Below are 56,064 nucleotides of genomic sequence, written 5' to 3'. Positions count from 1 at the left end.
CCTGGAGTTGCTCGTCGTTCGCGGCCACGATGGGCAGGCGCGGGTCGCCGATGTCGAAGCCCCGCAGCCGCAGCGCCGCCTTCGAGAACGCGACCCCGCCGACGCGGGACATCGCCCGGAGAACCGGCAGCATGCCGCGGTGGTTGGTGCGCGCGGTCGAGGTGTCGCCGGATTCGTAGGCGTCCATCATGCCGCGGATCCGGCCCGCCACGACGTGCCCGATCACGCTGACCACGCCGGCGCCGCCGACGGAGACCCACGGGAGGTTGAGGCCGTCGTCGCCGGAGTAGTAGGCGAGCTGGGTGTTCGCGATGACCTCGGAGCCGGCGATCAGGTCGCCCTTGGCGTCCTTGACCGCGAGGATGCGCGGATGCTCGGCCAGCCGCAGCAGCGTGTCGACCTCGATGGGGACGATCGAGCGCGGCGGGATGTCGTAGAGCATCACCGGCAGCTCGGTGGCGTCGGCGACGGTGGTGAAATGCGCGTAGAGCCCGGCCTGGCTGGGCCGCGAGTAGTACGGCGTGACGACGAGGATGCCGTGGGCGCCCGCCGCTTCGGCCTGCTTCGCCTGCTCGATGCTGTGCGCGGTGTTGTTCGTGCCCGCCCCGGCGACGATCGTCGCGCGGTCACCGACGGCCTCGACGACCGCACGGACCAGCTCGGCCTTTTCGGCGTCGGTCGTGGTGGGGCTCTCCCCGGTCGTGCCGTTCACGACGAGACCGTCGTTGCCCAGTTCCACGAGGTGTTCGGCCAGCTCCTGCGCCCGCTTCAAGTCCAGCGCGCCATCGGCGTCGAAGGGGGTGGCCATCGCGGTGAGCACGCGCCCGAACGGTCTTCCCGGCGCTGCGGTAGGTGGAGTGGACATGCTGTGAAGGTACCTCCTGCGGCCGTTCGACCCCTTGCCGACGTGGTCATTCCCGAGAACGCGGGAGATTTTCCGTGGCGAAGGCGAACTCGGCGCAAACTCTGTGTGAGCTATTTGACCTTGGTCGTGATCTGCGCGGGGATCTGGCTCCCGTCGGTCTTGGCGAGCAGGCAGTAGAAGCCACGCGAGTAGCTCGACGAACTCGAGTCGTTCTTGTCCACGGGCCGCTTCCACTCCGCCTCGGACGGGACGACCGCCCGCCAGGTCAGCGAGGTCCGCTGCGCCGCGGGTACGACGTTCGAGTTGAAGGTCGCCGAGCAGGTCGCCTCGGCGATACGGTTGACCGTTTCCGCTCCCGGATACTCGGCGACCCGCGCGTCGTCGTCACCGGCGGATTCGACTTCGAGCAGCGCCCGCTTGGCGAAGATCTCCAGCAGGTGGTCCTTGTCGCAGCTGACCCCGTCGTTCAGGTTGATGCCCTCTTTGAGGGGCACGTTGTAGCAGTCACCGGACGAACCGAGTTTGACCTGGCCGTTGATGCCGTAGGTCAGAGTGGGCTGCGCCTGGTTGTTCCCTTCCGGCGCCGCCATCCAGCGGCCGAGGAAGATGCCACCGACCAGGGCGCCGATCACGGCGACCGCGGCCAGGCTCAGCCACAGCGGGCGCAGGTTGCGCTTCGCCGGGGCCGGGGCCAGCCGGGTCATCGGCTGGCCGGACTGCGGCATCATCGCCGTACCGCCTGAGGGCGGGGTCGGCTGGGCCTGCACCCCCTGCGCGGCCGCGAACAGACTGCGCACCTGGTCGTACGACATCCGCGCCTCGGGTTTGGTGACCAGCAGGCCGAGGATCGCGGCGGCCAGCGGCCCCTGGACCCTGGTCAGATACGGCGCCTCGGTCATGATCGCGTGCAGCGTCGCGGCGGTGGTCGATCGTTCGAACGCGACGATGCCCTCCGCGGCGAAGAACAGCGTCGTGCCCAGCGACCAGAGGTCGGATTCGGGCATCGCGTCGCGGCCCTCGACCCGTTCCGGCGCCATGAACGCGGGCGAGCCGACGATCATGCCGCTGGTGGTCAGGCGCGGGTCGTCGGCGGCGTGCGCGATGCCGAAGTCGGTGAGCTTCACCCGGCCGTCCGGCGCGACCATGATGTTCGCGGGTTTGACGTCGCGGTGCACGATCCCGGCGGCGTGCGCGGCCCGCAGCGCGGACAGCACCCGCTCCCCCACCAGCGCGATCTGCTGGGCGGGCAGGGGGCCGCGGTCGCGCACCAGGTCGGCCAGCGTCGGCGCCTCGACCAGTTCCATCACGATGTAGGTCGCGCCGTTCTCGGTGACGACGTCGTACACGGTGACCACGGCAGGGTCGTTGAGACGACCGGCGGAGCGGACCTCGCGCAGCATCCGCTCCGACAGCACCGAGGCGTCCTCGGGCGCGTTCGGGAACTTCAGCTCCTTGATCGCCACCTGACGGCCGATCACCTGGTCCTGCGCGCGCCAGACGACACCCATCCCGCCACGGCCGAGCTCGCCCAGCAGGGCGTATCGGCCGGCGACGATCCGCGCGCCGGTGGCCTGCTGCGTCTGCTGGGGCGGCCCGTACGGACGGGTCTGTTCGTCGGTCAAGGTTCGGTGCTCCTTCGGTTCGCGCAGGATGCTAACTCGGACCCGTTCGCGCGCCGAAAGGTTCCTTCTCCGAGCTCGTGGATCAGACCGTGACCTCGTGCCCGGATTCCCGGAGCGCCTTCACCGCGCGCTCGAGTTCGGGAGCCCGGACCAGCACGTGGTCGGTGTCGAAGGTGGACATCGAGAACAGCGCCACCCCTGCGGCGGCCAGCTCGCTCGACAGCGCCGCGATGATGCCGGTCAGCGTGAAGGCCAGCGGCCCGCGGACCGACAGCCATCGCCAGCCGTCCTCGACCGTGGCGCCGTCCGGCGCGAGACCGGCCGGACAGATCACCGAAAGCTCCTCCGGGGTCCGCGTGATGGAGATCAGCACGGGCTCGCCGGGGTCGAGCAGATTCGCCGGTATCGGCGCGTCCGGGGCGAGGCGGGCGACCGCGTATTCGCCGGGCCGGACGTCGATCGCGAGGCGTCGCATCAGCCCTCGAGGACCTTCGGGCTGGACGCGACCTCGGTGCCGTCGGGCAGCGCGGAGATGGTGAAGTCCGCGAACACGTTGCCCGAGGCCTTCTGCAGCTCGCGCAGGCAGTCGATGGCCAGGGCGCGGATCTCGACGTCGGCGTGCTCGGTGGCACGCATCGCGATGAAGTGGCGCCAGGCGCGGTAGTTGCCGGTGACCACGATGCGGGTCTCGGTCGCGTTCGGCAGCACGGCGCGGGCGGCCTGGCGGGCCTGCTTGCGGCGCAGGGTCGCGCTGGGCACGTCGGCGAACTTCTCCTCCAGCCCGGCGAGGAGCTCGGTGTAGGCGTCGACGGCGGCCTGCGAGGCGGCAAGGAACTTCGCGTGCAGCTCCGGGTCCTGCGCGATGACGTCGGGCTCGACGAACGCGGCGTCGCGCTCCGGGACGTAGCGCTGCGAAAGCTGCGAGTAGGAGAAGTGACGGTGGCGGATCAGCTCGTGCGTCAGCGACCGGGAGATCCCGGTGATGTAGAAGCTGACGGACCCGTGCTCCAGCACCGAAAGGTGGCCCACGTCGATGATGTGCTCGAGGTAGCCGGCGTTGGTGGCCGTCTTCGGGTTCGGCTTCTTCCAGGACTGGTAGCAGGCGCGGCCCGCGAATTCGGCCAGCGCCTCACCACCGTCGGCATCGGTCGACCACGGCACGTCCGACGGCGGGAAGAACTCCGTCTTCGCGATCAGTTGAACCTTGGGTGACACGGTCTCGGCCACGTTCGCACTCCTTTTCGACCCCTGCTCCACGACTCCGGGCAGCGTAACCGCAGCCGTCTTCGACGACGGGGCGACATCACGGTGACGTCATCGGCGCCTTGACTGACATCACAAGTGACGTCATAGTGGTGTCATGGATTTGACGCCGTACATCACAAGCCTTCGCGAGGACCTCGCGAACACGGCTTCGGCCGGCGACGAGCAGACGCGGCGCGCTGCCGCGCTGCTGTCGTCGGCGCTGGAGCCGGCCGCCCGCCTGACCATCATGAACGCCCTCGCCGACCTGGCCGCCGAAGTGACTTCGGCACTGCCGGGGCACGTCGTCGACGTCCGGCTCGACGGCCGCGACGTGCGCGTCGTCGTCACCGGCTCCGGTTCCGGGGAGCGCGCCGAGCAGTCCGCGCCCCGCCAGGAGGCACCGCGGGAGACCCAGCGCGGACCCAAGATCGACACCGGTGACATCACCCGCATCACGCTGCGCCTGTTCGAACAGGTCAAGGGCCAGGCCGAAGCCGCGGCCGCGTCACAGGGCGTTTCGCTGAACACGTTCGTTTCGCAGGCCGTCCAGGGCGCGCTGGGCAAGAGCGGCGGCGAGCACTGGCAGCACAAGCAGAAGCCGGACGGCGGTGCCGGTTCGCACCTGCACGGCTGGGTCCAGGGCTGAGGGGACGGAAATGACCGAGGAAAGCATTCCCGCCGGTGAAGAGACCGTGCGCGTCGAGGAGTTCGAGGCCGACGGCCCGATCGAAATCGACGTGAGCGTGGCCATCGGCCGGGTGACCATCGAACTGACCGACGAGAGCGGGGTCCACGCCGAGGTCCGCCGGGACGGCGGCGAACAGCAGCCGTGGGTGGACGGGATGACGAGCCTGCTCAGCTGGGTCGGCGAACGTTTCGGCGACCAGCTCGGCGGTTCGCCTGCCGGTTCGGCGGGGTCGGCGGGCGACGCCGTGGCGCAGACGCGGGTCGAGAAGGTCGGCAACCGGCTGGTCGTCCAGGCGCCGAAGGCCTGGCAGCTGAAGAACGTCCCGCTCGCCGTGACCGTCCGGGCACCCGCCGGTTCGCACCTTGAAGTGCGGGCGGGGGCGGCCGACGTCACGGTCACCGGTTCGGCCGGCCGGGCGGACCTCATGACCGGCGCGGGCAAGATCGGCCTGGAACGGGCCGACGGTTCGGCGATCGTCCGCACCGGCACCGGCGACATCAAACTCGGCCCGACGCTGTCCGGCCTGCAACTGCGCACCGGCAGCGGCTCCGTCGAAGCGTCCTCGGTGAGCGGTTCGGCCACGGTCGCGACCGGCACGGGCGACGTCTGGCTCGGCGAGGTCGCGGGCGAGGTCCTGGCGCGCACCGGCAGCGGCGACCTCTCGGTGGCGGACGCCGCCTCCGGGACGCTGGAGCTGACCACCGGATCGGGTGAGGTCCGGGTCGGGATCCGCGGCGGTGTCCAGGCGGAGATCGACCTTTCGTCGACGACCGGGTCGGTGTCGAGCGAGCTGGATGTCTCGGAGACCGCGCCTTCGGAGGTTTCGCTGAAGGTGCGGGCACGCACCGGCACCGGCGACGCGGTGGTGACCAGCGCGGCCGGCTGAGCCGCGGGCCCGCAGGGGGATCGAGGGACCTTTGCTCTCACTTTTCCACGGGGGTGGGTGCGAAGGTCCCTCGCTCAGGCGAGTGTCATGAAAGGGTCGTTCAGGACGTTTTTCGTCCTGAACGACCCTTTCATGACACTTGGGTGCCCCCCGGGAGAGCTCCTGAGATGAAGGGGCCTTTCATAGCAAATTTTGCTATGAAAGGCCCCTTCATTGCATGACGCGAGGCACAGCGCACGAGGCTCAGCGCACGAGGCGCGAAAGCACCGGTGCCAGATCACCCCGCTCCCCCACCACGACCCCGTCCAGCCCCTGCCATTCCGCCATCAGCCGCAGTTCTCCGGCAAGCTCACTCGCGACCCGCGCGACATCCACGCCGGGCTCGGCGAAGGCGCCCTGAACGCGAAGCACCCCGGCGGCCCGATCGCATTTGAGGTCCACCCGGCCGACGAGTTCGCCGTCGAGCAGGAACGGGAACACGTAGTAGCCGTAGATCCGTTTCGGCTCAGGAACGTAGATCTCGATGCGGTAGAAGAAATCGAAGATGCGCTCGGTGCGCGCGCGTTCCCAGATCAGCGGGTCGAACGGCGACAGCAGGGCCCGGCCGGTGACCGACCTCGGCGCCTTCGCCGCGACGTGCCGGTATGCCGGGGCGGGCCAGCCGTCCACGATCACCGGTTCCAGGACGCCCGCGTCGACCAGCTCGGCCACCGCACGCTTGCTGACGTCGGGGCCGAGCCGGTAGTAGTCCCGCAGGTCCGGTTCGGTGCCGATGCCCAGCGCGACGGCCGCGCGGGTGATCAGTTCGCGGGCGCCTTCCTCCGGGCTCACGGTCCGCGACAGGATCTCCGGCGGGACGACGCGTTCGGTCAGGTCGTAGAGCCGCTCGAACGACCGGCGTGTGCCGGTCGTCAGCTGGCCCATGCCGAAGAGCCACTCGCAGGCCTTCTTGACCTCCGACCGTTCCCACCACGAGCCGGGTTTGGAACCGCCCGACTCGCTTTCGAGCGCACGCTCGATACCGCCCGCGCCGATCGGTCCCTGTTCCTTGACCACGGTGAGGATGTCGTCCACCAGCTGAGGTGTCTGCTCCAGCACCCGCGCGTAGTTCGTCCACCAGCCCATGCGTTTCGCCCCGGACCGCAGCAGCGGCCAGTCCGTGATCGGCAGCAGACTCGCCTCGTGCGCCCAGGATTCGACCAGCATCCGGGGTTTGCGCGCCGAATGGGACCAGGCCGCGTCGTCCACCAGCGTGGGCTCGTACGTGCCGAGCCGGGAGAACAGCGGCATGTAGTGCGCGCGGACCGCGACGTTCACCGAATCCAGTTGCAGCAACTGGATTCGCGACAGCACGCGCTGCAGATGCCGCCTCGTCACCGCCCCGCCCGGACGTGCCTCGGCGAATCCCTGCGCGGCCAGTGCGATCCGGCGCGCGACCGGCCCGCTGATGGTCGTAGTGCTCATCGTCCGAATGGTGCCATCCACCACCGACAGTTTTCGGCCGCACCGCTAATCTGCGCAGCATGGCCGCCGCCGAAGTCCGCCCAGCAGTCGTGTCCGACGCCTCCGAAATCGCGCGCATCCAACGCGACACCTGGCGAAGCGCCTACACGGAACTACTCGGCGAAGCAGCGGTCGCCGAACTCGAGGACGTCGAACTCGAGAAGACCTGGGCCGAAACGATCGAGTACCCGGGTACGCGCGTCTTCCTCGCCACCGAAGGCGAGTTCACCGTCGGCTTCTGCGTCGCCGGCCGCGCTCCGGCGAGCGAGGTGGCCACCGCGGACGGAGCACTGCCCGACGACGCTTCGACGACGGCGCTCATCGCCTCGCTGCTGGTCGAGCCCCGCTGGGGACGACGTGGGCACGCTGGACGGCTGCTGGCGAACGCCTCCGTTTGGCTGCGCGAGGACGGCGCCACGCGCGGGATCAGCTGGGTCGCCCAGACCGATCACGCGTCACTGGGCTTCTTCCGGCGCGCGGGCTGGTCCCCCGACGGGACCGTCCGCATCCTCGACACCGGAAGCACGAACGTGCGCGAAGTCCGGCTCACCGGTGGCCTCGACCTCGAGCTCGCTCCCTGACTTCGCGAACACGACCCAGCGCATCACCGAGTACATGAAGACGCCTTCGCACGCCCCGGCGATGAGCCGGGAGAGGCGGTAGTCGACACCCAGCGCGGCCAGTCCCGCGCCGACGCCGAGCAGGAACGCCACGTAGTTGACGACGATCGCGGCGACGTACAGCACCGCCTGTCTGCCGACGGGCGCGTGCGAGCGGAAGTTCATGCTGCGGTTCAGCACGAAGCTCAACCCGAACGCCGTCGCGTAGGCAAGCGTGATCGCCAGCCACACCGGCAGGCCGAGCCAGCTCCGGAGCAGGGTCAGCAAGATCAGGTCGACCCCGAAGGTGAACCCGTTGATGAGCGCGAAACCGAGGAAACTCGGCGCCACCAGCCGGGAAAGCCCGAAGGGGAGGCGCCGGACCACGGCCGCGCAGAAGTCGGCGAAGCGATCCGCGAAATCCTTGCCGCGGACCGCGCCGTGCACGTCGGCCACGGATTCAGCATGGCAGCGGCAGGTGGCCGCGAGCCGACGAACAGGTGATCTTCTGGTGCGGCCCCGAAGCCGGGAACGGGGGCTGTCCCCAGTGCGTCCTGGTTTTCAACTGATAGCTTGGAGAAGACGAAGGTAACGGGGAGGCAACGATGGTGGGCTGGTTGCTCCTGTCGTTCGGCGTCGCCTTCGGTTCGGCGATCCTGCCCGTGGTCAGCATCGAGATGTTCCTCATCGGCCTGTGCGCGAGCCAGCCGACGATGCCGTGGCTGCTGCTCGGGGCCATCGTCGCGGCGGGCCAGGTCGGCGGGAAGACTCTCTACTACCTCGCCGCGAAGGGCACGATCAAACTGCCGAAACCACTGCACGACCGCCTGCACCGGGAGCGGCCGCCGACCCCGCGACGGGAACGGTGGCAGGCACGGACCAAGAAGATGCGTGCCCGGCTCGACGCCCTGCGTGAACGCTGCCATCGGCATCCGCACTGGATGGCGGGCACGTACGGGGTGAGTTCGGTCCTGGGCCTGCCGCCCTACATGGCCACGAGTGTGCTCGCGGGGCTGGTGCGGATGCCGCTGGCGAGCTTCCTGGCCACCGGGTTCCTCGGCCGCTGGCTGCGGTTCAGCGTGCTGGCCGCCTCCCCCGCCCTCTTCGCGGGCTGGTTCCACTACTGACAAGCCCGCAATCAGTCACCTACTTGCGTAATAAAACCCCGCAAGTAGGTGACTAATTGCGGGGTGGGGTTAGCGGGAGGCGGCTTCGAGTTCGACGGCACGCCGCATCGTCGCGCGGGCTCGTTTCCGGTCGCCGGCGATCTCGTACGCGTATGCCAGCCGGTACCAGACGCGCCAGTTCTCCTGATCCGCCTCGACCTCGGCCCGGCGCTCGTCGAACCAGGCGTCCGCGGCGTCGCGATCCACCCGGCCGGAAGGGCGCCGAGGCAGGTCGGAGACGTCGGGCAGGCCGCCTTCTTCGTCCAGCCGCCGCGAAAGCCGTTGGATCTGGACGCCGGAACGCCAGGTGGTCACGATGATCCAGACCCCGAGCAGCGGCAGCAGCAGGACACCGATGCCGAAGAGCACCGGCACCGTCTCACCGGTGCGCACCAACGCGATGCCCCGGCCCGCCAGCAGGACGACGTAGACGGCGAGCGCCGCCGTCATCACCAGCGCGAAGTTGCGGGCCCTCACAGGTCGAGGATGTTCTCGAGACCGACCGTCAGGCCGGGCCGCGTGAGCACCGAGCGCACCCCGAGCAGCACGCCCGGCATGAACGACGTGCGGTGCAGCGAATCGTGCCGGATGGTCAGGGTCTCGCCCTCACCACCGAACAGGATCTCCTCGTGCGCCACCAGCCCGGGCAGCCGGACCGAGTGCACGCGGACGTCGTCGACGAGTGCGCCGCGGGCACCGTCCACTTCGGACGTCGTCGCGTCTTCGCCGGGCGTGAGGCCGGCTTCCGCGCGGGCCTCGCCGATCAGCCGCGCGGTGTGCGCGGCGGTGCCGGACGGCGCGTCGGCCTTGCGGTTGTGGTGCAGTTCGATGACCTCGGCCGAGTTGTAGAACCGAGCCGCCTGCTGGGCGAACCGCATCGCCAGCACCGCGCCGAGCGCGAAGTTCGGCGCGATGAGCACGCCGACCGACGGGTCGGCCGCGAGCCACGAGCGCAGCTTCTCCAGCCGCTCCTCGCTGAACCCGGTGGTGCCGACGACGGCGTGGATCCCGTTGCCGGTCAGGAACTCCAGGTTGCCCATCACGGCGTCGGGGTGGGTGAAGTCGACGACGACCTGCGCCTGCTTGAGCACCGACAGGTCGTCACCGGCGTCGAGCGCGGCGACGAGGTCCATGTCGTCGGCGCCGTTGACGGCGTTGACCACTTCCTGGCCCATCCGGCCGCGTGCGCCCAGCACACCGACGCGAATTCCAGCGGTCATGATGCGATCACCTCGTGCAGATCGTCCGGAAGGTCGTCGGCGTGAGCGTACGGCCCGACCACCGCAGCCGCCGACACGCCACCAGGGCGGCGCAGCAGAGTGCGAGCGAGCGCACAGACCTCTTCGGTGGTGACGGCGTCGATCCGCGCCACCGTGTCGTCGACGCCGAGATAGCGACCGTAGTTCAGTTCGTTCTTGCCGATCCGCGACATCCGCGACGAGGTGTCTTCGAGACCGAGCACGAGCCCGCCCCGCAACTGCCCCTTCGCCCGCGCGACCTCGGCTTCGCTCAGCCCGTCCTTGCCGACGACTTCGAGCACCTCGCGGATCAGCCCGGCGACCTCGCCGAGCTTCTCCGGCTGGCAGCCCGCGTACACCGCCATGTGCCCGGCGTCGGCGTAGCTCGCGACGGACGAATACACCTGGTACGCCAGCCCGCGCTTCTCGCGGACCTCCTGGAACAGACGCGAACTCATGCCGCCGCCGAGCGCGGCGTTGAGCACCGACTGCGCGAACCGGCGGTCGTCGTGCCGCGAAAGGGAACGCAGGCCGAGCATCACGTGCGCCTGCTCGGTGTCGTCGGTGTGCAGCGCGAGCTTCGGCGCCATCGCGATCCGCGCACGGCCGCCACGCGGCGCCACAGGTGTCGCCGTGCCGGTCAGCTTGTGCCGCAAAGCCTTGCGCACCAAGCGAAGCACCTGAGCGTGCTCGATGTTCCCCGCGACGGCGAGCACCATCCGCGGCAGCGTGTAGCGGCGCCGGTAGAACCCGCGCAGCGCCGACGCGGACATCTCCACGATGGACTTCTCGCTGCCGAGCACCGGACGGCCCAGCGCGTGGTCGCCAAGGATCGCGCCGACGAACGTCTCGTGCAGCAGGTCTTCGGGGTCGTCGTCACGCATCGAGATCTCTTCGAGCACGACGCTGCGCTCGGTCTCGACGTCCTTGTCCGTGCACAGCGCCTCGAACACGACGTCGGTGACGAGATCCATCGCGAGCGGCAGATCCTCGTCGAGCACCTGCGCGTAGTAGCAGGTGTGCTCCTTCGCGGTGAAGGCGTTGAACTCGCCGCCGACCGCGTCGATCTCCTCGGCGATCTGGGTGGCGTCGCGGTTCGTGGTGCCCTTGAACAGCAGGTGCTCAAGGTAGTGCGCAGCGCCCTCGACCGACGAAGGCTCGTCACGGGATCCGACGCCGACCCACAGCCCGACCGTCACCGACCGGGAGGCGGGCACATGTTCGGTGATGACCCGCAGCCCTCCGGCGAGCACACTGCGCTTGACCACCGCACCGTCCGAAGTGGACTCCAGCGTGCGGGTGCTGCCGACGGGCTGTTCGTGCCCAAAGATCTGACGAGCCAACGGATCCCTTACTCACATGTCATGAAAGGGTCGTTCAGGACGAAAATATCCTGAACGACCCTTTCATGACGTTTCACATCGTTCTGGCCGGACCTACTGGGCGTCGACCTTCGGAGCGTCGGCCTTCTCGCCTTCGGCCGCCTTGGCGTCCTTGGCGTCCGCCGAGTCCTCTTCCTGAACCACGATCAGGCTGATCTTGCCGCGGTTGTCGATGTCGGCGATCTCGACGCGGAGCTTGTCGCCCACGTTGACCACGTCTTCGACCTTGTTGATCCGCTTGCCGTTGCCCAGCTTCGAGATGTGCACCAGGCCGTCCTTGCCCGGCAGCAGCGAGACGAACGCGCCGAACGCGGCCGTCTTCACCACGGTGCCGAGGAAGCGCTCGCCGACCTTGGGCAGCTGCGGGTTGGCGATGGCGTTGATCTTGTCGATCGCCGCCTCCGCCGACGGGCCGTCGGCCGCGCCAACATAGATCGTGCCGTCGTCCTCGATGGAGATGTCGGCGCCGGTCTCCTCGGTGATCGAGTTGATCATCTTGCCCTTCGGGCCGATGACCTCGCCGATCTTGTCCACCGGGATCTTCACGCTGGTGACGCGCGGGGCGTACGGGCTCATCTCGTCCGGGCCGTCGATCGCCTCGGCGATGACCTCCAGGATGGTGAGGCGAGCGTCCTTCGCCTGCTTCAGCGCGGCCGCGAGGACCTCCGACGGGATGCCGTCGAGCTTCGTGTCGAGCTGCAGCGCGGTGATGATGTCCTTGGTGCCGGCGACCTTGAAGTCCATGTCGCCCATGGCGTCCTCGGCACCGAGGATGTCGGTCAGCGCGACGTAGCGGGTCTCGCCGTCGACCTCGTCGGAGATGAGGCCCATGGCGATGCCGGCGACCGGCGCCTTCAGCGGGACACCCGCGTTCAGCAGACCCATGGTCGAGGCGCAGACCGAGCCCATCGAGGTGGAGCCGTTGGAACCCAGCGCCTCGGAGACCTGACGGATCGCGTACGGGAACTCGTCACGCTTCGGCAGGACCGGGACCAGCGCGCGCTCGGCGAGCATGCCGTGGCCGATCTCGCGCCGCTTCGGCGAACCGACGCGGCCGGTCTCGCCGGTGGAGAACGGCGGGAAGTTGTAGTGGTGCAGGTACCGCTTCGTGGTCTCCGGGGAGAGCGAGTCGATCTGCTGCTCCATGCGGAGCATGTTCAGCGTGGTGACGCCCAGGATCTGGGTCTCACCGCGCTCGAACAGCGCGGAACCGTGCGCCCGCGGGATCACGGCGACCTCGGCGGCGAGCGACCGGATGTCGGTCAGGCCGCGGCCGTCCATGCGGATCTTGTCCGTGAGGACGCGCTTGCGCATGATCTTCTTCGACAGGGCCTTGAACGCCGCGCCGATCTCCTTCTCGCGGCCCTGGAAGGCTTCGCCCTCGCCCAGGCCGATCTTCTCCAGCACCGCGGCCTTGACCTGGTCGGTCGCGTTGTCGCGGTCCTGCTTGCCCGCGATGGTCAGGGCGTTGGCGAGGTCATCGGTCGCGATGGCGGCGACGGCGTCGAACGCGTCCTGCTCGAAGGCGAGGAAGACCGGGAACTCACCGGTCGGCTTGGCGGCGACGTCGGCCAGCTGCTGCTGGGCCTCGCACAGCACCTTGATGAACGGCTTCGAGGCCTCGAGGCCCTCGGCGACGGCGATCTCGTCCGGCGACTTGCCGCCGTCGGCGATCAGGTCGAGCGTCTTGTCGGTGGCCTCGGCCTCGACCATCATGATCGCGACGTCGTCACCGACGATGCGGCCGGCGACCACCATGTTGAAGGTGGCCTCTTCCAGCTGCTTCCAGGTCGGGAACGCGACCCACTGGCCCTCGATCAGCGCGACGCGGACGCCGCCGACCGGACCGGAGAACGGCAGACCGGCGATCTGGGTCGAGGCCGAAGCCGCGTTGATCGCGAGCACGTCGTACGGGTCGTCCGGGTTGAGGCTCTGGACGGTGATGACGACCTGGATCTCGTTGCGGAGACCGTCGGTGAACGACGGGCGCAGCGGCCGGTCGATCAGGCGGCAGGTCAGGATCGCGTCGGTCGACGGGCGACCCTCGCGACGGAAGAACGCGCCGGGGATGCGTCCGGCGGCGTACATCCGCTCCTCGACGTCCACGGTCAGCGGGAAGAAGTCGAAGTGGTCCTTCGGGTGCTTCGACGCGGTGGTCGCCGAGAGCAGCATGGTCTCTTCGTCGAGGTACGCGACGACCGCGCCTGCGGCCTGACGGGCCAGACGGCCGGTCTCGAAGCGGACGGTGCGGGTGCCGAAACGGCCGTTGTCGATCACGGCTTCGGTTTCGTGCACGGTGACTCCGGTGGAGTCGGTCATAGGGTGTATCTCCTCTTTTGATCCTCTGTAACGGCGCGAGTCTCCCACCCTGGGACCTGTTTCGCCTGCGGACGCTCGAGGAGTGATGCCGGTCTTCGATCGAAGCCCCCGGGCCGTTGCCCGGGAACCACTACCGAGGACCGGCGGACGGTTCCTCGTGCGCGCTCGCGCCACGCTCTTCGAAAGACAGAGCTTCGCTGTACTTGGACCGAGGGGGAGCGACCGTCGTGGTCACTCCCCCTCGGGTTCAAGCTATCGGCGCAGGCCGAGACGCTGGATCAGCGCACGGTAACGCTCGATGTCCACCTTCATCACGTAGTTCAGCAGCCGGCGGCGGCGGCCGACCAGCAGCAGAAGCCCGCGACGGGAGTGGTGGTCGTGCTTGTGAGCCTTGAGGTGCTCGGTGAGGCCGACGATGCGCTTGGTCAGCAGCGCGACCTGGGCCTCGGGGGATCCGGTGTCCGAGTCGTGCACGCCGTACTCGGCAAGGATCGTCTTCTTTTCTTCGGTGGACAACGCCACTGTGGTGCTCCTAGATATCTGTGCCGTGCGGCCCGGACGATGTCTTCACGCCGGGTGAGACGGTCACGGCCGCCACGGACTGCAGCCGGACCCAATCGTGAAGGCTACCAGCCTCGTGATCAGCGGCTTCAGGCGCGGGCGTGGTCCAACGCGTACGACCGGATCACCCGGTAGCGCGACGGCTCTTGCTCACGGTCACTGCTCATCAGAACGGCTTCGGTCGCCGTCCAAGTCTCACTGGTGAACCCGGCCAGCCGCTCCACCCACGCGCTCGCGGCTTCCGGCCGGTCGCGGGGGAAGCGGGCCAGTGTCAGGTGGGCCACGTACGGCCTGCCTTCATTCCCCGCACCGGCCTTCGTGGCCAGCTCGTGGAGCCCGGTTCCGGCAACACTCAACCACAGCACCCCGGGGAATGTCGCGGCCTTTTCCAGCCGGAGGCCGATCGGGCCCGCGCCGGCCAGCCGCCCGGCGAGCCATTCGCCTCGCTCGTCCGCGTCGTCCTCGCCGTAGAAACCGAGGGTGATATGCCAGTCCCCTCGCGTCGACCAGCGGAAACCTTCGTCCTCGGGTGCGGCCAGCGCGGCGGCGACCTCGTCGAGGACACCGTCCGGCGGGATCAACGCACTGAAGAGGGTCATGGGCGCGTGACTCGCGTCAGGATCCGTTCCTCGCGGCACGGCGCAGCAGGTCCGCCAGCGCGGGGAAGTCGTCGTCGAGCACCTTCGCGGCTTCGGTGAGGTCTTCGTCCTCGCCGATGTCCCGCAACGCCACGAGCACACCCTGGTCGTCGGCGACGGCGCCGACCGGGATGCTGTCCCTGCCCACCGTCGGCCGCGAATCGCGGACGTCTTCCAGTGCCTCCTGCATGGCCTTGCGGTCCCCCGCGGCGACCGCCGGGACCAGGACCTTGCGCTCCAGCATGATCATCTTGGCGAGGACGACCGGGTTCCCGATCTTCGCGCGGCGCCCGCTCATCACCTGGCTGAGCATGGGCGCGCTGATGCCGAGGACCTCCGCGAGGAAGGCCTGGGAGATGTCGAAGGCGACGACCAGTCTCCGCACGCGATCGCCGAGCGGCTCCCCGTACCACTCCTTCTGCAGCGCGATGTTCCGCTGGACGATCTTGTGGTCCTCCACCTGGTCCGCTCCCCTAACCCCATCGAACGCCATGCGCGGTCCGTGACATCTTGCCACCGGAACGCACGTGGGCGGGCGTGTTTGTCGATTGTCATCCGGCCTGGGCCGAAACGATCAGTCCTGCTCACCGAGCAGGTCCCTGGTCCGGGCGACGTCCTCGTCGATCTGCTTCACCAGACCCTCCGACGTCGGGAAACGGACCTGATCCCGCAGCTTGGCGACGAAATCGAGCGCGACGTGCTGCCCGTAGAAATCCTCGTCGATATCGAGGACGAAGGCCTCGACGGTGCGCTCCCTGCCCGAGAAGGTCGGGTTGGTCCCGACCGACACGGCGGCGCGCAGCCGCCGGCTGGAATCCGACGAACGGGTGAACCAGGCGCTGTAGACCCCGTCTGCGGGCACCGCCGCGAAACGCGGCGTCGACAGGTTCGCCGTCGGGTAACCGAGATCGTGCCCCCGGCCGTCACCCCGGACGACGATGCCCTCAAGCCGGTGCGGCCTGCCGAGCGCTTCGGACGCCGCGATGACGTCTCCGGCGTCGATGCACGAACGGACGTAGGTCGAGGAGAAGGTGATCTCGTTCTCGGTCTGTTGTTGCGCGAGCAGCCCCTGCAATTCCGCGCCGTATGCCACGAAACCGAACCGCTTCCCCAGCGTGCGGAGGAGATTGACGTCACCGGCGGCCTTGGCGCCGAAGGTGAAGTTCTCGCCGACGATCACCGCGGCCGCGTGCAGTTTGTCCACGAGGACCTCGTGCACGAACTCGTGCGCTGTCAGCCTGGACAGTTCCAGCGTGAACGGCAGTACGCAGAAGACGTCGACGCCCATGCCCTCGACCAGTTCCGCCTTGCGGCGCAACGTGGTCAGCTGCGCGGGATGGCTGCCCGGCCGGATCACCTCCGACGGATGCGGGTCGAAGGTGAGCACCACACTCGGCACGCCGCGTTCGGCGGCGGCGCGGACCGTCCTCGAGATCAGCTCCTGATGACCGCGGTGCACGCCGTCGAAGACGCCGATCGTCACCACGCACCGTCCCCAGCTCCCGGGAAGGTCACCCAAACCACGCCAACGCTGCACTTGTGCCCCGTCTCCTCCAGGCCTGCTTCGTGCACCACCCTAAGCGGGCAGCAACACGACCACCGAGCGGGCCAGTTCGCCTTCGTCCGCGGCGAGTGCGAGCACCCGGCCGTCCGGTCCGAACATCCCGTAGGTCCCCTCGATCCCGGCCGCGGGCACCCTCTGTCCATATCGGACCGCCTGTGCCATGCGGACGTCCAGATCGCGGCGCGGGAACGCGGCGGCGACGGCGGCGTCGAGGTCCAGCGACAGTTCCGGCTTGTCTTCGAGCTGATCGAGGGTGCGGGCCTTGGCGAGTGTGAACGGCCCGACCGTGGTGCGCCGCAACGCGAGCAGATGCCCGCCGACGCCGAGCCCGGCGCCGAGGTCGCGGGCCAGCGCCCGCACGTAGGTCCCGGACGAACACTCGACGACGGCGTCGAGTTCGATCCGGCCGGCCTCGCGGCGGGTGGCGAGCAGATCGAAGCGGTGCACGGTGACCGGACGCGGCGGGATCACGACCTCTTCGCCGGCACGGACCCGGGCGTACGCGCGTTTGCCGTCGATCTTCACCGCGCTGACCGCGCTCGGCACCTGCTGGATGTCACCGGTCAGCAGGGCGATCCCGGCGGCGATCGCGTCGTCGGTGATCTTCTCGACCGTTTCCGGGGCGGCTTCGGCGATCGGCTCGCCCTCGGCGTCGTCGGTCGTGGTGGACAGTCCCAAGGAGAGGGTCGCGAGGTAGGTCTTGCGGTCCAGCGCGAGATGGCCGAGGAGCTTCGTCGCGCGTTCGATGCCGAGCACCAGCACGCCGGTGGCCATCGGGTCGAGGGTGCCGGCGTGCCCGACCTTGCGGGTGCCCATGAAGCGCCGCGCCCTGGCGACGACGTCGTGGGAGGTCATCCCGGACGGTTTGTCGACGATGACGAGACCGGGCGGCGGAGCGGGACGTTTCTTGGCTGGAACCTGATTGGGGCGCGACACGGGCCGAACCCTATCTTTCGGGCCGTCGCCTAGGACGAGACGGGCAGCGGGGCTTCGGCGTCCCAGCGGCGGCGGCGGATCTGCACCGGGATCTCCTCGCCGCGGGCCTCGGCCTCGAACAGCACGGCGCGGGTGCGCCGCCACCACACGAGCATCCTGAACGTGCCGAACGCGAGCACCGCCATGACGGACAGCAGCGCCAGGCGGAACGTGCCGCCCGTCCACTCCAGCAGCACGCCGACCGCGAGCGCCGAGATCGTCGTGGCGACGAACCCGCCGACGTTCACGACACCGGTCGCGGTGCCGACGCGCGAGAGCGGGTTGTAGTCCCGCGCCAGCGCGAAGCCGATCATCGACGCGGGGCCGCCGAGGGAGAGGAACGCGAACGCGGGGACCAGTACCGCGACCGGGACCGTCCCGTTCCAGCCGAGCAGGACCGCCCACATCACCGCGGCGCCGCCGATGTACCCGCCGACGAGCGGCATCCGCAGCGACGGCCGCCGTCCGATCAGGCCGCCGACGATCGGGCCGCCGATCATCGAGCCGAACACGAAGACGATCAGCAGCGAACTCGCGGTGGACTTCGGATATCCCTGTCCCTGCACCAGGAACGGGACTCCCCACAGCATGGTCAGCACATTGGGGGCGAACATCGTGCTGAAGTGCACCCAGAATCCGAGCCGGGTCCCCGGCGTGCGCCACGCGTCGGCGACCTGGCGGCCCAGCACCTTCGGATGCACCTTTTCGCGGACGGGCTCCGGCGTACCGCGCGGGATGTCTTCGACGCGGAGGGCGACGACGGCGGTGTACAGCGCGGTCACCAGGCCGACGGCGAGGAACGTCGGGGTCCAGCCGGGACCGTCGAGCAGCAGACCGAGCGGAAGGGTCGCGGCGAGGTTGCCGACGTAACCGATCGCCCCGGTCAACGCGGCGAGCAGCGCGTACTGGCGGCCGGGGAAATGCGCGGCGATCAGCCGCAGGATGCTCACGAAGGTCAGCGCGTCACCGAAACCGACGACGGCGCGGGCGAGCAGGCCGAGCGGGTAGGAATCGGCGACCGCGAGCAGGAGCTGGCCGAGGCCGAGGAAGAACACGGCGCCGGTGAGCACGCGGCGCGGGCCGTAGCGGTCGACGAGGACGCCGGTGGGGATCTGCATCGCGGCGTAGACGCCGACCTGCAGCACGGTGAACGTGCCGAGCGCGGCCGCGCCGACGCCGAAGCGGTCGGCGGCCTGGAGCCCGGCGACGCCGAACGACGTGCGGTGGAAGACGGCGAGAAGGTAGACGGTGACGGCGGCGAACCAGATGAACCAGGACCGGCGAGTGGCTCGGCCTGTCACAGTGATTCCTCCTCGAGGACGGCTCCGGGCAACAAGAGACGCCCGCGCTGCCGCCTCATATAGTTGTAGCTCCTAAGCAACGACGAAACATAGCCGTTACCCGGGTGGTTTTCGCCACAGGGACGCTCGCCACCCCCGCAATTCGTCACCTACTTGCGTGGGATCGGGACGCAAGCAGGTGACGAATTGCGGGGGTCAGGACGCGCGGACGGCGCCTTCCACGGCCCATCGCCCCGAGCGCCACCGCACCAGCAAGGTCGCCAGCCGCAGCAGCATGAAGAGCGAGAGCCCGGTCCAGATCCCGGCCAGCCCCCAGCCGAACGCGAGCGACAGCCAGACCAGCGGCAGGAACCCCAGCGCCGCGCTCAGCAACGTCGCGTTGCGCAGGAAGGCGGCGTCGCCGGCGCCGAGCAGGACGCCGTCCAGCGCGAACACCACCCCGGCGATCGGTTGCAGCGCGACGAAGAACCACCACGCGTGCGGGATCTGCCCGAGCACGGCCGCGTCCGAGGTGAACACCTGCGGCAGCACCCCGGCCACCGACGCGAACACGACACCGAGGAAACAACCGAATATCAGGCCGTACACGGTGATCTGGTTCGACACACCGCGCGCCCGTTTGCTCGCACCGGCGCCGAGGGCGGCGCCGACGAGCGACTGCGCGGCGATCGCGAGCGAGTCCAGGACGAGTGCGAGGAACGTCCACAGCTGGAGCACGACCTGGTGCGCGCCGACCGCCTCGGTGGACGTCCGCGCGGCGACCGCGGCGGCGGAGACGAAGCACGCCTGGAAGGCGAGACTGCGCAGCACCAGGTCACGGCCGAGGCCGAGCTGAGCGCGCATCACCTTCGGCTCCGGGCGCAGCCCGACCCGCTCCCGCACCAGTGCCACGATGAACAGCGACGCCGAGATCACCTGCGCGACGACGTTCGCGATCGCCGAACCTTCCAGTCCCCAGTCCGCGCCGTACACCAGCAGCGGGCACAGCACGGCGGAGATCCCGTTGCCCGCCAAGACATAGCGCAACGGTTTCGCGGAGTCCTGCACGCCGCGCATCCAGCCGTTGCCCGCCATCGTGATGAGGATGAACGGCGTCCCGAACAGCGCGATCCGCAGCCAGGAGACGGCCGCGTCGGTGATCGCGGCGTCCCCGGAGAGGACCCGGGCGATGGGCGCGGCCAGCAGCTGCCCGGCGACGATCACGACCAGCCCGACGATCACCGCGAGCCAGGTCGCCTGGACACCTTCGCGGACCGCGTCGCCACGACGTCCGGCGCCGTGCAGCCGTGCCGTCCGCGACGTGGTGCCGTACGACAGGAACGTCAGCTGGCTCGAAACCTGCGACAGCACGACACCGCCGACCGCGAGCCCGGCCAGCGGCAACGCGCCGAGATGCCCGACGACGGCGGTGTCCACCAGGACGTACAGCGGTTCGGCCGCGAGGACACCGAGCGCGGGCACGGCGAGGCCGAGTACGCGTTTCGGCGGGACGCGCTCGTCGAGTTCGGAAGCTTCAGGCACCACCGCAGACTAAAGGTCGGCCGCGGTCACTCGAACGGCTCGTGTGGCGAACGAGGTCATCACGTCCGCCTGCCGCGCAGCATCCGGTCTCCGGCGTCCACATAGGACTCGAAGAATTCGGCGACCTCCTCGAGTCTGGCCTCGGCCGGCTCGCCCTCGGCGGATCGGGCTCCACTCCGGAGCACTCGGACGAAGGCGCGGGTCCGTTCGTGACTGGCGGCGAGGAGCTGCTCGAATCCGCTCACCGCCTCGATGAGCAGACGACGGCTGCCCGGCTGCGGGATGGTTCTGGCGAGTCCCCACGAGACCAGCTCGCGGACGGCCACGCTCACCGCCCCTTTGCTGAGACCGAGTGCCGCGCCGAGCTCGTCCAGTGACACGGGTCCGGAACCGAGCAGGAGCTGTCCGTAGACCCGGCCTGTCGTCCGGGGCAGGTTCCACGACCCGAGGAAGTCGCCCATGGCCGTGACGAACCCGGCGCGGTCTTCGGCGGCCGTCATGCCGAGGGCTCCGCGTCCCAGCCGTCGATGATGACCCTGATGGCCTTGGTCGTCGCCTCCGCCGCGTCCAGGGTGACCACGTGCCCGGCGCCGGGGATGACGTGCTCGGTCACGCCTTCGGCCCGCGCCCAGCGGGGCATCGCGGACGCGATGTTGCCGGTGCGGTCGCCGTCGCCGCGAACGAGGCCGAGCGGAACCGGCGAGCGGTACCCCGGTTCCGGATCGACGAGTGACACGGTGGCTCGCCAGACGTCGAGGAACACACGTTTGGGCATCCGGGCGAACACCGCCTCGCAGTTCGCGATCCCCTCCGGCGTCTCGGCCGAGGCGCGGGCCATGATGCCCGGCAGCCGCGACGCGGGGATCAGCGCCAGCGCAGGGGCGGCGAGCTTCAGCAGGAGCCGTTCCCCCCGGCCGAGCGGACCGGCGTTCCAGGTGGATCCCACGACGACGAGGCCGTGGACTCGCTCGGGAAGGCGGCGGACGAGCGCCTGCGCGAGGTTCCCGCCGAGCGAGTGTCCGATGAGGATCGGCCGGTGGAGCTCGAGGTGATCGAGCAGGGCGATCAGGTCGTCGAGCGCCGCTGTCGCGGTGAAGCGGGCGCCCGGTGCGAGGCTCGACTCGCCGTGCCCGCGTTGGTCCCAGCTGACGACCCGGTGGCCCGCCTCGTGCAGGGCCTCCGCCTGCGCGTCGAACATCCGGTGGTCCATCCCGGCGCCGTGGGTGAAGACGATCGGGCGCCGCTCCCCCGCGAGGTCGCCGTAGCGCAACTCTCCGCCGCCCAGGTGCAGCACCTGACTCATATTCAGCATTTTCCGAATATAGCAAATTCGGCAATCAGATGTCGTAATCATCGGAATGGTGTTGGTATCCTGCCGTCGAGGCGAGGGAAGGAAGTGTGATGGTCCGGCTGACACGAGCGCAGCAGCAGGCGCGGACCCGTGCCGCGGTACTGGCGGCGGCGCGGGCGGAGTTCGTCGAGTACGGATACGGCGCGGCGAAAGTGGATCGCATCGCCGAGCGGGCGGAACTGACCAGAGGGGCGGTGTATTCGAACTTTCCCGGCAAACGCGCGTTGTATCTCGCGGTGCTGGTCGACCTGGTCGAGCAGGCGGACACCCCGCACGCCGCCGAGGAGCCGGGGTCGGCGGGCGAAGCACTGGGCACGTTCGCGCGGGTCTGGCTGGACAGGCTGCCCCTGGTCGACGACCCCGCTGCCGGCGGACGCCTGCAGTTGCGTTCCCTGACCGGTGTCATCGAGGACGAAACGGGACGAGTGGTCCTCGCCCAGACCGCCCGGCTGGAAGCGCTGCTGCTGGCGCTGACACTGGAGTCCTGCGCCCCCGAAGATCCACCGGCGCGCCGTGTCCGCCTGGCCGAGCTGGCGTTGACGCTGCTCGGCGGTTCGAGTCTCATCGCGGAACAGGCTCCCGGCTTCGGCGACCCCTTCGACCGGGCACGCGCGTGCGAGCACCTGGCGAGCCTCGACCTCACAGACGTCTGGGCACCGGCTCATCTGCCCTACGTGACACCCGCGACTCGAGTGCGGGAGCCATGGGCGCCGCCCGCCGATGTCCGCGATCCGCTCACCGCGGACATGGTCGATCTGGCCTCGGACGGCGTGGTGGTCGTCCTGGGAGGTGGGCGGCTGGAGGCGGCCGAGGAGGCCGTGCGGTCGGCGCGGCCCGGCGAGCAGGTCACCATCGTCGTGGTCACCGGAGATGCCGCGAACATCGGCCAGCTCATTCGCCTGCGCGTCGGCGACCTGGTGGCATGCCTGCGACAGGTCTCCCCTTCCCCGCTGCCGGAGCACCTTCATCTCGTGTTCGACGACGATGGTCGCGTCGCGGCCGCGGTCGGCCTGTCAGAAGTCGGCGACAGCACCGAAGCCGCGGTGCGCGTCCGCGAGAAGGCCGTCGTCGCCCGGGCTCAGGGCCGGGGCGCCGCGTACGCCGTCGCGAAACCGGCGACCGCTCGTACCGAAGGAGCCACGACGTGACCCGCGCCGGATCGGATACCGGACTGCTCGTGCTGCATGCCCTGCGCTGCGGTGGCTATGCCGGATTGCCGCGCTTGTCGGCGACCACCGGATTGAGCGAGTCCGAACTCGAGTCGGAGCTGATCGACCTCGCGGTCGCGGGACAGGTCACGCGGCTGAGCGGCCTTGACGCCTGGGGTTGCACCGATGCCGGACGCGAAGCCGATGCCGAGCGCATCACCGCACAGCTGGAGGCCGCCGGTGCTCGCGCGGCGGTCAAGGCTGCGTTCGACCGGTTCCTGGTGCTCAACCCGGAACTGCTCGACCTCTGCACCGCATGGCAGCTCCGCCCCGTGGAGGGAGAGCGGATCGTGAACGACCACGACGACCCGGCCTACGACGCCCGCGTCCTGGATCGTTTCGCCGACCTGCACGAGCGCACGATGCCGGTGTGCCACGCCTTGGAAACGGCGCTGCCGCGCTTCGGCCGATACCGCGTGCGACTGGCGAGCGCCCTCGACCGGGCCCGATCAGGCGAACTGGCCTACGTCGCGGATTCGACCGCGTCCTACCACGTCGTCTGGGCCGAACTGCACGAAGATCTCCTTGCGACACTGGGCATTCCGCGGTGAAGTGGCTGCGAGAGCTCACCCCGGACACCCGGGAAGATCCCGGGCTCATCGGCGCCAAGGCCCACGGACTCCTCGATCTGCACCGGCTCGGCCTGCCGGTGCCGGCCGGATTCGTGGTCACCACCGAAGCGTGTCGCGCCTTCCTGCGCGACGGCCACTTCCCCGACGGGCTCCGTGACGAGCTGGCCGCGGCGACGCGAACATTGGAAGAGACCGCCGGCTCGTCACCGCTGACCGTGTCGGTGCGTTCCGGGGCCGGCGTGTCGATGCCCGGCATGATGGACACCATCCTGAATCTCCGGCCCACCGCCGAGCAGCTGGAACCGGCCGTCGAGGCGGTCTTCGCCTCCTGGGAGACACCGCGGGCACGCACCTACCGGGAACTGCACGGCATCGACCACGATCTGGGCACCGCCGTGATCGTCCAGGAAATGGTCTACGGCGACCGAGACGACCGAAGCGGCACCGGAGTCGCCTTCAGCAGGAACCCCAACACCGGTGAGCCCGCCCCGTTCGGCGACGTGCTGTTCGGCCATCAGGGGGTAGACGTCGTCGCGGGCACCTCGCCTGTCCTGCCGCTCACCGGCCTCGCCACCCGCGAACCGCACGTCTGGAAGACACTGACCGAAGCCCTGGACCGGCTGGAAGACCACTACCGCGACGCGGTCTATGTCGAGTTCACCTTCGAAACCGGGGTCCTGTGGCTCCTCCAAGTACGCCCCGGACGCTTTACCGGTGCCGCGGCGATCAGGGTCGCCGTCGACCTCGCCGACGAAGGACGCATCAGCCGAACCGAGGCGGTGCACCGGGTTTCACGCCGTCAGGTCGAGCGTGCCCGCACACCTCGCATCGCCCCGCGGCCGGATACGACCCTGCTCGGTCGCGGAACAGGGGCGTGCCCAGGCGTCGCGACCGGCAGGATCGCCACGACCACCGAGGCCGCGAGACGGATGGCGGCCGACGGCCCGGTCATCCTCGTCCGCCCCGAGACCTCACCGAACGACATGAACGGACTCGCCGTGGCGGCGGGCATCCTCACGGCACGGGGCGGCCCGGCCAGTCACGCCGCCGTCGTCGCCCGTTCCCTCGGCAAACCCGCCGTGGTCGGCATGGGCACGCTCGCCATCGACGAGACGAACGCGTCGATCACCGTGGGCGAGCGCACTCTCGCCGAAGGAACGCTCGTGACCATCGACGGAACCGGCGGAGAGGTCGCCCTCGGCGGCGTGCCGACGGTCACGAGGGAGAACGGGGACCATCTGGAACGCTTCCTGGCCTGGACCGAAGAAGATGCTCGCCTGTCGCGGTCGTGAGTGGCGATTCGGGTTAGAACACGAATCGCCACTCACGACGCTCAGGGGCGCTGACCCGGCCCGAAACCCGTCCATCGCAGCTCTTCCGGGAGATGCCCCATGTCGTTGTACATCAGCAAGGACGGGGCGGCGCCGTCGTAGTGGTCGATCACCGTCAACGCGGTGTTCCCACAGCTCAATCCCAGCCAGCGCTCCGGAGGCGCGTCGAGCGCGTCGCACACCAACCAGGCGACCGGGTAAGCGTGCGTCACCAGCACCTCGTGCGTTTCCACCTCGGCAGGGCGAGCGAAACGCTCCGTCAACGCGGCGGCGATCCGCGCCCCCTCGGCCGCTTCCTCGGGGTCGTAGCCGTCGAACAGCCCGCGCCAAGCCGGAGGCGGATCGGCCGGCACGTGCGGCACGTTGTCCACCAGCTCCGTCGCCTCGCCCACCGACGCACCCCTGAGATGCTCGCCGATGATCTCCGCGGTCTTCACCGCACGCGACAGCGGCGAATGCCATACGGCGTCCACCGGCAGGCGTGCCAGCCGCTTCGCCAGCAGCTCGCACTGGCGCCGCCCCACTTCCGTCAACTCGCCGAACGGATCCGCGGCCCCGTGCCGGACCACGTACAGGTGTCTCGTCGCCATGACGCCTCACTCTCGGATGTTGTTACCATTCCAATGGTAACAACATCCAGCTCAGCGAAGGAACGGTTCGTACTGCCGCTGGAGGCGGAGTGCCTGGATCTGACGCGTGGTGTCGAGCGCGACGCCGACGAGGAAGACGAGGACCACCTGCAAGGCCACGCCGACGACGGGAACCCGCGGACTCACGTCCAGCAAGCCCAGCCCGGCGACCGGGATCACCGCGACCACTCCCGAGCAGAGAGCTCCGAAGGCGATGATCCGGCGGTTCACGTATTCGAGGTATTCGGCGGTCCAGTTCCCCGGCCGGATCCCGGGGACGAAGCCGCCGACCCGCACCAGTTCGCTCGCTACCTTGTCCATGTCCTGTGCCACGGCCGCCCTCATGAAGGCGAAGAGGCAGACGAGCAGGAAATAGACCGCGATCCGCCTGGGATCGCCCTCGTCACGCAGCCACTCCAACCAGGTCGCGCCGGGCAAGAGCACCGGCACGGACAGCAGCACCGCGGCCAGCACGGCCGGGCTGTTCGCCTGGGGGAACCGAAGCGGGATGTAGGTCGAGGTCCCGCCGAAGGCACGCCTGCCGATCATCCGCTTGGCGTACTGCACCGGGACTCGACGCTGTCCCTGCGCGACGACGATCGTGATCACCGTGATCGACAGCGTCACCACGGCCATGACCGCGATGGCCCCCCAGCCCGTCTTTTCGTGCAGGCGCAGGAATTCCGGCGGCAGCACGGCCAGCACCTGCGCGAGCAGCAGGATCCGGACGCCGTCACCGAATCCCCGCTCGGTGATCACCTCGGTCAGCCGCAGGACAAGCGCGGTGCCCACCGTCAGGCACGCCACGGCGACGACTGTGTCGAGGGCCTCCTGACCGCGAAACCCGAGCACGCCGATCGCGCCCAGCAGGCCGAGTCCGACGGTGAGCCGTCGCCGGTACCGCTTGAGCACACGTGCGCCGGCTTCGCCTTCGTCCCTCAGCGCGGCCAGCCGCGGGATCAGGACGATCAGCGCGCGCAGGACGGGCGGCGCCGCTAAGCAGGGAAGGACACCGAAAGCGAACAACGGCAGCGTGAACAGGCCGCCGCCGGTGAGGAGGTCGAGGATCCAGCGCAGCGGGTGATCGGCTTCCGGTGCGCGGACGGTCACGGAGGGGGCCGGCACGCTCTGGCCCAGCCGGAACACCACGATCACACCCAGCGTGACCAGGATCCGGCGGCGAAGGGAGGCTCTGTCGTTCATCGTGAGGATCACGCTAGGGACGACCGATGAAATTACGATGACACCGCCCGCGCCCAGGTCACAGCAAAGGCGCCCTCGACAAGGCCGCCCTCAGCTTGTCGAGCACCTCGCCCGCCGTGCCTTCCGCGGTGCATCCGGCCGCCTGGCGATGCCCGCCGCCACCCAGTTCCCCAGCCGCGGCCGAAACGTCGACGCCGCCCGTGGACCGGAGCGAGATCTGCCACCGCTGCTTCGGCCCGATCGGCTCGGCTTCCTTGAGCACCACGGCGACCCCGGCCTCCCGCGTGGACCGGACGACGTCGATGACCGCTTCGACCTCCTCCGCGCGCACGCTCCGCGCGACGTCGAGCGTCACGACCGCGTGCGCGAGCCCGAAACCGCGCGCCTCGTCCGGCTCGAGCCGGGCCCCCGCGAGCACGTCCGAAAGCATCGGCAGCCACGCGAACGGATGATCGTCGACGATCTCGCGGACCACCCTGTCCGGGTCCACACCCGCTTCGAGCAGCTTCGCGGCCATCAGATGGGTGGACGGCCGGGCCCGGCGGAACCCGCTCGTGTCGGTGACGAGCCCCGCGTAGAGACAGCGCGCGATCGGCTCGTCGATCTCGGTGCCCAGCTCCTGCAGCAACGCGAAAACGAGGACTGCGGTGGCTTCGGCGGTGTCGTCGACGACGTGGTGCGTGCCGTAGAAGACGTTGGACGCGTGATGATCGATCACCAGGACGTCGCCCCCGGCCGCGCGGACGGCGTCCACCCGCGGCGCGAGCTTCCCGAGCCTGCCCGGGGTCGGCGTGTCCAGCGCGACCAGGAGCCGCTCACTCTCCGGCAGCTCGCTCGCGGGGACGTAGAGCCCGCCGACGTCCAGGCCCCGCAGGGTTTCGGGCATCTCCTCGGGCTCGCCGACCGAGACGCGGACCTTGACGCCGCCGCGCGACTGGAGGGCCCGGCCCAGCGCCAGCGCGCTGCCGAGCGCGTCGGCGTCCGGACGGACATGGCCGAGCAGGGTCACGTCGTTCGCGCGCGCCAGCAGGGCGGCGGCTTCCTTGAGGTTCGGCACTGGAGTCGCTGTCACAATCAGTCAAGCTACGCTCTACCGGATGTCCGAGTACGCGATCCTGGTCTACCCGTCCGCCAACCGGGTCTACACCGACTCCACCCCGGCCCTGCTGCGCGCGGAGCTGGCGGTGTTCGGTCTGTCCGCTTTGGAGACCGAGGTCTCCGAGATCGGCGAGACGGAACTCGGCGGCGTCGGCTACCTCACCTTCACCACGCCCGCCCCGTTGAGCGACCGCGATCTCGCGCTCCTTTCGAACCTTTCCGCGCTGTACGCGCTGTTCGAACTCGGCGACGGCGTCCTGAAGCCGGTGACGATCAGCCCGCTCGCGAACTTCGACTCGGATCTGCTGACCATCCAGAAGTACCCCGGCAAGACGAACGAGCTGTTCACGAAACTGCTCGTCAACGTCACCCTGCTGGCCACGGCGGACCCGGCAGCGATGCTGGAGAAGCCGCTGCACCTGCTGGACCCGCTCTGCGGCCGCGGCACCACGCTGAACCAGGCGATGATGTACGGCTTCGACGCGACAGGTCTCGACGTCGACGGCAAGGATTTCGACTCCTACGAGCTGTTCATCAAGACCTGGCTGAAGCAGAAGCGCGTCAAGCACAGCGCCGAAACCGGTCAGGTGCGCCGCAACAAGGTCCGGCTCGGCAGGCGGCTCGACATCGGCTTCGGGATCACGAAGGAGCAGTACAAGGCCGGCGAGGTGCGCAAGCTGAGCTACCTCAACTGCGACACACTCACCACGGACGAACTGCTGCGGCCGAACTCGGTGGACCTCATCGTCACCGACGCCCCGTACGGCGTGCAGCACGGCAGCCACCGCACCCAGGACGCGTCGCTCGCGCGCAGCCCGCGGGACCTGCTCGCGGCCGCCGTCCCGGTGTGGACACGGGTGCTGCGGCCCGGCGGCGCGCTCGGCATCTCCTGGAACACCAACGTCGCGCCGCGCGAGGAACTCGCCGCGATCCTGGACAAGGCGGGACTGCGGGTGCGCGAAGACGGGCCGTTCGCGGAGTTCTCGCATCGCGTGGACCAGGCGATCGTGCGGGACCTGATCGTCGCGGCGAAACCGGCCTCGTGAGTGGTGCAGGGCTTAGGCACCTACGCGGTTCCGGCTGCGGTTGGTGCCAGGCCCCGGTCCGTGAAGTCGCCGGAGGGCGCCTGCAGCGGGCAGATCGGGATCGCAGGTCCGTGAAGGACTCCTTCCCTACCCTGAGAGTAGGGAAGGAGCCCCTCACTACTCGCCAGAACCGTCCATAACACTCACGAGGGTCAGGCGATGCGTTCCCCCACGAACTTCAGCACGTCGGGCATGACCCCGCGCCAGTAGTCGTCGTTGTGCTCACCGTCGGACATCTTCGCGACGGCGGGGTCGAGTGCCTTGATGAGTTTGCGATCGGCGCGGGCGAAGGGATCCGAGTTCCCGCACCACACCCCCGTCGACGACGCCGAGAGGTCGCCGGTGTGCAGCAGCGGCTCGTGCGATTCCCATTGCTCGCGATCCGCGAAGACCTTGCGGGACTTGGCATCGGGCCAGCTCACGAAGAGCGCGGCACTCGCCACGGCGACGGCTTTGAGGTTCTTGTGATCGCGGGCGTAGCGCAGTGCGCCGAAGCCGCCCATCGAGATCCCGAAGATCGCCGACGCCGGCCGCAGCTGGCGCTGGGCGAGCCAGCCGGGGAGTTCGTCGGACAGCATCCGCTGCGGGTCATCGGCCTTGCCGACGTCCACCCAGTAGTTGTCGCCGTCGACGGCGGCCACCGCGAAGCCGGGCAACCCGGCGGCGACGGCTTTGTTCAGCGCGTCCTGCACACCGAGGTTCAGGAACGTGCGGGCGTCCGCGCCGCGCCCGTGGAGGGCGAAGCAGACCGGCATCCCGACCCGGGAGACACCGTCCGGCGCGATGATGACGAGGTTGACGTCGCGGTTGCGGGCCGCGGACCGCATCTTCTGCACCGTGACCGCTTCGGTGAGCGGCGTCGGGGTGGACGGTGGGGCCACCGGCGGCGGCCCCACCAAGGGCCGGTTCTCGGCGCCGCAACCGGAAACCAGCGCCGAGCCGCCGAGAGCCGCGGCTCCCAGCAGCAGGCCACGCCGGCTCACGGCGTGGCCCACTCCCTCAGCTACGGGTCTCCTCATCGGCGAACTCATCGTCTTCGGCCTCTTCCCGCGGCGGCTTGTACGGGTCGGGTTCGCCGGCGTGCTGCGCACCGGTCGCCCGCCGGGCGACCTCCGCATCGGCTTCCCTGGCCTTCGCGAGGAGGTCTTCGATGCGCTTGGCGTCCTCAGGAATGCTGTCGGCCACGAAGGCCAGCGTCGGAGTGTAGCGGACTCCCGTGCCCTGACCGACCTTCGTCCGCAGCACACCGCGGGCGGATTCGAGCGCCGCGGCGGCACCGGTGTGATCGGGCGTGGATTCCAGATTCTCGCCGAGCACCGTGTAGTAGACCGTGGCGTCGTGCAGATCCGCCGTGATCTTCGTGTCGGTGATCGTCACGTGGTTGAGCCGCGGATCCTTGATGTCGTGCTCGATCGCGTGCGCGACGATCTGTGAGATCCGCTTGGCGAGCTTGCGAGCCCGAGCGGGGTCGGCCATGGGGATTCGTCTCCTCGAAAGATCTTTCGTCAGTCGTCCGGGCCGAGCAGCCGGCGATGGGCGGAGAGCAGTTCGAACTCCGGCCTTCCGGCCACGAAGCGCTCACACGAGTCGAGCACGTCACGGACGTGCACGCCAGTCGCCGCGACCACGGCCACACCGATCAGTGCCCGCCGATGCAGGTCTTGCTGGCCGGCCTCGGCGACGGAGACGTCGAAACGCCTGCGCACTTCGGCCAGCACCGGCTTGATCACGGATCGCTTCTGCTTGAGCGAGTGGACGTCGCCCAGCAGGATGTCGAGCTCAAGAGCTCCTACGAACATATGGGGTTCTGGGTTGTCGAGAAGTGAAGCGGCGCTCCCCCGCCCAGATGCGAGGGAGCGCCGCCCGTGTCACTTACGCACGCGGCTTTTCGCGCTGCTCGTACGTCTCGATGACGTCGCCGAGCTTCAGATCGCTGTAGTTACCCAAGGTGAGACCACACTCGAAGCCCTCCCGGACCTCGGTGACGTCGTCCTTTTCGCGCTTCAGCGAGTTGATCGGCAGGTTCTCGACGATGACGTTGCCGTCACGGAGGAGACGACCCTTGGCGTTACGCCGGATCTCGCCCGAGATGACCATACAACCGGCGATCGTACCGACCTTCGACGACTTGAAGATCCCGCGGATCTCGGCCTTGCCCAGCTCGACCTCTTCGAAGATCGGCTTGAGCATGCCCTTGAGCGCGGCTTCGATCTCGTCGATCGCCTGGTAGATGACCGTGTAGTACCGGACGTCGACGCCCTCGCGGGTGGCCCGCTCGGTCGCCTTGCCCTGTGCCCGCACGTTGAAGCCCAGGACGATCGCGTTGGACGCGGTCGCCAGGTCGATGTCGGACTCCGTTACGCCACCGACACCGCGGTGGACCACGTTGAGCTCGACCTCTTCTTCGCCGACATCCAGCTGCATCAGCGAGGCTTCGAGGGCTTCGACCGTACCGGAGTTGTCACCCTTGATGATCAGGTTAAGGGTGCTCGTCTCCTTCAAGGCCTCATCGAGGTCTTCCAGGCTGACCCGCTTACGACGCGACGCGTTGAGCGCGTTGCGGGTGCGGGCCGAACGCCGCTCGGCGATCTGCCGGGCGACCCTGTCCTCGTCGACGACGAGGAACGTGTCACCGGCGCCGGGCACCGAGGTGAACCCGATGACCTGGACCGGACGCGACGGGGTCGCTTCGGTGACGTTGACGTTGTGCTCGTCGACCATCTTCCGCACGCGGCCGTACGCGTCACCGGCGACGACGGAGTCACCGACGCGCAGCGTTCCGCGCTGGACCAGCACCGTGGCGACCGGACCGCGACCGCGGTCCAGGTGCGCCTCGATCGCGACGCCCTGGGCCTCCATGTTCGGGTTGGCCCGCAGGTCGAGCGCCGCGTCCGCGGTCAGCAGGATCGCCTCGAGGAGACCATCGATGTTGATGTTCTCCCGCGCCGAGATCTCGACGAACATCGTGTCGCCGCCGTACTCCTCGGCCACGAGGTTGTACTCGGTGAGCTGCTGCCGGATCTTGTCCGGGTTCGCGCCCTCCTTGTCGATCTTGTTGATCGCGACCACGATCGGGGCCTTGGCGGCCTGCGCGTGGTTGATCGCCTCGACCGTCTGCGGCATGACGCCGTCGTCGGCCGCGACCACGATGACCGCGATGTCCGTGGCGTTCGCACCACGAGCACGCATGGCGGTGAACGCCTCGTGACCCGGGGTGTCGATGAACGTCACGAGACGCGGGTTGCCCTCGAGCTCGGTCTCGATCTGGTAGGCGCCGATGTGCTGGGTGATGCCACCGGCTTCGCCCTCGCGCACCTTCGTCTTGCGGATCGTGTCGAGCAGCCGGGTCTTACCGTGGTCGACGTGACCCATGATGGTCACGACCGGCGGACGGACCTGCAGATCCTCTTCCTCACCCGCGTCTTCGCCGTAGGTGATGTCGAAGGTCTCCAGCAGCTCGCGGTCTTCTTCCTCCGGGCTGACGACCTGGACGACGTAGTTCATCTCGCCGCCGAGCAGCTCGAGGATGTCGTCCGACACGGACTGCGTCGCCGTGACCATCTCACCGAGGTGGAAGAGCACCTGCACCAGCGAAGCCGGGTTGGCGTCGATCTTCTCGGCGAAGTCGGTCAGCGAGGCACCACGCGGCAGGCGGATCGTTTCGCCGCTGCCCTTGGGCAGGCGAACGCCACCGACGCTGGGCGCCTGCATGTTGTCCATGTACTCCATGCGCTTCTGGCGCTTGGACTTCCGGCCCTTGCGAGCGGGACCACCGGGACGCCCGAAGGCACCCGCGGTACCACCGCGACCACCGGGGCCACCACGACCGCCGCCGCCACGGAAACCGCCGCCGCCGGCCGGGGCACCGCCGCCGCCACCGGGGCCACCGCCACCGGGACGGAAACCGCCGCCACCGCCACCGCCGGGACGGAAACCGCCACCGCCACCGCCACCACCGGGACCGCCGCGGAAGCCTCCGCCGCCGCCACCGGGACCGCCACGAGCGCCGCCGCCGGGGCCGCCACGGGCTCCGCCACCGGGGCCACCACGGGCTCCACCGGGACCGCCTGCCGGACGGGCCGGACGGCCCGGCATCATGCCGGGGTTCGGGCGCGGGGGCATGTTGCCCGGGCTCGGCCGGTTACCACCGGGAGCGCCGCCACCGGGACGCGGAGGACGGTTGTCGCCACCCTGCTGCTGGCCACCGGGACGCGGAGGACGGTTGTCGCCGCCCTGCTGGCCGCCACCGGGACGGGGGCCGGACGGACGCGGGGCCGGGGAACCCGAACCCACACCGAACGGGTTGTTGCCGACACGCGGGGTGCGCGGGCCGGGCTTCGGGCCGCCGGGCTTGGGGCCCTGTGGCTTCGGCGGCACGACCGAACCCTGCGACGGCGTCTGGGACGCCGGCGGGGTGGCCGGTGCTGCCGGGGTTTCCTTGGGCTCGGGCTGCTTCGGCTCGGCCGGAGCGGCCTTCGCCGCCGGAGCGACCTCTTCCTTGGGCGCCGGCGGCCTGGGACCGGGGCGCGGACCCGGGCGGACGCCCGGGGTGTTGGGACGGGACGGCTGCTGGGCCGGGGCCGACGCCGCCGGAGCGGACTCCGCGGGAGCGGCCGGGGCCTCGGTCTTCGCCGCGGGCTGGGCCTGCTTCGCGGCCGGAGCCGGGGCAGCGGGCTTCGCGGGAGGCGCGGGCGAAGGGCGCGGGCCGGGGGTCGGGACCGACTTCTTCTTGCCGTCCTTGGACGGGTACGCGTCACGGAGACGGCGGGCGACCGGCGCCTCGACGGTGGACGACGCGGACTTCACGAACTCGCCCTGTTCCTTCAACTTGGCGAGAACTTCCTTGCTGGTGATGCCGAGCTCTTTCGCGAGCTCATGTACTCGGGCCTTGCCTGGCACAGCTCTCCTCATCTGGGGAGGCCGGCGGCAGACCCGCAGACCTCGTCCTATTGTCGCGCGTTCATTGATTCAGCTTCACGGCTGACTCATGACGGGTCGACCTGCTTCCTGATTCCATCCGGCACCGGGGATGTCCCGGCGCCCTTAGCCTTCGGCGTGCCGCTCCAGGCGTTCGTGGACACCCTGGGCGTCGAGCGACCCTGGAACACGAAGTGCTCGGGGGAACGCCCTGCGCCGCTCGGCCTTGGCCAGACAGTCCGGCACGGGGTGCAACCAGGCACCCCGGCCCGGCAACCGCCGACGTTCGTCGACGATCAACCGACCGTCCGCCGCGACCACTCGCAGCAACTCGCCGATCAAGGCCCGCTTACGGCAACCCACACAGGTGCGGACCGGGGTTTCCCGGTCATGCTGGAGGTCGGTTCCCGGCCGCGGGCTCTGAACCACTTGTAAGTCTACCGCTTCGACCTTCACTCAGCCGAACCGGTTGCCGCGGCGGGCCGCGGCTGCCCGGCGTGCGCTTCGTCACCCTGGTCAGGGGCGGCGTCGCTGCGGATGTCGATACGCCAGCCGGTGAGGCGGGCGGCGAGGCGGGCGTTCTGCCCTTCCTTGCCGATCGCGAGCGAAAGCTGGTAGTCCGGGACGACGACGCGAGCGGTCTTGGCCCGCTCGTCGACGACCCGTACGGAGATAACCTTCGCGGGCGACAACGCATTCCCGACGAACTTCGCCGGGTCCTCGGAGAAGTCGATGATGTCGATCTTCTCGCCCGCCAGTTCGCTCATCACGTTGCGCACCCGCGCGCCGACCGGGCCGATGCAGGCACCCTTGGCGTTGACGCCGGGCACCGTCGAGCGGACCGCGATCTTGGTGCGGTGCCCGGGTTCCCGCGCGACGGCGGCGATCTCGACCGTGCCGTCGGCGATCTCGGGGACCTCCAGGGCGAACAGCTTGTGCACCAGCTTCGGGTGCGAACGCGACAACGTGATCTGCGGACCGCGGTTGCCACGCGAGACGGTGACGACGTAGGCCTTGATCCGGTCGCCGTGCTCGTAGGTCTCGCCGGGCACCTGCTCGATCGCGGGCAGCACGCCCTCGATGTCGCCCACCTGGATGATGACCATGCCGCGGGCGTTGGCGCGGGCGTCACGCTGCACCACGCCGGCGACGATCTCGTTCTCCTTGGCGGAGAACTCGCCGAAGGTCTTCTCGTGCTCGGCGTCGCGCAGACGCTGCAGGATGACCTGGCGCGCGGTGGTCGCGGCGATCCGCCCGAAGCCTTCGGGGGTGTCGTCCCATTCCTCGTCGGTCTGGCCGTCCGGGGTGAGGGTGTGCGCGAGGACGCGGACCAGTCCGCTCTTGCGGTCGATGTCGATCCTGGCGTGCGGCTGGTGGCCCTCGGTGTGCTTGTACGCGGTGAGCAACGCGGTTTCGATCGCTTCGATCACCGTCTCGAAGGGGATGTCCTTGTCCCGTTCGATCGCGCGCAGCGCTGCGATGTCGACGTTCACTTCGGCTCCTCCTTCGGCTCCGTGGTGGCGGCGTTCAGGGCCGACGCATCGTTTTCCAACAGTTTCAGGTCCTCGGCAGGTGGTTGCTTGAATTCGATCTCGATGACCGCTTTGGCCACCGAGGCGTAGGGGACGTCCCGGATCTCGCCGTCGACGAGCACGCGCGCGGACTTCTCCCCCGCGTGACCGACACGGCCGATGAAGGCGGCGCCTTCGGCCGGGGTGATCTTGACGAGGCGGAACTTCGCGCGCCGCCAGTGCCGCCGCACGGTCAGCGGCCGATCGAGGCCGGGCGACGTGACCTCGAGCGTGTACGCACTCGCGATCACGTGCTCGTTCTCGTCGAGCGCGGCGGAAACAGCCCGGCTGACGCTCGCCACCTCGTCCAGCCCGACGCCGTCGTCCCCGTCGACGACGACCTTGACCAGCTGACGGCGGCCTGCCTGCTGGACCTCGAAGGAATCGAGGTCGAAACCCGCGGCCTTGACGGCTTCGGCCACGATGGGCTCCAGCCTGCTGGCGAGGTCGTTGGGCACGGTGGAGCGCTCCTGTTCGGCTGTGGGCGACCCGGCGGTGTGGATCCGGGTTCGGTAGTGGTCCAGCTTATCCGGTCACCCCCGCGTGACGCGCGAGCGGCGGCCCCGCACGGGGTACTGGCAGGATGGGGCGGCGTGACCGGAAGATCGACAGAGCCCACCTCGCCGAGCCGTCGCACTTTCCTGCGGATGGGAGCGCTGGCCGTGGTGGCCGTGCCGCTGGCCTCCGCCTGCTCCCCCGGCTTCGACGAAACCCCCGATCCGCTGGGCCCGTTGCTGCGTGCGGCGGAGACCGACGCGGCGGGCGCGAAGGCGTTGCCAGGCGCCGAGGGCGAAGCGGTCGCGACGGCGCGGGCCGCCCACGCGACGGCGCTCAAGACCGAGGTGGACCGGCTCAACCGGCCGAAACCGGAGCAGCAGGGCCCGGCGGAGAACCCGCCGTCGTCGGTGGACGGCCTCAAGGAACGGCTCGCGCAGGCCCGCAAGCAGGCCGAAGGTCTCGTGCCTGCACTGCCGCGCTACCGCGCCGGGATGGTCGCCTCGATCGCGGCGGGCTGCGCGGCGCTGCAACAGAGCTCGGACAAACTCGGCCGGGGCGACGACGCCGGACCCGTCGAGGTGCCTGCCGGAGTCCAGCTCGGCGGGGAGACGACGGAAGCCGTCCAGCAGGCGCTGGCCGCCGAACACGCGGCGGTCTGGGTGTACGGGCTGGTCAGCGCGTACCTGCCGGCCGCCTTCACCGGCGCGGTGAGCCGCGGCACGGCCGAGCACGTCAAGCGGCGGAACGTCTGCGAGCGGATGCTTTCCGCCGCCGGGCAGACCCCCACCGGACCCGAGGCCGCGTACGTGCCGCCGAGGCCGGTGACCGAGGCGAACTCGGCGATGGAACTGGTGGCGACGGCCGAATCGGACGCGGCGGCGGCCTGGCTCGGCGTGATCGACCGGACCGACGACGCGGCTCTGCGGACGACGGCGCTGAACGCGCTGATCGGCTCGGCGCGGCGAGGGACCGCTTGGCGGGCCGAGTTCGGTGCGAAGCCGGTGGCGATCGCGATGCCGGGCCAGTCGGCTTAACGGCCTTCGCGCCACTTCGGTCCCCATCGCACCGCTTCGGTCCCATCGCGCGCGCTATGAAGGACTCCTTCATAGCAAAATTTGCAATGAAGGAGTCCTTCATAGCGTTCGTGCGGGCGTGACGGGACCGGTCAGCGGCGCAAGTCACCCGAGAGCCGCAGGGCGTCGGTCGCGATCCGCTCCAGCATCGCCTTGTCGGTCTGCTTGTTGTAGAAACCGGCCAGCACGATGGCCACCTCGGGTCCGGTGACGTGGGAGTCGTAGGCCGCGTCCTGTCCGGAGATCTTCGGGGCGCCCTGTGCCTTGAAGGTGCCGTCGCGCACCAGGTCGGACACGTTGCCCGTGCCGTCCTTGTCGGTGAGCGCCTTGAGCTGGGTCGCGGTGACCTCGCCGGGCATGGTGACGAGGACGACCGACACCAGCGCCTTCTTCCCTCCGGTCTCCGTTGTGTAGAGCGCCCGCGACAGCCGCTTGCACGGCGTCTGCGTGAAGAACCCCTTGGTGTCGCCGTAGGCCTTGCTCGCGCAGTCGGTGGTGACCTGCGGGCCTTCGACCAGCGTGTACTGGAACTGGCCACTCTTCGTCGGCGTGTCCGCGACCGGGGTCGGCTCGGGCTCGTGCCGGATCAGCCACCAGAGCAGCGCGGAAACGACCGCGATGGCGACCAACCCGGCGCCTTTCAGCGCCAGGCCCTTGGTGTCCCTCGACGGCGACGGCGCGGACGGCGGCCCGCCCGGCCCTGCCGGTCGCACCGGCTGAAGCCGGGCCGTTTCCGTCGGTCCCGGGGTAAATTGCGCACCAACCACGGGAACATACGGTAGTTCACGCCGCTCCGGCGGTTCACCTGAACGTGCTTATCACCCGTTCGACGTCGTCAGCCGTGTTGTAGAGATGGAACCCGAAACGCTGCCTTCCGGCCCGGGTACCGGCCACGATGCCCGCTTCCTTCACCCGGGCGGCGTCGGCGTCGAGCGAGACGATCGCGCTCCCCTGACCGGGTGAGCCGAGCGCTTCGAGGAGTGAGTCGGCGAGGCCGACGCAGTGCGCGCGGACGGCCTCGAGGTCGAGGGAGCCGAGGTAGTCCAGGGAGACGGCGGCGCCGACGAACGAGAGCCAGGCCGGGGACAGGTCGAGCGACCGGGTGCCCTCCGCGAGTCGCAGCGGGAGGCCGTAGACGGTCTGCCAGCGGTCCTCCCCCGCGTACCAGTTCGCGGCGACCGGCACGGCCCGCTCCAGCACCCGCGGATGCGCGGCCAGCCACGCCGCCCCGCGCGGCGCGAGCAGCCACTTGTACCCCGCGGCGACCACCCAGTCGGCCCAGCCGAGGTCGAGCGGCTGCCAGCCGGCGGCCTGGGTGGCGTCGAGCAGGACCGCCGCACCCGCCGCCTCGGCCGCGGCGCGAAGCGCGCCGAGATCGATCCGGGCGCCGTCCGCCGACTGGACGACGCTGACCGCGACGAGGTCGTGCCCCTCGACGCGTTCGGTCAGCTCGGTCAACGGGACTTCGGTGACCTTCACCCCGCGGTGCGCCTGAGCCGCGAACGGGAAGGTGACGCTCGTGAAGTCGTTCCCGGCGACCAGCACACTGGCGCCGTCGGGCAGTCCGGCCGCCACGTTCGCGATCAGCTGCGAAACCGACGCCCCGATCGCGACCCGCTCCGCCGGAACCCCGATCAGCGCGCCGAACCCGGCCCGGGTCCGCGCGACGGGCTCGTCGAAGTCCGCCGGGCGGGCCTCGCCGCGCCGCCACCGCTCGACCGCCTCGGCCACCGCGTCGGCCGCGTGCGACGGCGGGATGCCGATACTGGGCGTGTTCAGATAACCGGGCGGGACGGCGAATTCGGCTCCGAAGGTCTGCATGCTCCCGAGATTAATGAGATTCCGGGAGCAGGGCCGCGACGTCGCCGTAGGACGGCGGGGTCAGCGGGAGTTCGCCGCCGTCGCGGATGGCCGTCACCGTGCGCAGTGTGGCGGCCAGCGCCATCCGGTACGGCAGCGATCCGAGGCTGATCCGTGCGACGCCGAGTTCCGCCGCTCCCGCGACGGTGACCTTGCCGGGGACGAACAGCAGGTTCAGCGGTTTCGCGACGGCCTTCACCAACCGCTCGACGTCCGCGGGTTCGGCGAGCCCCGGCGCGAACACTCCGTCGGCTCCAGCGTCCACATAGGACCGGCAACGTTCGATCGCGGTGCCGATGTCGGGCTCCCCCAGCCAATGCGTGTCCGTCCGCGCGTTGACGAAGAGATCCGGAGCGTGCTCCTTCGCAGCCGCGATCTTGGCCGCGTGCCGCGCAGGGTCGCCGAGGGCGTCTTCGAGGTTGATGCCCGCGACACCGGCTTCGGCGAGTTCCGCGGCGAGCGCGCCGACCTCGCCCGGGTCGTCGCTGAACCCGTCCGCGAGGTCGACGCTGATCAGCACGTCGAGCTCGGCGAGCCGCCGCGCGAGCCGGACGGTGGCGTCCTTGGAGGACGGTGCGCCGTCCGGCTCGCCCTCGGCGGCGGAAACCCCGAGGCTGGTCGTGCCGAGCGCCGGGAAGCCTTGCGCGGCCAAGAAAGCGGCCGTACCGAACTCCCAGACGTTCGGCAGGAGCAGCGGGGATCCGGGGACGTGGAGTGCGGCGAATGCGGTCATGGCACGACGGTAGCGAGCGGACGCTTCGGCGGCGGCCGACGTGTCCGGCCTGCCGCGCGGGAAGTCCGTGAAGGCCTCCTTCCCTACTTTGAGGGTAGGGAAGGAGGCCTTCACGGACCTGCGCTACGGCGCGGCGAGCCGGCCCGTCAGACCCGTTCCAGGAAAGGCGTCAGCAGGTCCGGCACGGACTCCTCGGCGAACAGCAGCCCCTGCTCCTCCCCTGCGTCGTACACCGCGTACGCCCCGCCTCCGGCGGCCGTGGTCGCCACGACGGTCAGCAAACCCTTGCGCCGCTGGAAGATCGACTGTTTCACCGTCCACCCGATCACGCCTTCGCGTTCCAGGGCGAATGTGCTCCGCCGCACCGTCCCGTGCCGTCCGACGAGGTAACGCCCGGTGATCCCGTGTCCGAGGTTGCGGTAGGCGTCCAGCGCCAGCAGCACCGAAACCGGCAGCAGCACGACACCGAGCGCGGCGCCGATCACCAGCAGGACGTCGGTCAGCAGGAGGCCGAGGATCGCGAAGATCGCCAGCAGGGCCACCACCGAACCGATCCACCAGCGCAGCAGCCGTCCCCGCGCGGCGCGCGGATGTCCGGTGAGCCGGACGGCTTCGGTCGGCGAGACGGGTTCACGCAGCACCGTCGCGGCGACCCGGTTGGCGATCGCGACGGGCGCGGCCGGCAGAAGCGTGTGGTAGTCGGTCTTGTCCTTGTCGTCGCTCTGCCGCATGCCGGTGGCGATCGCGTCGACGCGCGCCGCGCCGGAGATCCGGTTCCCGAGCGGCTCGACGAGGTCGATGCCGCGCATCCGGCGTTCCTCGATCGAGATCGAGCGCGTGGTGAACAGCCCGCGGCGTACCCGCAGTGTGCCGCCGGATTCGCGGTCGAGCCGGTAGTTCCACCACATTTCGATCCACAGGCCCAGCGCGCCGAGCACGCCGACGACCATCGCGATCGCCAGCAGGATCAGGATCGCCGCCACCAGCGGAATCCCGCGGAAGAGGCCGATCACCCAGTCGATCAGACCTTTCTGCAGGCCCGCCCATTCGGAGATCTGCATGAGGCCACCACCCGCCGCGAGGCCGAGCGTCGGGGTCAGGAACGACATCGGCGCGTAGCGGATCCAGCCCCGGTCCAGTTCGGCGAGCGGCGCGTCCTCGTCGGTCTCCGTGGTTTCCGCGCGGCGCAGCAGCTCCGCGCGCAGTCGCTCGGCCTCGGCGCGCGAGACGGGGTTGAGCTTGATCCGGCCCTGTCCGCCCGATTCGTGCGAGCCGGTGCCGATGGTCACCACCGCGACGCCGAACAGGCGATGCAGCGGGTTGGCCGTCAGGTCGACGTTGCGGATCCGTTCGCGCTGCAGGGATTTCCTCGAGCGGAAGACCAGGGTGAACGCCGTCTCCAGCCGGTCCGGCGTGAGCCGGTACCGCACTCCTTTCCAATAGAACAGCTCCGCCAGTACGCCGCCGCCGATGACGACCACTCCGCCGGCGACGACCCAGGCGAGGGCGACCCAGAGCCTCGCGCCGCCGCCCACGATCGCGAGCGTGGTCGGGATCGCGGCACCGACGGCCACGCCTGCCATCATCAGCGCGGTGACGGCGAGCGTGCGTTTGTCGAGTGTGCTCCAGCCCTCGAACTCGCCCGAGGTCATGTCGCGTCCCCCGGCGTCGCCTGCGTCGTTTCGGTGAGCTGCTCCGCCAGGCTCGCGGCCAGCTCGTGGTCGAGCCCGCGGATCTTGACCGCGCCCCGCGCCGAGGCCGTGGTGACCGTGACGGTCGCGAGCTTGAACACCTGCTGTAACGGCCCGCGCAGGGTGTCCACGGTCTGGATCCGCGACATCGGCGCGACCCGCCACTCCTGCCAGAAGAACCCGGAGCGCGCGTACACCGCCGTCTCCGTGACTTCCCAGCGATGCACCTTGAACCACCACAGCGGCATCGCGATCACCCAGACCAGCCCCAGCGCCGCGAACACCGCCGCCGGTGTCAGCAGCCAGAACCGCGCGGGCGTGATGAGCAGCCCGAGCACCACCAGTACCACCACCGGCGTACCCCAGAAAAGCGTTCCCTGCAGCCGCCACCAGCCGACGACCCGCTGATCCAGCGCGTTCCGCGGCGGCCTCAACCGCACCTTCCCCCGTTCGGCTTCCACCGAGTTCACCCCCGAGATCGTTTACAATGCGATCGCATCGTAATAGCATGCGACCGTAGTGGCAATGCGATCGCATTGCAAACAGCGGAACGGATGGTGAAGGTGCCGAAGCAGGTGGATCACGCCGCGCGGCGGGCGGAGATCGCCGAGGCGCTGACACGGCTGACGGCCACACGAGGCCTCGAGGGAGTCAGCCTCCGGCACGTCGCCGCCGAAGCGGGCATGTCGATGGGCTTGGTGCAGCACTATTTCAGGACCAAGGACGAGATGCTGCTGTTCGCCGTCGAACGCCGCTCACAGGTGTACGAAGCGCGCATCAAAGCCCAGCTGGAAGCCGGCGAACTGCCGTCGACGCCGAAGGCCATCATCCGCGCGATCCTGACCGAGATCCTGCCGCTCGACGAGCGCAGGCGCGGCGACTGGCTGATGGGCGTCGCGTTCTTCATCCGGGCGATCTCGGATCCCGCCTTCGCGGCCGCGTTCACCGACGGCGTCCCCCAGCTGTTCGACCTGCTCGCCCTCCTGATCCGGCAGGGACAGGACGCGGGCGAGGTCGACAAGTCCGCCGACCCGATGCACGAGTCCGCGATCCTCTGGGCGCTCGCCGATTCGCAGGGCACCAACATCGTGATGAAGCACCGCACCCCGGACGAGGCGCTGTCCACTGTGGACTACTACCTCGACCGGCTGTTCGGTTCTGCTCCCGATGCCGGTCAGGCGGTGAGCTGACCGTCGTAGCTCTTGCGCGCGTCGAGCACTTCGCCCATGTGGACGCGGGCCCACTTGTCGAGCATGTCGAGCGGTTCGGCGAGGTTGCGCCCGAGCTCGGTCAGCTCGTACTCGACGTGCGGAGGGATCTCCGGGTACGCGGTGCGCGTCAGGATGCCGTCGCGGACGAGGCTGCGCAGCGTCTGGGTGAGGACCTTCTGCGAGATGCCGCGCACGCGTTTGCCGATCTCGGTGAACCGGAGCGGGCCGTCACCGAGCACGCCGACGATCAGCACGGTCCACTGATCGCCGATGCGGTCGAGCAGCGCGCGGGTGGGACAGTCGGGGTCGTACGGGTTTCCGAGCACGTGACCTCCTCACTCTCCCCGGGAGAGTAACATGCCTAACGAGAGGGAGCGGGCTGCATCAGCGCCTCGAACAGCAGGATCAGATGACGGCGGCCGCGTTCCCACCGCGCCTCCAGTTCGGTCTGGTCGCGGGTCGCCCAGCTGGCGATGAGGATGCCGCGGACGACGTCCATCGCCGTGTACACCGCGTGCAGGAACTCCGGATGCGCCGCGTGGTCCGGCAGCAGCGCCTTGCCGAACTCGACCAGGCTGCTGGTCGCGATCGGCTCGACCACGGCCATCTGGGCGCGCAGTTCCGCGTCGGTCCGCGACGCCACCCACAGCTCCACGGTCGCCGAGAAGACCGGCCCCTGATGCATCTCCCACATCAGCTGCAACGCGTCGCCGACCGGGTCGGACGACGCCTTGAGCCGGTCGATCTCCGCCATCGCGACCTCGGTGCGCCTGGCCGCGAGATGCCGGATCGCGGAGGTGACGAGGTCGGTCTTGGTCGGGAAGTGATGCACCTGCGCGCCGCGGGTCACCCCGGCGCGATCAGCGACGCGGGTGGTCGTGGTGCCCGCGTAGCCGTACTCGACGAGGCAGTCGATCGTGGCGTCGAGCAGCCTGACGCGCATCGCGGCGCTGCGTTCCTCCTGCGTGCGTCGTGGTGCGGCCATGCGCCTACTTTATGGTGCGCCGCGCGAGGCGCGCGCCACGAGGCTCTCGACCATGCGCCCGAGGAAGTGGCCGAGGAAGCGGCGATAGAACCAGCCGGTGCCGGGGATCTTCGCGGTGAACGTGGAATGCCAGTGGACGTCGGTGCCGTTCCGCTCGGCGGTGAGGTCGACGTAGGCGCGGTAATCGCGCAGCGGGAGCCCCTTCTTGAGGGTGTAGCCGAAGCGCTTGCCTGGTTCGAGCGCGATGATCTCTTCACAGCTGTTGACGCCGTTGGTGCTGAAGACGCCGACGGCGCCGAGACCGTTCTCATCACCCTTTTCGAGCAGCTGGAACGAGCCCATGGGTGACCAGTCGGGCCAGCGCTCGCGGTCTACGAGGAGGGCGTAGACCGCTTCGGGACTCGCGCTCGTGTGGCCGTGGACGGATATGCGCTGGATTTTCGCCATACGTGCTCCTTGACTCGCGCAAGCAGGTGACTAATTGCGGCCGACGACCGGCACCGACAGTGAAGTCCCGCCCAGCTCGAAGGTCACCTTGGCACCGGTCGCGGGCAGCGCGGGGTCGAACATGTCCCCGTCGGTCCCGCCCAGTACGAGCGCGAGCCGATGCCCCGCCGGGACGACGTGGTCGAGGCTGCTCAGCCGGAACGTCATCGTGTACGCCTTACCCGGTACGAGCGGTTCGCCCCGCCACAGTGACCGGTGGTGGCCGAGGTCGGCCCAGCCGGTGGCCACGATCCGTTTGTCCACAGTGGTCAGGTCCGCGACGGTGTCGAGGAAGCACCCCGTGTCCGCGGTGGTGCCCGCGCCCCAGCAGGAGCGGGTCTCCGAGTTCTCGATGCCCAGCGCGGGGAACTTCGTGTCGCGCACGGTCGCGGGACCGTAGTCGACCAGCACCGCGCCGAGCCGCGCGCCCGGCTTGTCCGAACGGGCGGTCACCGTCACGGTGGCGGTCCCGGCGATCCGCGTGTCGGCGCGCACCGGCTCACCGGTGAAGACCAGACGGTCCGGACGCGCTTGCGACGGGGTCTCGACCCACTGCGACGCCCCGCGCGCCGGGTCGTCGGTCACCGAAGCCGTACCACTTCCCGGGCGGCTCGTCAGCCCGCCCGACACCGAAGGCCACAACTCGCGCGACTTCGTGGCGAGCGGCCAGCGGCGTTCGTCGGCCCAGCGGTCCGGCGTGTGCTCGATCCGGATCGCGGGTTCGGTCTCGACGCCGTTGCGGACGCCGAGCAGCCACCGGTCGAACCAGCGGTGCAGTGTCCGCACGAACAGCGATCGGTCGAGGTCGAACGGGTCGACGTGCGCCGCCTGGTGCAGCCACGCCTTACGCGGCACGCCATGCGCGTTCAGGGCCTCCCACCACGGCCCGAACTGGATCGGGTTGACGTTGACGTCGTGGAAGCCCATCGACGCGAAAACGCTTGCGCGCATGTCGCCGGTCTTCGCCACGTAGTCGAGGCCGCGCCAGTATTCGTTGAAGTTCCCGTCGGTCCCCGCGCGCCGCGCGTTGTCCTCCTCGAACGGACGGCACAGCTTCTCGGCGCGTTCGTTGTACAGGCCGGGGCCGCCGGCCCAGCCGAAGTAGGCGCCATGGGAGTTGTGGACCTCGTAGTAGGAACTGACCCCGGCGATCGGCACGATGGTCTTCAGGCCCTCGATCCCGGACGCCGCCATCCCGATCGCCGTGGCCCCGTCCTGCGACTTCCCGATCGCGCCGACCGACCCGTTCGCCCAGCCCGCGCGGACCCGCTCGGGCCCGAACGGCGTGCGGAACGCGTTCGCGCGCCCGTTGAGCCAGTTCACGACGCCGTTGCCGGACGCGACGTCGTCGAAGCACCCGGAGGAGCGATTGGTGCCCCCGACGTCGACCAGCACGACGGCGTACCCGCGCGGGACGAAGTAGTTGTCGTAGAAGAGCGGGAACTGCGACGGCGTGCCATCGGGCAGGTACGTCTTCGGCTGGCGCTCGTTGCCGCGCCCGATCTTTTCGAAGTACGGGCTGACGTCCATGATCACCGGAACGCGGTGCCCGCGCGCGGCCGGTTCGGCCGGACGGATGATGTCCGCGGCGACTCGGTCGACCTGGCCGTCGCGGTCGAGGTCCTGGCCGGTCTCCACCCAGGCGGTCTCCCGGATGGCCTTCTCGTAGGAGAACACCGGCTCACTGACGCCGTCGCGCAGGACGAACGCGGGCGTCGCGATCGCGGGTGCGGCGGTGAGCAGCAGCATCGCCACGACGGTGGCGGTCACACTCTTGAGCCCCATCGACCGAGTATCGCTTACAAAACCCGAACATCGTCCCCACAATTCTCGTATCCGGCCGCGCGACGCTCTTCGCATGCTGAAACACACCATCGCCGTCTGCCTGACCGCGGCCGGTCTCACTGCCCTCGCCCCCGCCGCCTCGGCACAGGCCCCGATCACCCTGAGCCCCGAGGAGTCGCAGCAACTGTGCGCCGAATGGCTGCCCAAGCTCACCCAGCGCACCGCGAAGCTCACCGAACGCATCAACGGCGGCCCCGAGATCCGCGGGTCCGTGGCGAATCTCAAGGCCAGGGCCGAGAACCAGCGCAAGAAGGGCCACAACGACACCGCCGACAGGCTCCAGAAGCGGGCCGACACCCGCGGCGGACGGCTTCCCGAACTCGCCGCGGCGAAGCAGAAGCTGGACGCGTTCACGGGCGCGCACTGCAAGGCGGGCAAGTGAAGCGGCTCCTTGCCGCGTCCCTCACCGCGTTCGCGCTGTTCGGCGTGGCCGCCTGCACCGAGGGAAAGCCTGCTTCGAGCCCGGCGCCGGGTGAGCTGAGCGACGTCCAGCGGACCCTCGACGCGATCGAGCAGGACATGGCAGGCGACCCCACCCCGTGACAGGATCGGCCGGTGACGACGCAACCGGGACGCGGGCTGGTACTGGTCGTCGAGGACGACCCCGCGATCGCCGAACTCGCTTCGCTGTACTTGCGGCGGGACGGGTTCGGCGTCCACGTGGAGGCGGAAGGCGGTGCCGCGCTCGCCACGATCCGGCGGCTGCGGCCGGTCGCGATCGTCCTCGACATCGGACTGTCCGGAATGGACGGTATCGAGATCTGCCGGACCCTGCGCGCGGACGGCGACTGGACGCCGGTGCTGTTCGTGACGGCCCGCGACGACGAACTGGATCGCTTGCTGGGCCTGGAGATCGGCGCGGACGACTACCTGACGAAACCGTTCAGCCCGCGTGAACTCTCGGCCAGGGTCCGGACCGTCCTGCGTCGCGCCGCCGGAGCACCGTCGCCTGCCGAGACCTACACGGCGGGCGGCGTCCGCATCGACGTCACCCAGCGCCGCGTCTGGGCCGCCGACACCGAGATCGCGCTGACGTCGACCGAATTCGAGCTGCTCACCCATCTGGTGCGGCGACCCGGTCAGGTGTTCAGCCGCGAGCAGCTGCTCAGCTCGGTCTGGGGTTACGCGGCGTCGGCGGGCACGCGGACCGTCGACGTCCACATCGCCCAGCTGCGCGGGAAACTGGGTGCCCACAGTCCGATCAGGACGGTCCGTGGCATCGGTTACGCGGCGGACGCCGGATGAAACGGACGTCGCTCGCGTTGCGGATCACCGTGGTGTGCCTCGCGATCGCCGCGGTCGCGGTGGTGGTCGCCGGCCTGGTCGCGGCGCGGCTCGTCCGCACGGCCGGGGTCGAGGTGCTCCGGCAGTCGCTCTCGGCGCAGGCCGATGTGGTCGCGAGCCAGCTCGACGAGACCGGGATCGGCAAACGGCTCGCCGTCGGCAAGGTTGCGGAAGTCGTTCGCGGGCAAGGGATCGACGTCGTCGTCCGCCGCCCGAACGGGACGCTCGGCGGTGCCGGGACGGTCGCGGCGATCGCCGCTTCGAAAGCGGGATTGACGCGCGCCGGTTCGGACACGGTGCTCGTCGAAGGACGGCAGTACCTCGTCGAAGTCCGCACCGTGGGCGCGAAGGGCGCCGCGTTCGCGCTCGTCCAATCGACGAAGATCGGCGAGGCGCGCGGACAGCTGCTGGTGCGCAACATCGTGCTCGCGCTCGGCGCCGGGCTGGCGGTCGCCGCGGTCGCGGGGCTGGTGCTGAGCCGGATGCTGTCGCGGCCGCTGCGCCGGGCCGCGTCGGTGGCGAACGGGATGCGGTCCGGACGCCGTGACCTGCGCGTCCCGGTCGAAGGCCCGACCGAGGTCGCGGACGTGGCGCGATCGGTCAACGAACTGGCCGACGCCCTGCAGTACAGCGAGGCGCGGCAACGCGAGTTCCTGCTTTCGGTTTCGCACGAACTGCGGACGCCACTGACCGCGGTCACCGGATTCGCCGAGGCGATCGGCGACGGCGTGGCCGAAGGCGAGGACGCGCGCCGCGCCGGGCAGACCATCCATCGCGAGGCCGTCCGGCTGGAACGCCTGGTCAGCGACCTGCTGGAGCTGGCGAGGCTCGGCGCCGACGAGTTCCGCCTCGACCCGGTCCGGCTCGATCTCGCCGCGTTGGTCGACGAATGCGCCGACGTCTGGCGGCTGCGGTGCGAACGGCAGGATGTCACGCTGCTGGTCGAACGGCCTGCCGGTGAGGTCCCGGTCATCGCCGATCCGCGACGGCTTCGCCAGGTCGTCGACGGGCTGGCCGAGAACGCGCTGCGCGTGACCCCGGCGGGCGCGCCGATCGTGTTCTCCCTGGTGACCGCCGAGGGGCAGGCCTGGCTGGCGGTGCGCGACGGCGGCCCCGGGCTGGCGCCGGAGGACTATCCGGTCGCGTTCGACCGCGGCGTGCTGAACCGGCGGTACCGCGACAGCCGTCCGGTCGGTTCGGGGATCGGGCTCGCGCTGGCGTACGGCCTGGTCACCCGGATGGGCGGAACGCTGACGGCGGGTCCGGCGCCGGAAGGCGGAGCCGCGTTCACCGTGGCCCTGCGGCTAGGCCGTGCCCGGTGAGACCGCGAGCGGGCTCACCGGGCACGGCCTAGGGTGAACGAGTGGAGATGTTGCACCTGCGGTACTTCGTGGCCGTCGCCGAGGAACTGAACTTCTCCCAGGCGGCCCGCAGACTGCATATGGCCGCCTCCCCGCTGAGCCAGCGCATCAAGGATCTCGAACACGAACTCGGCCACCGGCTGTTCGACCGCAGCACGCATCACGTCACGCTCACCGCGGCGGGCTCCGCGCTGCTGCCCATCGCGCGGGACGTCCTCGAACAGGTCAACGCGATCCCCTGGCGACTGCGGGAAGCGGTGAAACCCCGGCGGAGCACCGTGTTCATCGGCATGCCCGCCGGTGTGCACCCCGCCTTGCGCGAACGCGTCAAACAGCTCGAAGAGCGCAGCCACGACAGCTTCGAACTCAAACGCTGGCCGGGGACGACACCCGATCTGGTCGCCGCGGTGCACGAGGGCAAACTGGCGTTGTCGCTGGTCCGGATGCCGGTCACCGATCCCGCGCTGGAGATCGTCCCGGTGCAGGTGGAGCGGCTCGGCGCCGTCGTCCCGGCCGACCGGTTCGCCGGGCGGGAGACCATCACCATCGCCGAATTGAGTGATCTGTCCTACATCCCGTCCGCCTCGGAAAGCATTCCGGCCTATTCGGACGATATGGACCACACGTTGTCGAAGGCGGGCATCAAGAAAAGGCTCAAAGTCGGCGGAACCGAATATTCGGGCATTTCCGAATTGGTGGCGAACGGTTCCTCGTTCTCGATCACGATGCTCGACCCGGCCAGCCCGATGCATCTGTTCCTTGTCGACGGCGCCACCATCCTCCCGTTCTCGGATTTCCGCCCCCGGCTGGAGACCGCGTTGGTGTGGCGCCGCGACCGCGCCGCGGAGGGCGACCTCGCCGGACTGGTCGAGGCGGCCCGCGAGATCTTCGCCGAACCGCTTTCGACCTGACGCCGGCCGCGTCCGGAACCTCTGCGAGAGCCGGCCACGCCCTGAGTGTCCACAAAGGACGCTTTCGCGCGATAGGATGTCTGGTCGATGCCTATATGCGCGGTTTCGCATGGGGGTCATGAGTGGCAATGAGGGTTAGAACCCTCATTGCCACTCACGACCGCCGCGACCCCGGCCAATTCGAGCAAAGAATGGTATGACCACCATGGTCATACCATTCTTCGTTTCTTGATCATTCCCTTTCCCGCTATTCGCACCTAACTTCGGTTGTAGAGCGAACAACGGCGAAGGGAAGCAAAGTGACACAAACCGCTACCGGACCGCTGGACGGTGTTCGCGTGATCGACCTCTCGACGGTGGTCATGGGCCCGTACGCCGCGCAGATCCTCGGCGACCTCGGTGCCGACGTGATCAAGATCGAGTCCCCGGCCGACACCGTCCGGGTCGGCAAGTTCCGCACGACACCGGGGATGACGCCGCTCAACCTGAACGTGAACCGCAACAAGCGCAGCGTCGCCCTCAACCTGAAGGACGAGGAGCAGCGCGAGCAGGCGCTCAAGCTGATCGACACCGCCGACGTACTGATCACCAACATGCGTCCCGGCGCGCTGAGCAGGCTCGGCATGAACTACGCCGACGTCGCCGCGCGCAACCCCGGCCTGGTCTACGCCCACGCGCAGGGCTTCCGCAGCGACTCCGACCGCGCGGGCCACGCCGCCTACGACGAGACCGTGCAGGCGTCGTCCGGCCTGGTCGACGTCGCGAACCGCGCACTGGGCAGGCCGGTGTACCTGCCGACGATCATCGGCGACAAGGTGTCCTCCCTGACCATCGCCTACACCGTGCTCGCCGCGCTGGTGCACCGCGACCGGACCGGCGAGGGCCAGCGCGTCGAGATCCCGATGACCGACACGCTGATCGCGTTCAACCTGGTCGAGCACCTGGCCGGGCACGTTTTCGAGCCCGCGGAGAGCCCGACCGGCTTCGGCCCGTCGCTGAACCCCGGTCACCAGGCCGTGCACACCAAGGACGGGATGGCCTGCGTGATCCCCTACAACCCGCAGAACTTCCGCGACTTCTTCCACGCGGCCGGGCGGCCGGAACTGGCCGAGGATCCCCGGGTCAACGGGGACGCCATCGACGGCACAGACCACGAAGCGCTGGCCGGGATGATCGCGGAATGCGCCCCGGCGCTGACCACCGAACAGTGGACCGAGGTCTGCGCGAAGCACAGCATCCCGATGGCCCCGGTCCTGGAACTGGACACCGCGCAGGACGACGACTACGTCCGCGACGGTCACCTGCTCGACGTCGTCGAGCACCCGAGTGAGGGCGCGATCCGCACCATCGGCATCCCGGTGAAGTTCTCCGCCACGCCGGGTTCCGTGCGGCGCCTGGCTCCCCTACCGGGTCAGGACACCGAAGACGTCCTGCGTGAACTCGCCACCACTCGCTGAGGAAGAACCATGAGCACCAACGAAGTACGGACCGAAAGGGTCGGCGGCACGCTGCTGATCACGATCGACCGGCCGCGAGCCCGCAACGCGGTGAACGCCGCCGTCGCCGCCGGTCTGGCCGAAGCACTCGACCTCCTGGAAACCGATCCCGGCCTGCGGGCCGGAGTCCTGACCGGCGCGGACGGCTCGTTCAGTGCCGGTATGGACCTCAAGGCGGCGCTGAAAGGCGAGTCGCCCGAGGTCCCCGGCCGCGGGTTCGGCGGGCTGACCGAGGCCGAGCTGTCGAAGCCGCTGATCGCGGCGGTCGAAGGCTGGGCGATGGGCGGCGGGTTCGAGCTGGCACTGGGCTGCGACCTGGTCGTCGCCGCCGAAGACGCCAAGTTCGGGCTGCCCGAGGTGAAACGTGGGCTGATCGCCGCCGGAGGTGGCGTGATCCGGTTGCCGAAGCGGATCCCGCACCACCTGGCGATGGAGTTCCTGCTCACCGGCGAGCCGATCGGCGCCGAACGCGCCGGAAGCCTCGGACTGGTGAACCGGGTCGTCCCGAGCGGTGAGGCGGCCGCTGTCGCGCTGCAACTGGCCGAACAAGTCGCCGCCAATGCTCCCCTGGCGCTGGCCCTGGTCAAGAAGATCGTCCGCGCCGCCGACGGAGTCCCCGACGCGCAAGCGTTTGCCACCCAGCGCGCGGAGCTCCCGGCGTTGATGAAGTCGGCCGACGTCCGCGAGGGCATACGGGCCTTCGCCGAACGCCGCGCTCCACAGTGGACAGGTGAGTGAGATGAAGCAGCAAGAAGTCCTCCGGCATGTGACCACTCCGCTCACGAACCCGGCGTACGCGCCCGTGGTGCCCCGGTTCACGAATCGCGAATACCTGAACATCGTCTACCGCACCGACGCCGACGCCCTGCGCGCCGTCGTGCCGGAGCCGTTGGAGATCGACGAGCCGCTGGTGCGGTTCGAGGTGATGAAGATGGGTGACGTCAGCGGCTACGGGCCCTACACCGAGTCCGGACAGGCGATCCCGGTGAGCTTCGAGGGTGAGCGTGGCGAGTACCTGCACGCGATGTACCTCGACAACTTCCCGGCCACCGCGTCCGGCCGGGAGATCAGCGCCTACCCGAAGACCATCGGATCGCCGAGCTTGTTCGCCGAGAACGGCGCGCTCGTCGGAACGCTCGACTACGGCAGTCAGCGCGTCGCGACCGCGACCATGGGCTACAAGCACCACCGGCTGGACGTGGCCGAGGCCGAAGCGCAGATCACCGTGCCGACGTTCATGCTCAAGACCATCCCGGACTACGACGGTTCGCCCCGGGTCTTCGAACTGGTCCGCACCGAGATCACCGACGTGGTGGTCAAGGAGGCGTGGACCGGGCCGGCGCGGTTGCAACTGTTCCAGCACGTGCTGGCCCCGCTCGCCGATCTCCCGGTGCTGGAGGTCGTTTCGGCGAGCCACATCCTCACCGACCTGACACTCGCCCCGGTCAAGCCGGTCTTCGACTACTTGAAGGGAGCACGGTCATGACTTTCCGGAACGCCGCGGTGATCGGCGCGGGCACCATCGGCCTGTCGTGGACGGCGTTGTTCGCCGCGCACGACATGGAGGTCCTGGTCTCGGACCCGCGGCCGGATCTCGCCGACGTCGTCGCCGGCGCACTGGAGACGTTCGCCCCGCATCTCGGCCGGGACGCCGCGGAACTCGCCCCACGCGTCCGCCTCGCCGCTGATGTCTCCGAAGCCGTCCGGAACGCGGATGTCGTGCAGGAGAACGGACCCGAGAACGTCGAGTTCAAGAAGGAACTGTTCGCGACCTTGGTCCGCGAAACACCGTCTCACGCGCTGCTTCTCAGCTCGTCGTCCGCGATCCCCTCGACGGCTTTCGCTTCGGAGCTGGAGGACGCGTCGCGAGTCCTGATCGGACACCCGTTCAACCCGCCGCACCTGATCCCGCTGGTCGAGGTCGTACCCGGTGAGCGCACCAGCGCCGAGTCGGTGGACCGCGCCGTCGAGTTCTACCGGTTCGTCGGCCGCACCCCGGTGGTGGAGCGCAAGGAGATCCCCGGCTTCGTCGGCAACCGGCTGCAGAACGCGCTGAGCCGCGAGGCGATCTACCTGGTGGAACAGGGCGTCGTGTCACCGTCCGAACTGGACGCGGTGATGACGAACTCGCTCGGCATCCGCTGGTCCACCGTCGGGCCGTTCCTCGGCTCGCATCTGGGCGGCGGCCCCGGCGGCTACCGGCACATGGCCGAGCACATCGGTAAGTCGATGAAGAAGATGTGGGCGGGCCTCGGTCAGCCCTCGCAGAGCCCCGAAGAACAGGAACGGCTCATCGAAGCCGTGGAATCCGCTTACGGCTCCTCCACGTACTCGGAACTCGCCGAGGCGCGCGACCGCAAGCAGCTCGCGGTGCTGTCCGCTTTGGACAGTGCCGTCAGTACCCGCAAGGAGGAGAACTGAAAATGACCGCCGACTTCTACGACTACGAGGACCTGCTGCCGGAGGAGGAGCGTAAGCTGCTGCTCAAGACGCGTGACTTCATGCGCGCCGAGGTCAAGCCGCTGGTGAACGAGTACTGGGCCAAGGGCGAGTTCCCGCACGAGCTCGTCGGCAAGTTCCGCGAGCTCGGTGTCGCCGGGCTGCCCTACGAGGGCTACGGCGAGCACCTCCCGGCCACCAGCCACCTGCTCAGCGGCATGATGGCGATGGAGATGACCCGCACGGACCCGTCGGTGGCCACCTTCTTCGGCGTCCACAACGGACTCGCGATGTACAGCATCTACTCGGGCGGCGACCAGGAACAGCGCGATCGCTGGCTCCCGTCGATGGCGGCGATGGACAAGATCGGCGCCTTCGCGATGACCGAGCCGCTCGGCGGGTCCGACGTCGCGGGCGGCATGCGGACGACGGCGCGACGTGAGGGCGACACCTGGATCCTCAACGGTGCCAAGAAGTGGATCGGCAACGCGACCTTCGCCGACCTGGTCATCGTGTGGGCCCGCGACGAGGAAGACAACCACGTCAAGGGTTTCGTCGTCGAGAAGGACTCGCCCGGATTCGTCCCGGTCAAGATCGAGAACAAGTTCGCCTTCCGGATCGTGGAGAACGCGGAGATCACCCTGACCGACGTCCGGGTGCCGGAGGCCAACCGGCTGCAGGGCATCGATTCTTTCCGCGACGTCGCCGAAATCCTGCGCGCGACCCGTGGCGGCGTGGCCTGGCAGGCGCTGGGCGTGATGATCGGCGCCTACGAACTCGCGCTGGACTACGCCAAGGAGCGCGAGCAGTTCGGCCGTCCGATCGCGCGGTTCCAGCTGGTGCAGGACCTGCTCGTGAAGAGCCTCGGCAACATCACGGCTTCGTGGGGCATGCTGGTGCAGCTCGCCCGCTTGCAGGACGCCGGAATCTTCAAGGACGAGCACTCGTCGCTGGCGAAGGCGTTCGTGACCTCGCGGATGCGGGAGGTCGTCGCCTGGGGCCGGGAGATCTTCGGCGGCAACGGGATCGTGCTGGACAACGACATCATGCGGTTCTTCACCGACGCCGAGGCGATCTACTCGTTCGAAGGCACCCGGGAGATGAACACGCTGATCGTCGGAAAGGCCATCACCGGCCAGAGCGCTTTCGTGTGACCTGACCGCCTGTCCGTGAAGGCCTCCTTGAGGGACTCTGGGTCCCTCAAGGAGGCCTTCACGGACTTGCTAGCGGTATTTGTCACCGCAGGTGCTTTGGCTTCCGGAGGAAAAGCCGTCACGGAAGGCGGCGACCCTGGCGAAGCCCGCCGGAAGTGTCCGGCCCCGGACGTCCGCGGCGATCAGGCTGTTCCGCGTCAGCATCTCGGCGATGGCCTCGTCGAGGTCGCCCGGTGCCAACGTGAGCGCCCCGCCGTCCACGATGGTCGACGCCCAGAAACCGGTGAGACAGGCCGTCCGCTGCGCGGCCACCGGACCGTCGAGCCGGAAGCCGCCCTCCTGCTGGACCGCGAGCGTGTAGCGCGACGCGACCTCCGCGAACGCGGCGAAGTCACCGATGCCGCCCTGCCGTCCCCTGCGCGGCGGGGTGCCGATCCGGACCAGGCCGTCGAGGTCGAGGTTGATCTGGTTGGACTCCGAGCAGTACGACGCGAGCGCGTCCTCCGCCGTCACACCGCAGGCCGCTCCGGTGGTGAGTGCCGGCGGGGCGGCCGCGAGGCGGAACGCCTGCCGCAAACTGGTGGTGAGGTCGGCCAAGGCCTGACGGTCGTCGAGACGGACGTTCTCCGCCGCCCGCTCGTTCGTCGCGGCCGCGCCTTGTGTGCTCCGGCCTTCGATCTCGCGCTCGTCGATCTTGGCGCACCGGGCGGGCCCGTCGGTGAAGCCGAACTGGAACGCGGACACCCGATCGAACGCGTTGCCGTGCGCGCTGTCGTCGTCGAAAGCCACGCCGGCGGAGTCACGGATCTGGAACAGCGCCGTGAGCACCTCGTTGAGCCCGCGGCCGGTGGAGACCTGGAACATCGGCGACTTGCCCTCGGCGACCCAACGGAGGTACGAGCCGGTGTAACAATCGGCCTGCTGCTCCTTGACGATCGACGGCGTCGCGGCAGGCAGCCCCAGCCGGAACTGGACGGCGTGGCCGATCTCGTGGGCGAGCACGGCCATGACCGCCGCCTGCCCGATGGAGTCGTTGAGCATCGGCAGCAACTCCCCGCGGTCCCACGCGACGACGTCCTGCCCGGCACAGTAGAAGGCGTTCACCAACCCGGCCGTCGAGATGCCGCAGATCTTCCGGCCGCGACCGGCCGAGTCGTACGAGACGAGGGTGGCCAGCGGCCGGAAGTCGCGCTTGAACACCGCGGGCAGATACTCCCGCCAGTACCGCTGGACGTCGGCGACCGCGTTGGCCGCGAGCCTGTCGGTCTCCCCGCCGTCACCACCGTCGACGGGGAGACCGGCGTCGAGCACGCCGGGCTTGAGACCGCTGGGGCCGTCGGTGATCTCGAGACCGGCGACCAGGGTGGGGTCCACCGGTTGCGCCACTCCGCCCACGGTCGCCGTGCAAGCGGTGAGGCAGAGGCTCAGCAGAATCGTCCAGGCAGGCCGACACTTCATCGCACGATCCCCCGTCTCGCGTGGTTTCCGACGTCGTCTACACGGACAGCGGTTCGGTGCGGTTCAAAAGAATCTTGGGGCAGGTTCGGGGTGGCCGGTCGGGTGACCTTCGCGGTGGCCTTCGCAAGTAGGCGACTACTTGCTTCTTCGGCCTGCGCTCGTTCACCGTCCTTTGAACAAGACATGCACTCAAATCACCCGTCAGTGGTAAATGTGCTCGTTCATTGTTGCTTAAAATTACGAACGCCTGTTCGATTGCTTTGCGGTATTCTTGAGGGGTGTCCGAGACTTTCCTTCCTGAGTTGCCGCAGGGGTTGTGGCGTGCCGGCAAGCTGGAGCTTGCTCATGGTGTGCAGCAGTCGTTGCAGGTGATCAGGATGGCTACCGTCGGGTTGGGGCGGTATTTGGCGGAGGTCGAGTCTCGGGGTGTCAAAGACTTGTATGGCTATGGCCGTACGGCGAACTGGTTCGCTGATGTGGCGGGGTTGTCGGTGGGTGAGGCGCGTGCGGTGGTGAATCGCGCGATCGCGTTGAACCCGAC

At 69.4% G+C, this 56,064-nt stretch carries 58 protein-coding genes and 2 pseudogenes (1 of these 60 only partly in view); 21 read left to right on the top strand and 39 right to left on the bottom strand.

The window, feature by feature from the left end:
* The 4 genes from dapA to thyX all read right to left on the bottom strand — a co-directional run.
* Positions 1 to 865: the 5' portion of a 4-hydroxy-tetrahydrodipicolinate synthase gene (gene dapA / locus DL991_RS16920; RefSeq protein WP_125785279.1), read on the bottom strand. Its footprint begins 149 nt before the window's first position; 865 of the gene's 1,014 nt are visible here — the first part of the coding sequence; it begins with the start codon at positions 863 to 865; its stop codon lies beyond the left edge, outside the window.
* 110 nt (positions 866 to 975) lie between these two features.
* Positions 976 to 2,487 (bottom strand): serine/threonine-protein kinase, encoded by a 1,512-nt coding sequence (locus DL991_RS16915; RefSeq protein ID WP_125785278.1) that lies wholly within the window; start codon positions 2,485 to 2,487, stop codon positions 976 to 978.
* A gap of 82 nt (positions 2,488 to 2,569) precedes the next feature.
* The gene (locus DL991_RS16910; protein ID WP_125785277.1) at positions 2,570 to 2,962 is read right to left on the bottom strand and encodes an ACT domain-containing protein; all 393 of its coding nucleotides are present in this window, start codon (positions 2,960 to 2,962) and stop codon (positions 2,570 to 2,572) included.
* Positions 2,962 to 3,714: an FAD-dependent thymidylate synthase gene (gene thyX, locus DL991_RS16905; protein WP_005156312.1), complete on the bottom strand. Its 753-nt coding sequence runs from the start codon at positions 3,712 to 3,714 to the stop codon at positions 2,962 to 2,964. Before thyX ends, DL991_RS16910 begins: the two co-directional genes overlap by 1 nt.
* Positions 3,715 to 3,847: 133 nt before the next feature.
* Here thyX and DL991_RS16900 point away from each other — a divergent pair, with 133 nt between their 5' ends.
* Together DL991_RS16900 and DL991_RS16895 are read left to right on the top strand one after the other, a co-directional pair.
* Positions 3,848 to 4,378 carry a toxin-antitoxin system HicB family antitoxin gene (locus DL991_RS16900; protein ID WP_125785276.1) on the top strand — a complete coding sequence of 177 codons (531 nt, stop codon included), beginning with the start codon at positions 3,848 to 3,850 and terminating at the stop codon, positions 4,376 to 4,378.
* Between the two features lie 10 nt (positions 4,379 to 4,388).
* Positions 4,389 to 5,306 (top strand): DUF4097 family beta strand repeat-containing protein, encoded by a 918-nt coding sequence (locus DL991_RS16895; RefSeq protein ID WP_125785275.1) that lies wholly within the window; start codon positions 4,389 to 4,391, stop codon positions 5,304 to 5,306.
* A 243-nt stretch (positions 5,307 to 5,549) separates the two neighbouring features.
* On the opposite strand, the gene DL991_RS16890 is transcribed toward DL991_RS16895, so the two are convergent.
* Complete coding sequence (locus tag DL991_RS16890; RefSeq protein ID WP_125785274.1) at positions 5,550 to 6,770, bottom strand: winged helix-turn-helix domain-containing protein; 1,221 nt, start codon at positions 6,768 to 6,770, stop codon at positions 5,550 to 5,552.
* A 59-nt stretch (positions 6,771 to 6,829) separates the two neighbouring features.
* Here DL991_RS16890 and DL991_RS16885 point away from each other — a divergent pair, with 59 nt between their 5' ends.
* Positions 6,830 to 7,390 carry a GNAT family N-acetyltransferase gene (locus tag DL991_RS16885; RefSeq protein ID WP_233598879.1) on the top strand — a complete coding sequence of 187 codons (561 nt, stop codon included), beginning with the start codon at positions 6,830 to 6,832 and terminating at the stop codon, positions 7,388 to 7,390.
* A 66-nt stretch (positions 7,391 to 7,456) separates the two neighbouring features.
* On the opposite strand, the pseudogene DL991_RS43330 reads toward DL991_RS16885, so the two are convergent.
* A pseudogene (locus DL991_RS43330) lies at positions 7,457 to 7,759 on the bottom strand (GtrA family protein); the annotation flags it as partial.
* Positions 7,760 to 8,013: 254 nt separating this feature from the next.
* On the opposite strand from DL991_RS43330, the gene DL991_RS16875 reads away from it, so the two are divergent.
* Positions 8,014 to 8,535, top strand: coding sequence for a YqaA family protein (locus DL991_RS16875; RefSeq protein ID WP_125785272.1), 522 nt, complete (start codon positions 8,014 to 8,016; stop codon positions 8,533 to 8,535).
* Positions 8,536 to 8,604: 69 nt separating this feature from the next.
* Here DL991_RS16875 and DL991_RS16870 read toward each other — a convergent pair whose 3' ends face one another.
* From DL991_RS16870 to DL991_RS16810, 13 genes are all read right to left on the bottom strand, one after another.
* Positions 8,605 to 9,051 carry a tetratricopeptide repeat protein gene (locus DL991_RS16870; RefSeq protein ID WP_125785271.1) on the bottom strand — a complete coding sequence of 149 codons (447 nt, stop codon included), beginning with the start codon at positions 9,049 to 9,051 and terminating at the stop codon, positions 8,605 to 8,607.
* On the bottom strand, positions 9,048 to 9,794 hold the full coding sequence (dapB, locus tag DL991_RS16865) for a 4-hydroxy-tetrahydrodipicolinate reductase (RefSeq protein WP_125785270.1): 747 nt from the start codon (positions 9,792 to 9,794) through the stop codon (positions 9,048 to 9,050). Before dapB ends, DL991_RS16870 begins: the two co-directional genes overlap by 4 nt.
* Positions 9,791 to 11,155: a pitrilysin family protein gene (locus tag DL991_RS16860; RefSeq protein WP_125785269.1), complete on the bottom strand. Its 1,365-nt coding sequence runs from the start codon at positions 11,153 to 11,155 to the stop codon at positions 9,791 to 9,793. The genes dapB and DL991_RS16860 overlap by 4 nt, the downstream gene beginning before the upstream one ends.
* Positions 11,156 to 11,248: 93 nt before the next feature.
* A complete protein-coding gene (locus tag DL991_RS16855; RefSeq protein WP_125785268.1) occupies positions 11,249 to 13,513 on the bottom strand; it encodes a polyribonucleotide nucleotidyltransferase in 2,265 nt (754 codons plus the stop codon).
* Between the two features lie 252 nt (positions 13,514 to 13,765).
* Positions 13,766 to 14,035, bottom strand: a complete 270-nt coding sequence (gene rpsO / locus DL991_RS16850; protein ID WP_072028105.1) for a 30S ribosomal protein S15 — start codon at positions 14,033 to 14,035, stop codon at positions 13,766 to 13,768.
* 128 nt (positions 14,036 to 14,163) lie between these two features.
* The gene (thpR, locus tag DL991_RS16845; protein WP_125785267.1) at positions 14,164 to 14,673 is read right to left on the bottom strand and encodes an RNA 2',3'-cyclic phosphodiesterase; all 510 of its coding nucleotides are present in this window, start codon (positions 14,671 to 14,673) and stop codon (positions 14,164 to 14,166) included.
* Positions 14,674 to 14,689: 16 nt separating this feature from the next.
* Entirely contained in the window at positions 14,690 to 15,172 is a 483-nt protein-coding gene (locus DL991_RS16840) for a helix-turn-helix transcriptional regulator (protein ID WP_125785266.1), read from the bottom strand.
* Between the two features lie 114 nt (positions 15,173 to 15,286).
* A complete protein-coding gene (locus DL991_RS16835) occupies positions 15,287 to 16,249 on the bottom strand; it encodes a bifunctional riboflavin kinase/FAD synthetase (protein WP_125785265.1) in 963 nt (320 codons plus the stop codon).
* A gap of 39 nt (positions 16,250 to 16,288) precedes the next feature.
* Positions 16,289 to 17,212 (bottom strand): tRNA pseudouridine(55) synthase TruB, encoded by a 924-nt coding sequence (truB, locus tag DL991_RS16830; protein ID WP_125785264.1) that lies wholly within the window; start codon positions 17,210 to 17,212, stop codon positions 16,289 to 16,291.
* Positions 17,213 to 17,241: 29 nt separating this feature from the next.
* Positions 17,242 to 18,552, bottom strand: a complete 1,311-nt coding sequence (locus tag DL991_RS16825; protein WP_199753980.1) for a nitrate/nitrite transporter — start codon at positions 18,550 to 18,552, stop codon at positions 17,242 to 17,244.
* A gap of 195 nt (positions 18,553 to 18,747) precedes the next feature.
* Complete coding sequence (locus DL991_RS16820; protein ID WP_370306526.1) at positions 18,748 to 20,076, bottom strand: MATE family efflux transporter; 1,329 nt, start codon at positions 20,074 to 20,076, stop codon at positions 18,748 to 18,750.
* A 56-nt stretch (positions 20,077 to 20,132) separates the two neighbouring features.
* Entirely contained in the window at positions 20,133 to 20,573 is a 441-nt protein-coding gene (locus DL991_RS16815) for a GbsR/MarR family transcriptional regulator (RefSeq protein ID WP_125785261.1), read from the bottom strand.
* Positions 20,570 to 21,385, bottom strand: a complete 816-nt coding sequence (locus tag DL991_RS16810; RefSeq protein WP_125785260.1) for an alpha/beta fold hydrolase — start codon at positions 21,383 to 21,385, stop codon at positions 20,570 to 20,572. Before DL991_RS16810 ends, DL991_RS16815 begins: the two co-directional genes overlap by 4 nt.
* Before the next feature lie 89 nt (positions 21,386 to 21,474).
* Here DL991_RS16810 and DL991_RS16805 point away from each other — a divergent pair, with 89 nt between their 5' ends.
* Genes DL991_RS16805 through DL991_RS16800 form a run of 3 tightly spaced genes read left to right on the top strand, consistent with a single transcriptional unit; the run spans position 21,475 to position 24,496 of the window.
* On the top strand, positions 21,475 to 22,572 hold the full coding sequence (locus DL991_RS16805; RefSeq protein ID WP_125785259.1) for a TetR/AcrR family transcriptional regulator: 1,098 nt from the start codon (positions 21,475 to 21,477) through the stop codon (positions 22,570 to 22,572).
* Positions 22,569 to 23,183, top strand: coding sequence for a transcriptional regulator (locus DL991_RS42945; protein ID WP_233598878.1), 615 nt, complete (start codon positions 22,569 to 22,571; stop codon positions 23,181 to 23,183). The genes DL991_RS16805 and DL991_RS42945 overlap by 4 nt, the downstream gene beginning before the upstream one ends.
* The gene (locus DL991_RS16800; protein ID WP_199753979.1) at positions 23,180 to 24,496 is read left to right on the top strand and encodes a PEP/pyruvate-binding domain-containing protein; all 1,317 of its coding nucleotides are present in this window, start codon (positions 23,180 to 23,182) and stop codon (positions 24,494 to 24,496) included. The genes DL991_RS42945 and DL991_RS16800 overlap by 4 nt, the downstream gene beginning before the upstream one ends.
* A 41-nt stretch (positions 24,497 to 24,537) precedes the next feature.
* Here DL991_RS16800 and DL991_RS16795 read toward each other — a convergent pair whose 3' ends face one another.
* From DL991_RS16795 to DL991_RS16785, 3 genes are read right to left on the bottom strand one after another with little or no spacing between them, the layout of a single operon-like run.
* Entirely contained in the window at positions 24,538 to 25,125 is a 588-nt protein-coding gene (locus tag DL991_RS16795) for a histidine phosphatase family protein (RefSeq protein ID WP_125785257.1), read from the bottom strand.
* Positions 25,126 to 25,176: 51 nt separating this feature from the next.
* A complete protein-coding gene (locus DL991_RS16790; protein ID WP_125785256.1) occupies positions 25,177 to 26,367 on the bottom strand; it encodes a preprotein translocase subunit SecY in 1,191 nt (396 codons plus the stop codon).
* Between the two features lie 58 nt (positions 26,368 to 26,425).
* Positions 26,426 to 27,424: a bifunctional oligoribonuclease/PAP phosphatase NrnA gene (locus DL991_RS16785; protein WP_125785506.1), complete on the bottom strand. Its 999-nt coding sequence runs from the start codon at positions 27,422 to 27,424 to the stop codon at positions 26,426 to 26,428.
* Between the two features lie 40 nt (positions 27,425 to 27,464).
* Between DL991_RS16785 and DL991_RS16780 the strand changes: the two genes are divergently transcribed.
* The gene (locus tag DL991_RS16780) at positions 27,465 to 28,511 is read left to right on the top strand and encodes a TRM11 family methyltransferase (protein ID WP_199746536.1); all 1,047 of its coding nucleotides are present in this window, start codon (positions 27,465 to 27,467) and stop codon (positions 28,509 to 28,511) included.
* A gap of 191 nt (positions 28,512 to 28,702) precedes the next feature.
* Here DL991_RS16780 and DL991_RS16775 read toward each other — a convergent pair whose 3' ends face one another.
* The 7 genes from DL991_RS16775 to rimP all read right to left on the bottom strand — a co-directional run bounded on the left by DL991_RS16775 (position 28,703) and on the right by rimP (position 35,496).
* Positions 28,703 to 29,569, bottom strand: coding sequence for an alpha/beta hydrolase family protein (locus DL991_RS16775; RefSeq protein ID WP_125785255.1), 867 nt, complete (start codon positions 29,567 to 29,569; stop codon positions 28,703 to 28,705).
* Positions 29,550 to 30,026: a 30S ribosome-binding factor RbfA gene (gene rbfA, locus DL991_RS16770; RefSeq protein ID WP_125785254.1), complete on the bottom strand. Its 477-nt coding sequence runs from the start codon at positions 30,024 to 30,026 to the stop codon at positions 29,550 to 29,552. The genes DL991_RS16775 and rbfA overlap by 20 nt, the downstream gene beginning before the upstream one ends.
* Before the next feature lie 29 nt (positions 30,027 to 30,055).
* A complete protein-coding gene (locus DL991_RS16765; RefSeq protein ID WP_125785253.1) occupies positions 30,056 to 30,349 on the bottom strand; it encodes a DUF503 domain-containing protein in 294 nt (97 codons plus the stop codon).
* Positions 30,350 to 30,422: 73 nt separating this feature from the next.
* Positions 30,423 to 33,449: a translation initiation factor IF-2 gene (gene infB, locus DL991_RS16760; RefSeq protein WP_125785252.1), complete on the bottom strand. Its 3,027-nt coding sequence runs from the start codon at positions 33,447 to 33,449 to the stop codon at positions 30,423 to 30,425.
* 144 nt (positions 33,450 to 33,593) lie between these two features.
* On the bottom strand, positions 33,594 to 33,896 hold the full coding sequence (locus tag DL991_RS16755; RefSeq protein ID WP_091597421.1) for a YlxR family protein: 303 nt from the start codon (positions 33,894 to 33,896) through the stop codon (positions 33,594 to 33,596).
* A 23-nt stretch (positions 33,897 to 33,919) separates the two neighbouring features.
* Positions 33,920 to 34,960: a transcription termination factor NusA gene (nusA, locus tag DL991_RS16750; RefSeq protein WP_125785251.1), complete on the bottom strand. Its 1,041-nt coding sequence runs from the start codon at positions 34,958 to 34,960 to the stop codon at positions 33,920 to 33,922.
* The gene (rimP, locus tag DL991_RS16745) at positions 34,957 to 35,496 is read right to left on the bottom strand and encodes a ribosome maturation factor RimP (protein ID WP_125785250.1); all 540 of its coding nucleotides are present in this window, start codon (positions 35,494 to 35,496) and stop codon (positions 34,957 to 34,959) included. The genes nusA and rimP overlap by 4 nt, the downstream gene beginning before the upstream one ends.
* A gap of 135 nt (positions 35,497 to 35,631) precedes the next feature.
* On the opposite strand from rimP, the gene DL991_RS16740 reads away from it, so the two are divergent.
* Positions 35,632 to 36,570: a ferritin-like domain-containing protein gene (locus tag DL991_RS16740; protein ID WP_199753978.1), complete on the top strand. Its 939-nt coding sequence runs from the start codon at positions 35,632 to 35,634 to the stop codon at positions 36,568 to 36,570.
* Positions 36,571 to 36,701: 131 nt separating this feature from the next.
* On the opposite strand, the gene DL991_RS16735 is transcribed toward DL991_RS16740, so the two are convergent.
* The 5 genes from DL991_RS16735 to DL991_RS16715 all read right to left on the bottom strand — a co-directional run bounded on the left by DL991_RS16735 (position 36,702) and on the right by DL991_RS16715 (position 41,363).
* Positions 36,702 to 37,322: a hypothetical protein gene (locus tag DL991_RS16735; protein ID WP_125785249.1), complete on the bottom strand. Its 621-nt coding sequence runs from the start codon at positions 37,320 to 37,322 to the stop codon at positions 36,702 to 36,704.
* An 88-nt stretch (positions 37,323 to 37,410) separates the two neighbouring features.
* Positions 37,411 to 38,430: an aminotransferase class V-fold PLP-dependent enzyme gene (locus DL991_RS16730; RefSeq protein ID WP_125785248.1), complete on the bottom strand. Its 1,020-nt coding sequence runs from the start codon at positions 38,428 to 38,430 to the stop codon at positions 37,411 to 37,413.
* A gap of 10 nt (positions 38,431 to 38,440) precedes the next feature.
* A complete protein-coding gene (locus DL991_RS16725) occupies positions 38,441 to 39,202 on the bottom strand; it encodes an isocitrate lyase/phosphoenolpyruvate mutase family protein (RefSeq protein WP_125785247.1) in 762 nt (253 codons plus the stop codon).
* Between the two features lie 146 nt (positions 39,203 to 39,348).
* Entirely contained in the window at positions 39,349 to 40,854 is a 1,506-nt protein-coding gene (locus DL991_RS16720; RefSeq protein ID WP_125785246.1) for a PH domain-containing protein, read from the bottom strand.
* The gene (locus tag DL991_RS16715) at positions 40,851 to 41,363 is read right to left on the bottom strand and encodes a PH domain-containing protein (protein WP_125785245.1); all 513 of its coding nucleotides are present in this window, start codon (positions 41,361 to 41,363) and stop codon (positions 40,851 to 40,853) included. Before DL991_RS16715 ends, DL991_RS16720 begins: the two co-directional genes overlap by 4 nt.
* Positions 41,364 to 41,447: 84 nt before the next feature.
* Here DL991_RS16715 and DL991_RS16710 point away from each other — a divergent pair, with 84 nt between their 5' ends.
* A complete protein-coding gene (locus DL991_RS16710) occupies positions 41,448 to 42,083 on the top strand; it encodes a TetR/AcrR family transcriptional regulator (RefSeq protein ID WP_125785244.1) in 636 nt (211 codons plus the stop codon).
* Here DL991_RS16710 and DL991_RS16705 read toward each other — a convergent pair.
* Genes DL991_RS16705 through DL991_RS16690 form a run of 4 tightly spaced genes read right to left on the bottom strand, consistent with a single transcriptional unit; the run spans position 42,068 to position 45,360 of the window.
* A complete protein-coding gene (locus DL991_RS16705) occupies positions 42,068 to 42,430 on the bottom strand; it encodes a helix-turn-helix domain-containing protein (protein ID WP_005166650.1) in 363 nt (120 codons plus the stop codon). The genes DL991_RS16710 and DL991_RS16705 overlap by 16 nt on opposite strands.
* A gap of 35 nt (positions 42,431 to 42,465) precedes the next feature.
* Complete coding sequence (locus DL991_RS16700) at positions 42,466 to 43,047, bottom strand: TetR/AcrR family transcriptional regulator (RefSeq protein WP_125785503.1); 582 nt, start codon at positions 43,045 to 43,047, stop codon at positions 42,466 to 42,468.
* A gap of 51 nt (positions 43,048 to 43,098) precedes the next feature.
* Positions 43,099 to 43,536, bottom strand: a complete 438-nt coding sequence (locus tag DL991_RS16695) for an SRPBCC family protein (RefSeq protein WP_125785243.1) — start codon at positions 43,534 to 43,536, stop codon at positions 43,099 to 43,101.
* Positions 43,537 to 43,566: 30 nt separating this feature from the next.
* Positions 43,567 to 45,360: a CocE/NonD family hydrolase gene (locus DL991_RS16690; protein ID WP_125785242.1), complete on the bottom strand. Its 1,794-nt coding sequence runs from the start codon at positions 45,358 to 45,360 to the stop codon at positions 43,567 to 43,569.
* Positions 45,361 to 45,433: 73 nt separating this feature from the next.
* Here DL991_RS16690 and DL991_RS16685 point away from each other — a divergent pair, with 73 nt between their 5' ends.
* The 10 genes from DL991_RS16685 to DL991_RS16645 all read left to right on the top strand — a co-directional run bounded on the left by DL991_RS16685 (position 45,434) and on the right by DL991_RS16645 (position 54,065).
* Complete coding sequence (locus tag DL991_RS16685) at positions 45,434 to 45,802, top strand: hypothetical protein (RefSeq protein ID WP_125785241.1); 369 nt, start codon at positions 45,434 to 45,436, stop codon at positions 45,800 to 45,802.
* Positions 45,799 to 45,963 carry a hypothetical protein gene (locus tag DL991_RS42940; protein WP_199753977.1) on the top strand — a complete coding sequence of 55 codons (165 nt, stop codon included), beginning with the start codon at positions 45,799 to 45,801 and terminating at the stop codon, positions 45,961 to 45,963. The genes DL991_RS16685 and DL991_RS42940 overlap by 4 nt, the downstream gene beginning before the upstream one ends.
* A 12-nt stretch (positions 45,964 to 45,975) precedes the next feature.
* A complete protein-coding gene (locus DL991_RS16680; RefSeq protein WP_125785240.1) occupies positions 45,976 to 46,665 on the top strand; it encodes a response regulator transcription factor in 690 nt (229 codons plus the stop codon).
* Complete coding sequence (locus DL991_RS16675) at positions 46,662 to 48,026, top strand: cell wall metabolism sensor histidine kinase WalK (RefSeq protein ID WP_125785239.1); 1,365 nt, start codon at positions 46,662 to 46,664, stop codon at positions 48,024 to 48,026. The genes DL991_RS16680 and DL991_RS16675 overlap by 4 nt, the downstream gene beginning before the upstream one ends.
* A gap of 41 nt (positions 48,027 to 48,067) precedes the next feature.
* Entirely contained in the window at positions 48,068 to 48,976 is a 909-nt protein-coding gene (locus DL991_RS16670) for a LysR family transcriptional regulator (RefSeq protein WP_125785238.1), read from the top strand.
* A gap of 299 nt (positions 48,977 to 49,275) precedes the next feature.
* A complete protein-coding gene (locus DL991_RS16665; protein ID WP_125785237.1) occupies positions 49,276 to 50,433 on the top strand; it encodes a CaiB/BaiF CoA-transferase family protein in 1,158 nt (385 codons plus the stop codon).
* A gap of 9 nt (positions 50,434 to 50,442) precedes the next feature.
* Entirely contained in the window at positions 50,443 to 51,210 is a 768-nt protein-coding gene (locus DL991_RS16660) for a crotonase/enoyl-CoA hydratase family protein (RefSeq protein WP_125785236.1), read from the top strand.
* A gap of 1 nt (position 51,211) precedes the next feature.
* On the top strand, positions 51,212 to 51,958 hold the full coding sequence (locus DL991_RS16655) for an acetoacetate decarboxylase (RefSeq protein ID WP_125785235.1): 747 nt from the start codon (positions 51,212 to 51,214) through the stop codon (positions 51,956 to 51,958).
* A complete protein-coding gene (locus DL991_RS16650) occupies positions 51,955 to 52,893 on the top strand; it encodes a 3-hydroxyacyl-CoA dehydrogenase NAD-binding domain-containing protein (RefSeq protein WP_125785234.1) in 939 nt (312 codons plus the stop codon). The genes DL991_RS16655 and DL991_RS16650 overlap by 4 nt, the downstream gene beginning before the upstream one ends.
* A gap of 2 nt (positions 52,894 to 52,895) precedes the next feature.
* Entirely contained in the window at positions 52,896 to 54,065 is a 1,170-nt protein-coding gene (locus DL991_RS16645) for an acyl-CoA dehydrogenase family protein (protein ID WP_125785233.1), read from the top strand.
* A gap of 69 nt (positions 54,066 to 54,134) precedes the next feature.
* On the opposite strand, the gene DL991_RS16640 is transcribed toward DL991_RS16645, so the two are convergent.
* A complete protein-coding gene (locus DL991_RS16640) occupies positions 54,135 to 55,451 on the bottom strand; it encodes a neutral zinc metallopeptidase (RefSeq protein ID WP_233598876.1) in 1,317 nt (438 codons plus the stop codon).
* A 350-nt stretch (positions 55,452 to 55,801) separates the two neighbouring features.
* On the opposite strand from DL991_RS16640, the pseudogene DL991_RS16635 reads away from it, so the two are divergent.
* A pseudogene (locus DL991_RS16635) lies at positions 55,802 to 56,064 on the top strand (HNH endonuclease); the annotation flags it as partial.

Source organism: Amycolatopsis sp. WAC 01375, assembly GCF_003947325.1.
Taxonomy (GTDB): domain Bacteria; phylum Actinomycetota; class Actinomycetes; order Mycobacteriales; family Pseudonocardiaceae; genus Amycolatopsis.
The sequence above is the reverse complement of the archived record's forward strand: the minus strand, read 5'-3'. Positions and strand labels throughout refer to the sequence as shown.

What these genes read in the sequence shown, in the direction of transcription:
- DL991_RS16685 (WP_125785241.1), top strand. Translation starts at nt 45,434, where the DNA reads ATGCTGAAACACACCATCGCCGTCTGCCTGACCGCGGCCGGTCTCACT.
- DL991_RS16710 (WP_125785244.1), top strand. Translation starts at nt 41,448, where the DNA reads ATGGTGAAGGTGCCGAAGCAGGTGGATCACGCCGCGCGGCGGGCGGAG.
- DL991_RS16690 (WP_125785242.1), bottom strand. Translation starts at nt 45,360, where the DNA reads ATGGGGCTCAAGAGTGTGACCGCCACCGTCGTGGCGATGCTGCTGCTC.
- DL991_RS16700 (WP_125785503.1), bottom strand. Translation starts at nt 43,047, where the DNA reads ATGCGCGTCAGGCTGCTCGACGCCACGATCGACTGCCTCGTCGAGTAC.
- DL991_RS16900 (WP_125785276.1), top strand. Translation starts at nt 3,848, where the DNA reads ATGGATTTGACGCCGTACATCACAAGCCTTCGCGAGGACCTCGCGAAC.
- thpR (WP_125785267.1), bottom strand. Translation starts at nt 14,673, where the DNA reads ATGACCCTCTTCAGTGCGTTGATCCCGCCGGACGGTGTCCTCGACGAG.
- DL991_RS16795 (WP_125785257.1), bottom strand. Translation starts at nt 25,125, where the DNA reads ATGGCGACGAGACACCTGTACGTGGTCCGGCACGGGGCCGCGGATCCG.
- DL991_RS16675 (WP_125785239.1), top strand. Translation starts at nt 46,662, where the DNA reads ATGAAACGGACGTCGCTCGCGTTGCGGATCACCGTGGTGTGCCTCGCG.
- DL991_RS16655 (WP_125785235.1), top strand. Translation starts at nt 51,212, where the DNA reads ATGAAGCAGCAAGAAGTCCTCCGGCATGTGACCACTCCGCTCACGAAC.
- DL991_RS16815 (WP_125785261.1), bottom strand. Translation starts at nt 20,573, where the DNA reads ATGACGGCCGCCGAAGACCGCGCCGGGTTCGTCACGGCCATGGGCGAC.
- DL991_RS16890 (WP_125785274.1), bottom strand. Translation starts at nt 6,770, where the DNA reads ATGAGCACTACGACCATCAGCGGGCCGGTCGCGCGCCGGATCGCACTG.
- DL991_RS16730 (WP_125785248.1), bottom strand. Translation starts at nt 38,430, where the DNA reads ATGCAGACCTTCGGAGCCGAATTCGCCGTCCCGCCCGGTTATCTGAAC.
- DL991_RS16695 (WP_125785243.1), bottom strand. Translation starts at nt 43,536, where the DNA reads ATGGCGAAAATCCAGCGCATATCCGTCCACGGCCACACGAGCGCGAGT.
- DL991_RS16645 (WP_125785233.1), top strand. Translation starts at nt 52,896, where the DNA reads ATGACCGCCGACTTCTACGACTACGAGGACCTGCTGCCGGAGGAGGAG.
- dapB (WP_125785270.1), bottom strand. Translation starts at nt 9,794, where the DNA reads ATGACCGCTGGAATTCGCGTCGGTGTGCTGGGCGCACGCGGCCGGATG.
- DL991_RS16780 (WP_199746536.1), top strand. Translation starts at nt 27,465, where the DNA reads ATGTCCGAGTACGCGATCCTGGTCTACCCGTCCGCCAACCGGGTCTAC.
- DL991_RS16855 (WP_125785268.1), bottom strand. Translation starts at nt 13,513, where the DNA reads ATGACCGACTCCACCGGAGTCACCGTGCACGAAACCGAAGCCGTGATC.
- DL991_RS16895 (WP_125785275.1), top strand. Translation starts at nt 4,389, where the DNA reads ATGACCGAGGAAAGCATTCCCGCCGGTGAAGAGACCGTGCGCGTCGAG.
- rbfA (WP_125785254.1), bottom strand. Translation starts at nt 30,026, where the DNA reads ATGGCCGACCCCGCTCGGGCTCGCAAGCTCGCCAAGCGGATCTCACAG.
- DL991_RS16875 (WP_125785272.1), top strand. Translation starts at nt 8,014, where the DNA reads ATGGTGGGCTGGTTGCTCCTGTCGTTCGGCGTCGCCTTCGGTTCGGCG.
- DL991_RS16650 (WP_125785234.1), top strand. Translation starts at nt 51,955, where the DNA reads ATGACTTTCCGGAACGCCGCGGTGATCGGCGCGGGCACCATCGGCCTG.
- DL991_RS16725 (WP_125785247.1), bottom strand. Translation starts at nt 39,202, where the DNA reads ATGACCGCATTCGCCGCACTCCACGTCCCCGGATCCCCGCTGCTCCTG.
- DL991_RS16805 (WP_125785259.1), top strand. Translation starts at nt 21,475, where the DNA reads ATGGTCCGGCTGACACGAGCGCAGCAGCAGGCGCGGACCCGTGCCGCG.
- DL991_RS16775 (WP_125785255.1), bottom strand. Translation starts at nt 29,569, where the DNA reads ATGAGGAGACCCGTAGCTGAGGGAGTGGGCCACGCCGTGAGCCGGCGT.
- DL991_RS16810 (WP_125785260.1), bottom strand. Translation starts at nt 21,385, where the DNA reads ATGCTGAATATGAGTCAGGTGCTGCACCTGGGCGGCGGAGAGTTGCGC.
- DL991_RS16720 (WP_125785246.1), bottom strand. Translation starts at nt 40,854, where the DNA reads ATGACCTCGGGCGAGTTCGAGGGCTGGAGCACACTCGACAAACGCACG.
- DL991_RS16660 (WP_125785236.1), top strand. Translation starts at nt 50,443, where the DNA reads ATGAGCACCAACGAAGTACGGACCGAAAGGGTCGGCGGCACGCTGCTG.
- DL991_RS16790 (WP_125785256.1), bottom strand. Translation starts at nt 26,367, where the DNA reads ATGAACGACAGAGCCTCCCTTCGCCGCCGGATCCTGGTCACGCTGGGT.
- DL991_RS16910 (WP_125785277.1), bottom strand. Translation starts at nt 2,962, where the DNA reads ATGCGACGCCTCGCGATCGACGTCCGGCCCGGCGAATACGCGGTCGCC.
- DL991_RS16885 (WP_233598879.1), top strand. Translation starts at nt 6,830, where the DNA reads ATGGCCGCCGCCGAAGTCCGCCCAGCAGTCGTGTCCGACGCCTCCGAA.
- DL991_RS16765 (WP_125785253.1), bottom strand. Translation starts at nt 30,349, where the DNA reads ATGTTCGTAGGAGCTCTTGAGCTCGACATCCTGCTGGGCGACGTCCAC.